Origin of the sequence: Polaromonas potterensis (genome assembly GCF_033446725.1) — a bacterium.
Lineage (GTDB): Bacteria > Pseudomonadota > Gammaproteobacteria > Burkholderiales > Burkholderiaceae_C > Polaromonas.
The window spans coordinates 219,651-273,412 of sequence record NZ_JAWQLX010000006.1 but is presented as its reverse complement, the minus strand read 5'-3'; the positions used below and the strand labels follow the sequence as shown (position 1 = coordinate 273,412).

Sequence of the window (53,762 nt, the reverse complement as noted above, 5' to 3'; positions counted from 1 at the left end):
TCCCGTTGCCTCGCACCATCAATTTCACGACAAAGCAAGAAAACCGTCACCAAGGAAAACTTATCACGAACAATGCTTGACTACGTGGGAAGTCCCTGTAAGGGGTTAGGGGTGGGAGTGGGGAGTCCGTCCTACTGCCGAAGGCAAGCCGCAAACGCAGCTTGACTCCTGCGATCCCATGGAGTCCTCAGCGCAGACCGCCGCCAGTCGCATTTTCCTTGCGTTCGATCAGTTCGATCTTGTAGCCGTCAGGATCGGTGACAAAGGCAATCACGGTGCTGCCGCCTTTAACCGGGCCGGCTTCACGTGTCACGTTGCCGCCGGCTGCCTTGATCTTGTCGCAAGCGGCGTAGGCGTCGGGCACACCGAGGGCGATGTGGCCATAGGCCGTGCCCATTTCGTAACTGTCGGTGTCCCAGTTCCAGGTCAGCTCGATCTCGGCCTGTGCCGGGTTGCCTTCGTAGCCGACAAAAGCCAGGCTGTATTTGTAGTCGGGGTTTTCCGAGGTGCGCAGCAGTTGCATGCCCAGAACCTGGGTGTAAAAGTCTATGGAGCGCTGGAGATTGCCAACGCGCAGCATGGTGTGGAGTAGTCGCATCCGCCAATTATCCCGCGCCGGTGAAAATTCTGCCAGGGAGGCGCAGCCCCTCACCAGGGCGCTGTTCAAGGGGCGCCGACGCGCGTACGATGGCCCTTTGCCCAAGGAGGTGTGTCATGACCAGCCCTGGCTCTGACGTCCTTTTCGCCGGCTCCATTCCCGAGCTGTATGACAGCTACCTGGTGCCCCTCATTTTTGACGTCTATGCCGCCGACCTGGCGCAACGTGTGGCCGTACTCGCGCCTTCGCGCGTGCTGGAGACGGCGGCCGGCACGGGGGCGCTCACCCGTGCGCTGGCGCGTGCCTTGCCCCATCAGGTGGCGCTGGTGGCGACCGACCTGAACCCGCCCATGCTTGATCGTGCCGCGACCATTGGCACGCCGCGGCCCGTGCGGTGGCAGCAGGCGGACGCGACGCAGCTGCCTTTCGATGACGCCAGTTTTGATGTTGTCGTCTGTCAATTCGGCGCCATGTTTTTTCCGGACAAGGTGAGCGGATTTTCCGAAGCGCGGCGTGTGTTGCGTGAGGGCGGCACGCTGATCTTCAATGTCTGGGACCGCATCGAGGAGAACGAATTTGCCGACACCGCCATGACGGCGCTGGCCGGCCTTTTTCCTGCCGATCCTCCTCGTTTCATGGCGCGCACGCCCCACGGTTATTTCGATCGGGACACGATCACGCATGACCTCGCGGCAGCGGGGTTCAGCGCCGAGCCGCGTTTCGAAACCCTCGCAAAGCACAGCCGGGCCGCGACGCCGCAGGTGGCGGCCATGGCTTATTGCCAGGGAACGCCCGTGCGCAATGAGATCGAAGCGCGTTCCGGCGCCAGTTTGGCGCAGGCGACGGAGGTTTGTGCAGCGGCGCTCGCGGCGCGATTCGGCCCGGGTCCGGTCGAGGGAAAAATTCAGGCGCACATCGTCAGCGTCCAGCGCTGACGGCGGTTCAGGCCGGTTTGGGCATCTCAAACACCAGGCAGGTCGTGGTTGCATGGGCGTAGAGCTTGCCGTCGGGCCCGACAATCCGCGCTTCGGCGGTGGCCAGTTGCCGGCCACAGTGGAGGACGGTGCCGATGGCGCGCAGCGGACCGGTTTTGGTTGACGCGGCGCGCACGATGTTGACGCTGAGTTCGGCCGTGGTGTAGGCCCGGCCCGCAGGCATCATGGTGTGCACGGCGCAGCCCAGCGCCGAGTCCAGCAGCGTCGCATACCAGCCGCCGTGTACGGTGCCCAGCGGGTTGTAATGTTTGAGCTGCGGCGTGCCCTGGAAGACGGCTTTTCCGGCGGCCACTTCGACCAGCGAAAAGTCCAGCGTGTCGGCAATGTGCGGGAAGGGCAGGGCCCCGGCCAGCATGGCCTGCATCACTTCCAGCCCGGTCTTGCCGGCCACCATGTCGGGCTGAGCCAGGCCAGGTTTGCCGCCGCCGGCGAGCATGCGCGCCACGACAGCCTGGCGCTCTTCGTTCCATTGTTCCTGGGTTTGTTCCGGGGTCATTCATTTCTCCATTGATTGCATATACAACAATTGTAGCTACAATCTGATCATGAAAACTGACACCCCCGCCTCCACCCCGGCCGGCCTCAAGCCGCAAGGGTGCACCAACCTCAAGCTGCGCCAGTTGATGCGCCGCGTGACCCAGCATTACGACGCCGAGGTCGGCAAGACCGGGCTGAAAGGCACGCAGTATTCGCTGCTGTCCTACGTGGTCAAGCTCGGCCCCATCCGTCCCGGCGACCTGGCCCGAGAGATGAAGGTCGATGCCTCCACCCTGACGCGCAACCTCCAGCCGCTGGTTGCCGCCGGCTGGGTGGAGATAGCGCCCGGCAGTGATGGCCGCAGCCGCCTGGTCAGCAGCACCGAGGCCGGACGCGACAAACGCACCGAGGCGCAGCGCCGCTGGCGCGTGGCGCAAGAAGGTATCAACCACATTCTGGGCACGGACCGGGTATTGGCCCTGCACGCCTTGATCGACGAATCTCTGGAACGCCTGTCCCCTTTGCCTGGAAGCGATGATGAATAAAACGATCCCTCCCGCGGCCCCCGCCGCACAAAACAAGACCCTGCTCTGGCTGGTGCTGCTGGCCGCGGCCGGCACCTTTGCGCTGACCATGGGCGTGCGCCAGACCATGGGCCTGTTTTTATCGGCGCTCAATACTTCAACCGCGCTGGGCATAGGCAGCATCAGCCTGGCCTTTGCGTTTGGCCAGCTCTGGTGGGGCCTGACACAACCTTTTGCCGGCGCCGTGGCCGATCGTATTGGCACCGGGCGTGTGATTCTGCTGGGGGTGTCGCTGGTCGCCATAGGCACCATCCTCACGCCGCTGATGACCAGCACGGCAGGTTTGATTTTTGCCATCGGTGTGCTGGCTGCAGGCGGCGCCGGCATGGCTGGCCCCTCGGTGCTGATGGCCGCTACCGCGCGTCTGGTGCCGCTGGAAAAACGCGGCCTGGCCAGCGGCATTGTGAATGCGGGCGGCTCCTTCGGCCAGTTCGCCATGGCACCCATCGCGATTGGCCTGACCGCTGCGGTGGGTTGGGCCAGCGCGATGCAGTGGCTGGGTGTCTGCGTGCTGCTGGCGCTGCCGGCCGTGTGGGTGCTCAAGGGCAATTCCAAGGCGCTGGCCGCACAGGCGGCGGCAGCCTCGGGCCAAAAAGCCTTGAGCGCGCGCGAGGCCATACGCCAGGCGCTGGCCACGCCGAGTTACCGCTACCTGAGCCTGGGTTTTCTGGTCTGCGGTTTCCACGTGGCCTTTTTGGCGACCCACCTGCCGGGCGTGATCGCGGCCTGCGGTTTGCCGCCCGAAATCGGCGGCTGGGCGCTGGCGATGATTGGCCTGTTCAACATTGTCGGCAGCCTGGCCATGGGCTGGGCTGTGGGCCGCTGGCGCATGAAGTCCTTGCTGTCGCTGCTGTATGCGACACGTGGCCTCGCCGTGCTGGTCTTTTTGCTGGCGCCTAAAACACCGGCCGTGATGCTGATTTTTGCGGCCGTCATGGGGGTGACGTTTCTCTCGACGGTGCCGCCCACGGCGGGGCTGGTCGCCAAGATGTTTGGCACCGCCAACATGGCCATGTTGTTCGGCATCGTGATGCTGGCGCACCAGGTCGGCGGCTTTTTTGGCGCCTTCCTGGGTGGCTATGTGTTCCAGGCCACCGGCAGCTACGACTGGGTCTGGTACATCGACATTGTGCTGGCGGTTGGTGCCGCGCTGGTGAACCTGCCGATTCGCGAGACGCTGTTGCCACGCGAAACCAAGGTGGCAGCATGAATAACATCAATGCGTCGAGTACAGGCTCTTCAAGTCAAGCAGGGGCCGCGGAACCGGCTTTGCCGGGCCGCAGGGGCAGCGAACCACACGCAGTGGGGAGCGTGGGGGCTGGTCTTGACCCTCGCACACGCTTGCTGCTGGAAGCGCCGATTGCCACCACCCTGCTGCGCCTGGCCGCGCCCAATGTGCTGGTGATGCTGGCGCAAGCCGGCGTCGGACTGATAGAAACCTATTTTGTCGGCCAGTTGGGCACCGACGCACTGGCCGGCATGGCGCTGGTGTTTCCGGTCGTGATGCTGATGCAGATGACCTCGGCCGGCGCCATGGGCGGCGGCATCGCCTCTGCGATTGCACGCGCCCTGGGCGCGCGGCGCCGGGAGGATGCCGACGCGCTGGTGTTGCATGCCGCCGTGATCGCTGCGGTGTTCGCGCTGCTGTTCATGCTGGCGGTGCTGGGCGGCGGGCGCTGGTTGTATGGCCGCATGGGCGGCACCGGCGGCGCCCTGGAAGCGGCCATGACTTATTCCAACTGGGTGTTTGCCGGTGCCTTGCTGGTGTGGCTGTTCAACACGCTGTCGGCCGTGATTCGCGGCACCGGCAACATGGCGGTGCCGGCGATTGTCACGGTGGTGGGCGCGCTGGTGCTGGTGCCTTTGTCGCCCTTGCTGATCTTTGGCTGGGGCCCGCTGCCGGGGCTGGGCATTGCGGGTGGGGCCATCGCCTTGCTGGCGTATTACCTGGTGGGCAGCCTCGCGCTGGCAGCCTATTTGTGGTCACCCAAAAGCCTGCTGCGCCCGTCACTCGCGCACATCCGGTTTCGCTGGGTCTTGTTCAAGGACATTCTGCGCGTCGGCCTGGTCGGCACGGTGTCCACGGTGGCCACCAACCTGGCCATAGGCATCACCACCGCGCTGGTCGGCGGTTTCGGCACGGCGGCCATTGCCGGTTATGGCACGGCCTCGCGCCTGGAGTATTTGCTGGTGCCGCTGGTGTTTGGTTTTGGCGCGCCGCTGGTCGCCATGGTCGGCACTTGCATGGGCGCCGGCCAGCATGAGCGCGCTTTGCGTGCCACCTGGATAGGCGCGGCCATGGCGTTTGTGATGACCGAGGCCATTGGTTTGTGGGCGGCGACCTTTCCGGGCACCTGGCTGTCGCTGTTCAACAGCGACCCGGCGATGCTGGAAGCCGGCAGCCAGTACTTGCGCGCTGTCGGGCCGGTGTATGGCTTCTTCGGCCTGGGCCTGGTCTTGTATTTTGCGTCGCAAGGCGCCGGACGCCTGCTCTGGCCGGTCATCGGCAATATCGCGCGGCTGCTGGTGGCGGTGACCGGCGGCTGGCTGGCCTTGCGCTGGGGCAGCGGCTTGACCGGTGTGTTTGTTGCGCAAGGGGTGGCGCTGGTGATTTACGGCCTGGTCAATGCCTGGGCCATTGCCGGCGGCGCCTGGTTTGGCGCCGTCGGCTGGCCGCGCACCTTGACCGGACTGTTGAAACGTATGCCGCAGGCCTGAGGTTTATAAGGAAGAAAGGCCTCTAGCCCAATCAGAACGGGCGCAAGCAGCTATCTATTTGGTAGCGAGGAAGAAGGTTAGACCGGCACCGTGTAATTAAGCGTCATGCGTCCGCCGTCCACGGTGACGATTTCTCCGGTGACATACGTGGCGGCATCGCTGACCAACCAGGCCACAACGTCGGCGATTTCCGAGGGTTCACCCAGACGTTTCATCGGTGTGCGGCTCATGATTTTTGCCTTGGCTTCTTCACTGGTCAGCACGGCTTTGGCCGCCAGTTCGGTGGCGATGGTGCCGGGCGCAACGGCGTTCACACGTATGCCCTTGTCGGCCAGCGCCAGCGCCATCACCCGTGTCAGCTGGTTGATGCCGCCCTTGCTGACGTTGTAGCTGGCAATCGTCGGGATCGCGAGCACACCGTTGACCGAACTCATGTTGACGATGTTGCCCCGCGAGGCGTACCCGCCGACGCCTTGTCGTGCTTCGGCCTGCGCCATCACACGTGCCACGGCCTGGCCCATCAGGAAAGAACCCTTGATGTTGACGCGCAACACGGCGTCGAAATCGGCTTCCGTGACGTCCAGAAAATCGGCGGCGCGGAAGATGCCGGCGTTGTTGACCAGCACGTCGATGCGGCCATGTTCTTGCACGGTGCGGGCCACCACGGCATCGACCTGTGCCTTGTCGCCCACATCGCAATGGATAAACAGCGCGCCCAGCTCGGTGGCCAGGGCCTGGCCCGGCGTATCGGCCATGTCGGCAATCACGACCTGCGCGCCTTCGCGTGCAAAGCGCCGCGCGCAGGCCTCACCTATGCCTTGCGCGCCGCCGGTGACGATGCAGACCTTGCCTTTCAATCCGAATGAAACGCCTGACATTTGAGTCGATGCTGGAGGGTTCATGTCCGGATCGTACCAGCGCTGGCGGCGATGAATTTCAGGGCGTTGTCCGCCACCTCGCTGGCCGCCATGCCGGGCTTGTACAGCGCCGAGCCGATGCCAAACCCGCTGGCGCCGGCACTGCGGTAAGCGCCCATGTTTTCGAAGGTGATGCCGCCCACCGGCAATAGCGGAACGGTAGCCGGCAAGACGGCACGCAAGGCTTTCACCACCGCAGGCGTGATCATCTCCGCTGGGAATAACTTGAGCCCGGTGGCGCCAGCCTGCAACGCGGAAAAGGCCTCGGTAGCCGTCATGACGCCGGGCAGGCAGACCATGTCCAGGCGCAGTGCTTCACGCACCACCTCGGCATTGAAGTTGGGTGACACCACCAGTTGGCCGCCCGCCGAATGCACATCGCGCACGTCCGCGGCACTCAGCACCGTGCCGGCGCCGACCAGGGCCAGCGGCAGGGCGGCGGCGATGACTTCTATGCTTTGCAGCGGCTGGGGTGAGTTGAGCGGCACCTCGATCAACGACCAGCCGGTCGCGGCCAGCGCGTGGCCGATCGGCAAGGCTTCATGCGACTGCAAACCGCGCAGGATGCCGACCAGGGGAATGTTCTGTAGCGCAGCGTTGAATTTGTCGTGGGGGCTCATGAGGTTTCCCGGTGAATGGTTTGGGCCAGCGCCCACAGGCCGCGCCAGGTCGCTTCGGCGCCGGCGCGCAAGACGGACACATGGCGTTGCGCCAGCGCCCGCGCATAACGTTGGGTCAACCCATCCGAGCCGACGAGGACGACGCGGCAACCGGTGTCCAGGGACTGGGTGCGTATCTCCTCACCAATCACCAGCCCGGACAAATAACTGGGCAGTGACGCCGCCGGCATGCGCCCGAACAGGGACAAAGTGCGCACGCTGAAGGCGGTGTGCAGCAGGCTGTTGTGGCTGCGCAGCGCCAGGGCCACGCCCTGGTCGAAGGCTTCCCAGTTGGTGTCGCCGTCCACCTCGGGCAAGGTGCGCGCCAGAATGGAATGCTGTCGCAGCAGGGCGTAAAACTCGCCGGTCATGAAGGTCGCAAAGTGGGTGATCTGGCCAGCACGCACGTCCACCCATTTGCTGTGGGTGCCGGGCAAGACCAGCAGCCCGTCCTGCAGGCCCAGCAGTTGCAGGGCGCCGAAGACCTGGGTTTCTTCGCCGCGCATCACGTCGAGTTGGCCCTCGTTTTCGCAGCGCAGGCCGGGCACGATGGCAATACGCTTGGGCGTGATCCAGGCCAGCCGGGCGGCCACTTCGTCAAAACCAGCCGGACAGGCGCAGTAGGGCGCTTCCTTCCAGCCCTGCTGGCTGCCGGCCATGCCGGCTATCAGGCAAAAAGTGCCTGTGGTCCGCATCCAGTCTCCGAAGTGCGCTTCAAAAACGGTAGCAAATTCACCCGGCGCCACGGTCAGGATGCCGCGTGCAAAGGATCGCTCCTGCAGCACCTGGCCTTGTGTATCCAGCAAGGCGCCGCGCAGGGACGAGGTGCCCCAGTCCAGGGCCAGCAATTGCTTCATGGGTGATTGTTAATGGTTGTCCCGTGGCACAAAAGAGCCGCGTTTGCCCACCAGGAAGTCCAGGTCCACGCCTTCGTCGGCCTGCAAGACGTGATCGACATAGAGCTTCCAGTAGCCCGAGGACAGCGGTGGCGGCGGCGCCGTCCAGAGGCTCAGGCGGCGCGCCAGTTCTTCGTCGCTGATCAGCAACTGCAGCTTGCGCTGTGGCACGTTGAGTTCAATCATGTCGCCGTTTTGCACGATGGCCAGCGGGCCGCCGGCCGCCGCTTCGGGTGCGGTGTGCAAGACCACGGTGCCGTAGGCCGTGCCGCTCATGCGGGCGTCGCTGATACGCACCATGTCGGTGATGCCTTTGCGCAGCACCTTGGGCGGCAGCGGCATGTTGCCCACCTCGGCCATGCCGGGGTAGCCTTTGGGGCCGCAATTTTTCAGCACCATGACACAGGTCTCGTCGATGTCCAGATTTTCGTCATCGATACGGGCGTGAAAGTCTTCGATGTTTTCAAACACCACGGCCCGGCCGGTGTGCACCATCAGCGCCGGTGTGGCGGCGCTGGGTTTGATCACCGCACCGCGCGGCGAGAGGTTGCCGCGCAACACGGCGATGCCCGCCTTGTCCTTGAAAGGTGTGGCCAGCGGTTGTATCACTTCGGTGTTGTAGTTTTGCGCGTCGGCGATGTTGTCGCCAATCGTTTTGCCATTGGCCGTGATGGCGTCCAGGTGCAGGTGTTGCGCAATTTCCTTCATCACCACCGGCAAGCCACCGGCGTAACAAAAGTCTTCCATCAAAAACTTGCCTGAAGGCTGCAGGTTGACCAGGCAGGGCAGTTCGCTGCCCAGCCGGTCGAAGTCGTCCACCGTCAGCTTCACGCCGATGCGGCCGGCCATGGCGATCAGGTGGATCACCGCATTGGTGGAGCCGCCAATCGCCGCCAGGGTTTTGATGGCGTTTTCAAAAGCCTCGCGCGTCAGGATTTTTGACAGTGTCAGGTCTTCGTGCACCATCTCGACCGCGCGGCGTCCGGCCATACGCGCCAGCACATTGCGCCGTCCATCCACGGCCGGGTAGGCCGCATTGCCCGGCAGGCCTATGCCCAGCGCTTCGACCATGCTGGCCATGGTGCTGGCTGTGCCCATGGTCATGCAGTGACCGTGGCTGCGGTGCATGCAGCTTTCGGCTTCAAAAAAGTCCGCGAGTTTGAGCGTGCCGGCGCGCACCTGCTCGCTCATGCTCCAGACGCCGGTGCCGGAGCCTAGTTCCTGGCCGCGCCATTTGCCACTCAGCATGGGGCCGCCGCTGACACCCACGGTCGGCAGGTCCACGCTGGACGCGCCCATCACCAGCGAGGGTGTGGTCTTGTCGCAGCCCATGAGCAGCACCACGCCGTCAATCGGATTGCCGCGAATGCTTTCTTCCACGTCCATGCTGGCCAGGTTGCGGTACAGCATGGCGGTCGGGCGCAGCAGGGTTTCGCCCAGCGACATCACAGGGAACTCCAGCGGGAAACCGCCGGCCTCGTACACGCCAATCTTCACCTGCTCGGCAATGGTGCGGAAATGCGAATTGCAGGGTGTCAGTTCACTGAAGGTGTTGCAGATGCCGATGACGGGCCGGCCGTCGAACTGGTCATGCGGCACGCCCTTGCCTTTGACCCAGCTGCGGTAGGCAAAACCGTCGCGGTCCTGGCGGCCGAACCATTGCTGGCTGCGGAGTTCTTCGGGCTTCTTTTTGGGCTTGGGGGGTGTGGTCATAGGGTAAATCCGGAATAGTTAAACATATTATGGTCATACCATTGGCTGGCGAGTCCTAGTAGTAACCATGAAAGCATTCCTGGAAATTCAGGTTTTCGGGATGAAGTGCTAGGCGCCCGGAGCGGAGCAACCGGAATGTACTTCGGTACATGAGGATTGCGAGCACCGCGCAACGACGCGATTCGCCCGAAAAATGAATTTACAGGTGTGCTTTTGATCAAGAACGTCCACGGCAATACAGTTGATCACCTCGGCGAAGCCATCGTCGCGGGGCGTTATGGCGTGGGGGCTTCGATTCCGCCCGAGCCGGTCTTGTGCCTGGAGCTGGGGGTCAGCCGCACCGTGGTGCGCGAAGCGGTGAAGTCGCTGATCGCCAAGGGCCTGATGACCACCGGCCCCAAAGTCGGTACACGGGTGTTGTCGGAAGATCACTGGAACTGGTTCGATCCCGACGTCATCATCTGGCAGTCCAAGGCGGGGCTGACGCCCGAATTTTTACGCGACCTGCAAGACCTGCGCCGCGTCGTTGAACCCGCCGCGATGCGGCTGGCGGCCGAACGTGCGACGGCGCAAGATATTGCCGAGGTCGAAGCCGCCTATGCCGGCATGAAACGTGCGGTCGACGAGGGCGGCGATTACGTCACCCACGATTTGCTGTTTCACCAAGGCCTGCTGCGCGCCAGCCGCAACCGCATGCTGGTGCAGATGAGCAAGGCGCTGGGCGCCTTGCTGCGCACAAGTTTTGAAATCTCCACACGCCGCAAGGACGGGCCGGCGCATTCCCTGCCGCTGCACCGCGCCGTGCTGGACGCGGTGATAGCCCATCAGCCCGATGAAGCCGAAATTGCCATCCGGGTGCTGATTGACGGCGCCAAAGAAGACATCGAGGAAGTGCTGGCCTCACGCCGCCGCCTGCCGCGCCTGAACAACCCGGCGCCGCGGCTCAAGGCAGGCTGAAAACGCGCCAGCCAACAACCGACATCAGAAGCAGACATGAACGTGCAAAAAACAATCGATAGAGCGATTCACTGGTTTTTCAAATTTCTGGAATTCCTGGTGGTGCTCTGCATGGTGGCCATGGTGGTCATGGTCTTCGGCAACGTGGTGCTGCGTTATGCCTTTAACTCGGGCATCTCGGTTTCCGACGAGATGTCGCGTTATTGTTTTATCTGGTTGACTTACATCGGTGCCATGGTGGCCATGCACGAAGGCGGGCATCTGGGCGTGGATACCCTGATCAAACACCTGCCGGTGCTGGGAAAAAAGGTTTGCCTCTTTCTGAGCGAAGGTTTGATGCTGTTTTGCAATGTGCTTTTTTTCATGGGCACCTACGAGATGCATGAACTGCAGGTCAGCAATGTTTCGCCGGTGGTCGGTATTTCCATGATCTGGGTTTACGGCATAGGTTACATCGTCAGCGTGGTGATGGGCATCATCAACCTCAACGTTTTGTACCGGCTTGTGACTGGAAAAATTTCCGAGGAAGAATTGGTACAGGTGATTGAAACCGAAGGCTTGGCCGACGTGGAGAAGCAGATGCAGGGAGCCAAGGTATGACCGTTAGCGTTTTCATTCTCAGCCTGCTGGCGGCCATGGCCATCGGCATGCCGATTGCGTACGCGTTGCTCGTTTGTGGCGTGACCTTGATGGGGTATTTGGCGGCCACCAGCGGGCTGGTGACTTTTGACAGCCAGATTCTGGCCCAGCGTTTTGTCGATGGCGCCGACAACTTCCCGCTGCTGGCCGTTCCTTTTTTCCTGCTGGCGGGCGAGTTCATGAATGCGGGCGGCTTGAGTCGGCGCATCGTGAACCTGGCCATGGCCTGGGTCGGGCATTTTCGCGGCGGCCTGGGTTATGTCACGGTGATTGCTGCGGTGATCATGGCGTCGCTGTCGGGTTCGGCGATTGCCGACACCGCCGCGCTGGCCGCCTTGCTGATTCCGATGATGCGGGCTGCCGGTTACAACGTGGGCCGCGCTTCGGGGCTGATCGCTTCGGGCGGCATCATTGCACCGGTGATTCCGCCGTCGATTGGCTTGATCATTTTTGGCGTGGCGGGCAATGTGTCCATCACCAAGCTGTTTTTGGCCGGCATCGTGCCCGGCCTGCTAATGGGCGTGGCCATTGGCCTGACCTGGTGGTGGGTGGCCAAGAGGGAAAACGTTCCGCCGGCCCCCAGCCTGCCCATGGCCGACCGGCTGCGTATCACGGCCGAAGGCGGTTTTGCGTTGACCCTGCCCATCGTCATCATTGGCGGCATGAAGTTCGGCATTTTCACGCCGACCGAGGCCGCCGTGGTAGCCGCGGTGTACAGCTTTGTCGTGGGCATGTTTATTTACCGCGAGCTCAAATGGACGGAGCTTTACGGCCTGATCCTGGCCGCCGGCAAGACCACGGCGGTGGTGATGTTCCTGGTGGCTGCGGCCATGGTCAGCGCCTGGCTGATCACGGTGGCCAACATACCGACGGAGGTCGCCAACATGATGGCGCCGTTCATGGGCAACAAGATGCTGCTGATGTTCATCATGATGGTGCTCATCGTGGTGGTCGGCACGGCGCTGGACTTCACGCCGACCGTGTTGATCCTGACCCCCGTGCTCATGCCCCTGGTACTCAAGGCCGGCATCGACCCGGTGTATTTCGGCATCATGTTCATCATGAACAACGCCATCGGCCTGATCACCCCGCCCGTGGGCACGGTGCTCAACGTGGTCTGCGGGGTTGCCAAGATCAGCATGGACGAGGCCTTCAAAGGGGTGTTGCCTTTCCTGATGGCCCAACTGGCCGTGCTTTTCTTGCTGGTGCTATTCCCCGCCATCGTCACCGAGCCGCTCAAGTGGTGGATGCGATGACCCCGTTTTCTCAACCCCTGTCGTTTATATAAAAGGAGACAACCATGTTCAAACGCAGAACCCTGGCCCTGGCCGCAGCCGCTTTGCTGGTGGCGACTTCCAGTTTCGCGCAATATGCCGAGCGCACCATCAAGTTCACCAATGGTGTGAACGAAGACCACCCGGTCGGCGTCGGCGTCAAGAAGATGCAGGAAGTGCTGGCCGCCAAAACCGGCGGCAAGATCAAGATCAACGCCTTCTGGGGCGGTGCGGCGGGCGGCGACTTGCCGGCCACCCAGGCGCTGCGTGCCGGCACGCAGGAGATGGTTTGCACCTCGAGCTCGCCGCTGGTGGGCATCGTCAAGGAACTAGGCGCCTTCGACCTGCCTTTCCTGTTCGCCAATGAAAAGGAAGCCGATGCCGTGCTTGACGGCCCGGCCGGTGCCTACTTCAACAAAAAGCTGGAAGAAGCCGGCCTGGTCAACCTGGCTTACTGGGAAAACGGTTTCCGCAACCTGACCAACAGCAAGCGACCGGTCGCCAAGGCGGAAGATTTCGAGGGCGTCAAGGTTCGCGTGATGCAGAACAATATTTTCCTCGACACCTTCAAAACCCTGGGCACCAATGCCGTGCCCATGGCTTTTGGCGAAGTGTTTACCGCGCTGGAAACCAAGACCATCGACGGCCAGGAAAACCCCTTTGTGACCATCGAGACTTCGAAATTCAGCGAAGTGCAGAAGTACCTGAGCGTGACGCGCCATGCCTACACCCCTTTCCTGGTGCTGTACAGCAAAAAGCTCTGGGACCAGCTGAACCCGCAGGAGCAGGCGGTGCTGCGTGAAGCGGCGCTGGAAGGTCAGAAAGTCCAGCGTGCGGCCAACCGCGCGCTGAACGAAAAGTCGCTGGCCAACCTCAGGAAAACCATGACGGTCAATGAGGTGACCGCGGCCGAACAGAAACGCATGTTCGACAAGGTCAAGCCGGTGTATGACAAAAACGTGCCCACCATTGGCGCGGAGCCGGTCAAGATGGTGATGGATGCGCTGAAGAAAGCGCGCGGCGGCTGATTGCCGTGATCGCCACAGGCCGCAAGGGGTGACTCTTGCGGCCTTTTTTACGGAGCATCGATTGAAAATCACCAAAGTCGACACCCTGCGCCTGGGCGAGTTTCCCAACATCATCTGGGTGCGTATTCATACCGATGAAGGCCTGGTGGGCCTGGGCGAAACCTTCATGGGTGCGCAGGCGGTGGAAGCCTACATCCACGAATGGGCTGGCCCCAAGCTGCTGGGCAAGGACCCGCTGGCCATCGAGGCGCGCAACAAGGACATCACCGGCTACCTGGGCTGGCGCGGCTCCGGCGTCGAGACACGCGGCAACTCCGCCATCGACATCGCGTTGTGGGACATTTTTGGCAAGGCGGCCAACATGCCACTGTACACGGCGCTGGGCGGTAAAAGCCGCGACAGCATCCGTATCTACAACACCTGCGCCGGTTACCAGTACGTGCGCAGCACGGTCAACCAGAACACCGCGAATTGGGGCATCGGTGACGCAAAGCAGGCTAACGCCGGGCCTTACGAAGACCTGGAGAGTTTTTTGCATCGCGCCGACGAGCTGGCCGAGTCGCTGCTGTCCGAAGGCGTGACGGCCATGAAAATCTGGCCTTTTGATCCGGCGGCCGAAAAAAGCGACGGCCAGTACATCAGCCATGCCGACCTGGACTTGGCGCTGGAGCCTTTCCGCAAGATCCGCAGCGCGGTCGGCGAGCAGATGGACATCATGGTTGAGTTCCACAGCCTGTGGCGCCTGCCCATGGCGCAAAAAATAGCGCGTGCGCTCAAACCTTTCAACACCTTCTGGCATGAAGATGCGATCCGCATGGATTCGCTGGACCTGCTCAAACAGTATTCCAAAGATTGCGACGCACTGATCTGCGCCAGCGAAACCTTGAGCTACAAGTGGGGCTTCAAGGATTACCTGCAGACCGGTGTGGCCGGCGTGGCCATGCTGGACCTGAGCTGGTGCGGCGGTTTGACCGAGGCGCGCAAGATTGCCGCCATGGCCGATGCCTGGCAATTGCCGGTGGCACCGCACGACTGCACCGGCCCGGTGGTCTGGGCCGCGTCCAGCCACCTGTCGCTGCACGCGCCCAATGCCTTGATCCAGGAAAGTGTGCGGGCTTTTTACACCGGTTGGTACAAAGAACTGGTGACCGAGTTGCCCACGGTGAGTCGCGGCATGCTCAGCCTGAATGACAAACCCGGCCTGGGCCTGGAGCTGCTGCCTGATCTGCACAAACGTGCGGACGCCACGCTGCGTAGCTCGGTGCCCGACTGAAACAGCCCCTATCCATTTCATTTCGGAGTTCTCTTATGAAAATCAAATCGGTCCGTCCATTTATCCTGCATGTGCCGGTCACGGGTTCGCAGATTGCCGACAGCACCCACAGCATCTCGCACTGGGGCGTGGTGGGTGCTCAGATAGATACTGAAGACGGCCTGACGGGTTACGGCTTCACCGGCACCCATGCGCATTTGCCCAGCGACCAGCTCATCACACGTTGTATCGAGACTTGCCACGCGCCGCTGTTGATCGGCGAAGACGCGAACGACATCAACCGCCTGTGGCAAAAACTGGCGCGCAACCCGGCGTTGCAATGGGTCGGGCGTGCCGGCATCACCACCCTGGCGCACGCGGCGATTGACCTGGCCTTGTGGGACCTGAAGGCCAAGGCGGCGCAGCAGCCCCTGTGGAAACTGCTGGGTGGCCAGGTGCGCGACAGGGTCAGGGCCTACAACACCGACATTGGCTGGCTCAGCATTGCCGATGACAAGCTGGTCGAAGGTGCCCAACGTGCCGTGGCCGAAGGGTTTACCGGCATCAAGATCAAGGTCGGCTCAACGGTGGAGCGCGATTTGCGGCGCCTGGCCGCTGTGCGCCAGGCCATTGGCCCGGACGTGACCCTGGCCATAGACGGCAACGGCAAATGGGACTTGGCAACTTGCCAGCGCTTTTGCCAGGCGGCGCAGGACATGGATGTGTTCTGGTTTGAAGAGCCCTTGTGGCACGATGATGTGAAAGGCCACGCGCAACTGGCGCGCGCCACGGCTATCCCGGTCGCGCTGGGTGAGCAGTTGTACACGGTTGATGCCTTTGCAGAATTTTTCGCGCAGCAGGCCATCCACTGGGTGCAGCCCGATGTGACCCGCATGGCCGGCCTGACCGAGGTGTTGCGTGTCTGCGAGACCGCACACGCTTTTCGCCTGCCGGTGGCGCCACATGCGGGCGACATGAGCCAGGTGCATGTGCACCTAGCCTACGCCCACCCGGCGTGCGAGGTGCTGGAATTTATTCCGTGGATCAAGGACTGCTTCACCGACCCGGCCGAGGTCATCGATGGTTATTTCCGCCGGCCCGAGTTGCCGGGCGCGGGCACCACACCCACGGCCGCCGCCTGGACACGTTATCGGCAGGTGACCGCCTGAGTCGTGGCGAGTCGCTTACGCGCTGAGGGAAAATAGGCGGTGATGTATTCGACAATTTTTGTGGTGATGGGGGTCAGCGGCTGCGGCAAAAGCACCGTGGGTGCGCAACTGGCCGCGGCCTTGGGCCTGGACTTTCTGGAAGGCGACAGCTTGCACCCGGTGCACAACGTGGCACGCATGGCAGCGGGTTTTGCCCTGAGCGATGCCGATCGCGAAGGCTGGCTGCAAACGCTAGCCGGGCGCATACGGCAGGCTCATACGGCCGGGCAGGGCCTGGTCTTGTCCTGTTCGGCGCTTAAATTCGCTTACCGCGATATCCTGCGCCAGGGCGCGCCCGACATTTTTTTTCTCTACCTGCATGGCGACGCGACCTTGCTGGCTGCCCGCATGTCGGCGCGGACTGGGCATTACATGCCGCTGTCCCTGCTGGCCAGCCAGCTAGCCACGCTGGAGGCGCCAGGTGTAGGGGAGAATGCACAGCGCTTTGATGTCGCCAGCCGGCCCGAGGACATCGTGACCGCAGTGCTTGCCCAACTGCGGGAATCCCCAAACCCGACACGCTGAATACATCGCGCCTTTTATTTTTCTTCGCTATTTTTCTCTGGACTCACCATGTTTCACTTCAGCAAAGTCACGCTTTATACCGACACCGATGGCCGTGCCAAATTCCGCGAGGAGCCGGTCGCGCTGAGCGAAGGCTCGCCCCAGGCCATGTTGTCGCCGGTGTTTCCTTCCACGGGTTACCAGTTGCGCCACAGCCCCGTGGGTTTTCGCAGCCAGTTTCATTGCACCTTGACGCCGCAATGGGTGGTCATTCTCAGCGGCCAGATGGAAATCGGCCTGCAGGATGGGAGCTCACGGGTGTTTCAGCCGGGCGAACATTTTTATTCGGCCGATGTGTTGCCGGCGGACGCCTCTGCGTTTGATGCGGCCGTTCATGGCCACTGGAGCCGCCAGGTCGGGGCTGAGCCGCTGGTGACCCTGTTCGTCCAGGGCTGATTTTCAAACACCCAACAAAAAACCCGCCAGGGCAAGCCGTGGCGGGTTTTTTTTGCTGGAAGCTACAGGGCTGCAGCAACGGGGGCTTAAGCGCGGCCGGGGGCAGCGTTGTAAGACACACCAGCGTGGACGGCTTCGGAGCGCACGTCAGCACGGCTGCGCTCGCTGGACACAGGCGCTACGGCCAGCGTCGTGCCACCGTCGACCAGGTTGCTGGCGACCACAGCGCCGGGCTGGGCAGCTTTGATCTGGGCACGCACTTCAGCACGGGTGGTGTTGCTGGTCAGGGTAGGCTGGATGTCGACGGAGCCGTCGGCGCCGGCGGCGAAAGCACTCACGGACACCAGGCTGGCAGCAGCGATCAGGGCGGAGGCAACAAATTTCGAGTTCATGATGAAAATCCTTTTTAGAAGTTGATAAGACATTTCCGGGCGGGCGGGGATCAAAAACCTCGTCTGTCCAGCCTCGGTGAGTCGCTTACTAAGTGGTTTCGGCTCATCGATGTATGAACTGTACTATTGCCGTTGAAGAAGAAAAACAGCATATGCTTCAATTGTTAATTGCCAAATACGGAACAATAAAAGCTTGATTTATTAGGTGGTAACCCTAGTGTCGCGGGATGTTATGCCAGAGTTGCTACTGAATTAGTAGCTGCTTGCACCCACTCCGTATGGGCTAGAGGCCGAAAAGGCTATGAAAGTCTCAGCGGGCCTGCATGTCGCCCGAGAGCAGTCGGTGGCAGCCGGGCTGGCCGGCCTGAACCGCCTGGATCAAGGCGGTGGCCACATCGGCTGCCGCGATGACGCGGTAATTGGCCGGAATCAGCGGTTTGAGCAGGCGCGTGAGCGTCAATGCGAGCTGTTCGCCGGAGCGGATGGCTTGTGCCAGGGCCGTGCGGTCGCCGGCCAGGACGGAGGGACGGGCGAAAACCACGCTGTCGTAGCCGAGCTGGCTGACAGCGTCTTCCATCTCGCCTTTGACGCGGTTGTAAAAAATAGGGGATTGGGCGCTGGCACCCATGGCGCTGACGATGCCCAGGCGGCTGGCGCCTGCAACACGTGCTGACCTGGCGAGCGCCACGACAGCTTCAAAATCGACGGCCCGAAAGGCCTGCTGGCTGCCCGCCTCCTTGATGGTGGTGCCCAGCGCGATGAAAACATCATCGACGGGCGGGGCCTTGAAAGCCGGCAGGGAATCGGTGAGGTGCACCACCAGTTGGGGATGCACCAGGTCCGGTTTCCGGCGGCCCACGCAGTGGACCACCGAGTAGGTTTTATCGGCCAGTAAACGAGCCAGAATTTCCCGACCGACCAAACCCGTTGCCCCGGCTACCAGAGCCACCCGAGCGGCCGCCACCACCACCGCCGCCGCCTGCTGGCCGGCCACCGCGGAAGTTGCCGCGATTGCCGCCCGTGGGCTGACCGGAAGAGGGGAAGCCTGAGGAGACATGGCTGGTCGGTTGGGCGTCATCATCACGCTCCTGCGAGTGGTGCTGGCGGGGTGCCTGGGCATTCTGGGCATTGGGGTTGCGCGCATGGTGGGCCGGCTGGCCGCCTTGCGAATAACCCGAGTTCTGACGCGGCTGGCCGCCCTGAGGCTGGCTGCGGCCACCATTGCCGCCACCACCGCTGCGGCCACGACCGCCGCCATTGCCACCACCGTTACCTCCGCCATTGCCGCCACCCGCACCACCACCGGCGTTGCCGCCACGGCCGGTCTGGGGTTTGTTTTCGCGGATGCGTGTCATCATTTCGCTGCGGGCAGCCTTGGCGGCGGCCTGCATCACGTCGCGGCTCGGTGGCTTGCCGATGCCGCCCCAGATGGTCTGGCGACCCATGGCCAGCGGCTCGGCTTTTTCGCCGGGATCGGCTTCAAAACCGGGAACAATGACTTTTTCAATGTTCTGCTTGGTGAAGCGTTCGATGTCCTGCATGAAACCTTCTTCGTCCAGGCAGACCAGGCTGACGGCTTCGCCGCTGTTGCCGGCACGGCCGGTACGGCCGATGCGGTGCACATAGTCTTCGCTGACGTTGGGGATTTCATAGTTCACGACATGTGGCAACTCGTCGATGTCGATGCCGCGAGCAGCGATGTCGGTGGCCACCAAGGCGCGGATTTCGCCGTTCTTGAAGCCTTGCAGCGCCTGTGTACGCGCGGTCTGGCTCTTGTTGCCATGCAGCGCCATCGCGGGAATGCCGTTTTTGGTCAGATGTTCGGCCACATTGTTAGCGCCAAACTTGGTGCGGGTGAACACCAGCACCTGGCTCCAGTTGTGCTCGTTGATGATGTGGGTGAGCAGGGCTTTTTTCTTGCCACGGCCGACCGGGTGAATGGTCTGCGTGATGCGCTGCACCGTGGTGTTGCGCGGCGTCACCTGAATGCTTTGCGGGTTTTTCAGCAGGCCGTTGGCCAGCTCGCGGATTTCATCGCTGAAGGTTGCGCTGAACAGCAGCGACTGCTTCTGCTTGGGCACCAGGGCCAGCACTTTCTTGATGTCGTGGATGAACCCCATGTCCAGCATGCGGTCGGCTTCGTCCAGCACCAGGATTTGCACCTGGCTCAGGTCCAGCGTGCCTTGGCTGGCATGGTCCAGCAGGCGGCCGGGGGTGGCCACCAGGATATCCACGCCGCGGCGCAGTTTTTCAATTTGTGCGCCCATGCCCACACCGCCGAACATCACCATGGAGCTGAGGTCCAGGTATTTGCCGTAGAGGCGAACACTTTCTTCGACCTGCGCAGCGAGTTCGCGCGTCGGGGTCATGATCAGGGCGCGCACGGCGTTGACGCCGCGTTTGTTTTTAGGGGCCGGCTCAGAGGCCAGGCGGTGCAGCAGCGGCAGCGTGAAGGCTGCGGTTTTGCCGGTACCGGTTTGGGCGCCGCCCAAAAGATCGCCACCTGCCAGCACGGCGGGAATTGCCTGGGCCTGGATGGGCGTGGGGGTGTCATAACCCTGCTCGAGCACGGCTTTAAGAATGGCCGGGGCCAAATTCAGATTTTCAAAAGTCATTAGGTAGTGCGCTGTAGAAGCGCTAAAGATCGGCCAGTCGGGGGCTGTTGAAAGCCTCCGCCAGTGAAGGCAGACGGATAAAAATGTCAGGCTGAGCACCCAAACTGTCACCGAAGGTGTGCCTAAATGTTGCAGGCAACTGGAGCCAGCAACACAGGTATTGTCGCATGGAACGATAATCGAGGGATTCGCGCCGGAAACGCGCCTTGATCCAAGGTGCCTGCCCCCCCAGCTAAGGTGTGTGTGTTCGCTAGTCAGAAAACCCGCCAAATGCCCGCACCACCCCCTGTGCGGGCGCTTGGCGACCGGTTTTCTTAGCCTTGTTTTCCCATTTTTAGAAGTTGAGACCTGATGGCCCAGTACGTATTCACCATGAACAAGGTCGGCAAGATAGTGCCGCCCAAGCGTCAAATTCTCAAAGACGTTTCCCTCAGTTTTTTCCCGGGCGCCAAGATTGGCGTGTTGGGTACCAATGGCTCGGGCAAGTCGACCTTGCTCAAGATCATGGCCGGCCTGGACACCGAAATCGAGGGCGAAGCCACGCCCATGCCCAACCTGAACATCGGCTACCTGCCGCAGGAACCCAAGCTGGACCCGACACACACCGTGCGCGAGAGTGTGGAGGCCGGCATGGGTGCGGTGTTTGCCGCCAAGGCCCAACTGGAAGCTGTCTACACCGCCTACGGCGAGCCCGATGCCGACTTTGACGCGCTGGCCGCCGAACAGGCGCGTCTGGAAGCCATCATCGCCACCTCCGGCACCGATTCCGAGCACCAGCTTGAGATCGCCGCCGACGCGTTGCGTCTGCCGCCTTGGGATGCCGTGATCGGCGTGTTGTCGGGTGGTGAGAAACGCCGCGTGGCCTTGTGCAGCTTGTTGTTGTCCAAGCCCGACATGTTGCTGCTCGACGAGCCAACCAATCACTTGGACGCCGAATCGGTGGACTGGCTAGAGCAGTTTTTGCAGCGTTACCCGGGCACCGTGGTGGCCATCACCCACGATCGTTACTTCCTGGACAACGCGGCCGAGTGGATTCTGGAGCTGGACCGCGGTCGTGGCATCCCATGGAAAGGCAACTACAGCACCTGGTTGGAGCAAAAGGGCGAACGTCTGGCGCAGGAGCAAAAGGGTGAAGAAGCCCGCGCCAAGGCCTTGAAGAAAGAACTGGAATGGTCGCGTCAGAACCCGAAAGCGCGTCAGGCCAAGAGCAAATCGCGTCTGGCCCGTTTTGAAGAACTGTCGGATTTCGAATACCAGCAGCGCAACGAGACCCAGGAGATTTTTATTCCCGTGGCCGAGCGCCTGGGCAATGAAGTCATCGAGTTCAAGGGTGTCAGCAAGTCCTTCGGCGATCGTATGCTGATCGACAACCTGAGCTTCAAGATACCGGCCGGCGCCATCGTCGGCATCATCGGCCCCAACGGCGCGGGTAAATCCACGCTGTTCAAGCTGATTGCCGGCAAAGAGCAGCCGGACAGCGGTGAAGTGGCGATCGGCAAGACCGTGCGTATGGCCTTTGTCGACCAGCACCGCGATGACCTGGCCAACGAAAAAACCGTCTGGGAAGACATCTCGGGTGGCCTCGATTTGCTGACCGTCGGCAAGTTCACCATGCCCAGCCGCGCTTATGCGGGGCGTTTCAACTTCAACGGTGCCGACCAGCAAAAGCGCGTGGGCACGCTGTCGGGCGGCGAACGCGGACGTTTGCACCTGGCCAAGACCCTGATTGCCGGCGGCAACGTGTTGATGCTCGATGAACCCTCGAACGACCTGGACGTGGAGACTCTGCGCTCTCTGGAAGACGCCTTGCTGGAGTTCGCTGGCTCCATCATGGTGATCAGCCATGACCGCTGGTTCCTGGATCGCATCGCTACCCACATTCTGGCGGCCGAAGGCGACAGCCAGTGGACCTTCTTCGACGGCAACTACCAAGAGTACGAGGCTGACAAGAAGAAACGCTTGGGTGAAGAAGGCGCCAAGCCCAAACGTATGCGTTTCAAGGCATTGAAATAATGCCCCCACGGTTGATCGCGCCCCCACGGTCGCTCACTGCGTGTAGCTCCCTGCCCCCCGGGAGGGCCGCTGCGCCTGCGGGCCGGCGGAGCCGGACCCGCGGCCCCTGCTTGCACGGGGCTCATCTTCAAGGATTGCTGTTCTCATGACCGATGACGCCGTCCTTGCCGCTACGCGGCTTTGGCTGGAGAAGGCTGTCATCGGCCTGAACCTGTGCCCGTTTGCGAAAGCGGTGTACGTGAAAAACCAGGTCCGTTTGGTGGTTAGCCATGCCCGCCATGCCGACGACTTGCTGGAAGAACTCGACAAGGAGTTGGACCTGCTGGTGGCGACGCCGGCCGAAGAGATCGATACCACTTTGCTGATTCATCCCAGCTTGTTTGACGATTTTCTGGATTTCAACGATTTCCTGGAAATTGCCGACGGGGTGGTTGACGAACATGGTCTGGACGGCGTGGTGCAACTCGCGAGTTTTCATCCGCAGTTCCAGTTCGACAGCACCGAGCCGGACGACATCAGCAACTACACCAACCGCGCGCCGTTTGCGATCCTGCATTTGTTGCGCGAGGACAGTGTGGAGCGCGCGGTGGCGGCTTTTCCCGAGGCCGAAGCCATCTTCGAGCAGAACATCCAGACCCTGGAAAGACTGGGCCACTCGGGCTGGAAGGCGCTGGGGCTGTAAAGAGCCCGTAGATCGGGCGCAGGCTCTTAGGTTCGCGGCGCCGTCTTACACGGCACCGCAGTCGCGAGGTTTACGGTAGCGGGTGGGCGAGGCCATGTCGGTCCTGCGCCGTGAAAGGCCGAGACATGCGCGATCTGCCGCTTCCCGCCACCCCCCAGTTCTCACCACGGCCTCAAGCCAGCCCTTTCCCGCAGGCCGCGGTACGCGCCGGTATTGTGGTTGCCTGGGCCCGCCATACCGATGAAGTCCGCCAGGCCCAGCGCCTGCGTTTTGAGGTGTTTGCGGGCGAACTGGGCGCACGGCTTGACACCCCGCTGGCCAATCATGACATCGACCGCTTCGACGACTACTGCGAGCACTTGCTGGTGCGTGACGCGGTCACTTGGGAGGTCATAGGTACTTATCGGGTGCTCACGCCCGCCCAGGCGCGGCGCGCCGGCGGTACCTATACCGACAAGGAATTTGATCTGGTGCGGCTGGCACCCTTGCGTGCCCACATGGTCGAGCTGGGCCGCAGTTGTGTACATGCCAGGCACCGCCACGGCGGCGTGATCCTCGCCTTGTGGCGCGCCCTGGCCGAGTTCATGAGCCGTAATGAACTGGACACCATGATTGGCTGCGCCAGCATTCCGCTGCGGCATCTTGCGTCGCCAGGTGGGGTGGGGGACGGGTTGGCGGCGGCCAGCATCTGGCAGCAGCTGCGCAAAACCCATCTCGCGTCGCCGCCGTACCATGTGTTCCCGCATCTGCCCTTGCCGCTGGACCGGGGGCCGGCGCTGATGAACGTCGAGCCACCGGCGCTGGTCAAGGCCTACCTGCGCCTGGGCGCCCAGGTGTTAGGCCCGCCAGCCTGGGACCCGGACTTCAACACCGCTGACCTGCCGCTGATGATGCGCATGGCCGATCTGCCGCGGCGTTACCGCCAGCATGCAAGCGGTGGCTGATGCGCTTGCTGTAAGCGCACGCCGCAACACGCTGGAGCGTCTGCCCAAGTGGCTGATTTGTGTGCCGCTGGTGCTTCAATGGTTGTGGCTGTCGCTGCGTTACGGTAGCGTAACCTTGCCGTCGGCCGCCAACCCGGCCATTACTGCGGGTGGCCTGGTCGGCGAAACCAAGCTCGAGTATTTTCAAAGCATGGGGAGTCTGGCTCTGGCCGCCACGGCGCGGCACTGCGCGCTGCCGCCTGCGCTGCGCGCCGATCTGGCTGACGTACGTACGGCGATGGCCCAGGCTGGTCTGGTTTTTCCGCTGATCGCCAAGCCCGACCTAGGCATGTGTGGTTTTGGTGTGCGCCTGCTTGATGACGAGGCTGCGCTGTTGGCTTACTTTGCGGTATTTCCGCCTGAACAGCTTATCGTCCTGCAGGAATACCTGCCGCAAGAAGGCGAAGCCGGTGTTTTTTACGCGCGGCAACCCGGCGCAGCCCAGGGGCGCATCATTGGCCTGGCCTTGCGGTATTTTCCGCAGGTGGTAGGTGATGGGTACGCAAGCCTGGGTCAGCTGATAGACGCCGACCCGCGCGCCCGGCGGGTGCAAGGCCGTGCGGACCATGACTGTGCGCTGGACCGCAGCCAGGTGCCGGCCAGGGGTCAGGTGGTGCGGCTGGCGACCATAGGTTCCACCCGTGTAGGTGGTTTGTACCGCGATGGCGGGTGTTACGTCACACCGGCGCTGACGCTGGCCATCGACGCTATTGCACGCGATATGGATGAGTTTTATTTTGGCCGTTTTGACCTGCGCTTTGCAGACCTGGCGCAATTGAGTGAAGGCCGGGGTTTCAGCATCATGGAGGTTAACGGTGCCGGTTCCGAAGCGATCCAGGCCTGGGACCCGGACATCGGTTTGCTGCAGGCCTTCCGCATTATTTTTGCCAAACAACGTTTGTTATTTGGCATAGGCGCAGCCAACCGCCGCAAGGGCTACGGGACCATCAGCCTGCGCCGGCTGGCCCATTTGCATTTCATGCAACAGCGTTTGCTGGATGCCTATCCGCCGTCGAACTAGGCGCATTTCATCCGGAAAAAAACCTTGGCAGGCAGGCAGCACGCCGGTAGCGCATTGGCGACTTTGGCGTGGCATCCGGCCGCTATCATCGACGTTGTTTTGCCACACCGCCGCATGTTTTCAGCCGGTCTGGCTTTTGTGCCTGAAAGAGCCCGCTCCATCCATGACCCTTCCTTCTGCCGCACTTGCCCAGGCCTACCAGTCGTGCCTCCAAGAAGCGTTCAGCCAATCGCCTCTGTTGATCCAGCGTTGGTGTGCCGGGCTGCTGGAATCGCTGGATCAACGTGCCCAGGAGGCGTTCAGCGACGCGGAAACGACGTTGTACGTGGGTGCCATCGCCGCGCTCAGGACAAACCAGCCCGCCATTGAGCAGGGTTTCACGCTGGCATTGAAAAAAACCATGGCCGAGGACAAACGTCCGCCCAGCGAAAAAACAGACGAAGCGGCGGCCCACCCATTTTCAGCGCTGAAGTTTCAAGACCTCGAGCTGATGGGTGACCAACAAATCCAGACCACGGTGGACAGCGCACGCCTGCTGCAGGTGGTTCGTATGGGCTGCGAAGCGGCGCTGGCCGATTTTTCTGCACGCCTGAGCACGGCGCAAGGCCTGGGCGACATCGGCATGGACCGCAATCCGCTGCGCCCGGAGGTGGTCTGCCAGGCTTTGCTCACACTGTTGCAAGACTTGCCGGCCAGCCTGGCGGCGCGTAGCTGCTGGCTGGGGCAGGGCGCCGCTTTCCTGGGGCAGGAATTGCAGGCCCTGTATGTGCTGCTGAACGCGCGCCTGGCCAAGTTAGGCGTCGCTTCTGCGACCTGCGGCGTGATCGCCCCGCGACAGAGCCTGAACGAGTCCAGTGCCGGGCTTGGGAATCACACGGGCGATACGCCTGAGCCGCCGGGTCGCGACGAGGTCTTGACGCTGGACCATTTGCACCATTTGTTGGCCGGCGACTATGACGCGTCTTTTGAGCGTCAGCCTGCTGATGCGCCGGCAGCTGCTGGCGCGTATCTGGTGCCGCAAGCCAGGGACTTGTTGGTCCAGCTCAAGGACAAGGTGTTGGCGGCTTCGTCTGCGGCCAGCACCCTGGGCCCCTCACTGGCCCACGAAGTCATGGGTTTGATGATGGCGCAGATGGCCAGGGACAACCGGCTGTTGCCGCCGCTCAGGCAGGTGATGGCCCAGGCTGTGCCGGCCTACCTGCGGCTGGCGGCGACAGACCCGCGTTTTTTCAGCGATAAAACACATCCCGCCAGGCGCTTGCTGGAAGTCATCACGGGTGAAAGCCTGGCTTTTGCCAGTGAAAACGCCTCAGGTTTTGCCTCTTTCATGCAGGACCTGCAGCCGGTGGTGCTTGGACTGCAGGAAAAAGAAGCCGGCGATACCCGGCATTTCGCGCAGCTCTTGCAGGCGTTTGAAAACCGGCGCTCGCGTCCGGCGCCGGCGCTCAGCGCGGCCCAGGACCGCGCGGTGTTGGCTTTGCTGCAGGCCGAACAGCGCAACCTGCTGGCGGAAAAAATTGCTGGCGAAATCCGGATGCGCCGCGACTTTTTCAGTGCTAGCCGCGTGATCACGGCTTTTCTGACCGGCCCCTGGGCCCAAGTCATGGCCAAGGAACGCTTGCTTGGCGAACACGGCGGGCTGGGCACGCAGAAGGCCAGGTTCAGCCTGGCGCTGGGCGAGTTGCTCTGGAGCCTGAACATTGCCCAGGCTTCACACCACCGTCCCCGTTTGCTCAAGATGATTCCCGACATGCTCAAGGCGGTGCGTGAAGGTTTGTTGTCCATCGACTACCCGTTGGCGCAGTCCAAGGCGTTTTTTGACGAAGTCATGGTGATCCACCAGGCGGCCCTGCAGCCACAGTCCGCAACCGCCCAGACTTCTCTCCGCGCGCGCGGCCTGGTGCCGACAAGCGTTGATGCTGCTCAGCCCTGGTTGGCACCGGCCGAAGCGCAGGACTCCGGTTTCGTGGAGGACTGGGCGGCCGAGACCCTGCCGCCATCCCAGCCCGAGGCCAGCCAGGCCGAGCTGTCCGCTGATGTTGAGGCGGCAGCCGGGGCTCAGCGCGTGGAACTGCAGCTGGGGGATTGGGTGGAGTTGCAGTCGGACACGCAATGGCTGCGTGCGCAACTGACCTGGGTCAGTCCGCACAATACCTTGCTGATGTTCACCGGCCAGGGCGGTCGCATGCATTCCATGACGGCGCGTGTGTTGCAGAAGTTGCTGCGCCTGGAACTGGTCAAGGTCATCAGCCAGCAAGGTGTGGTGGACGGCGCGCTGGACACCGTGGCCCGTACCGCCATGCGCAACAGCATCGCGGGTGGCAGCCCCCACTAAGCTGCGATGGGGGCGCAGGAAGCGCTACTTTTCCAGTCGCTCAACTGCCGCTGCCATAAGGGTGGGTGATGATTTCCAGGTAGTGGCCATCCGGGTCGTTCCAGTACAGGCCGCGGCCGCCGTCATGGTGGTTGATCTGGTCGGCTTGTTGGTGGCGCGGGTCGGCCCAATAGGGGAGTTTGCGTGCGCGAATGCGGCCGAAAATGGCATCAAACACCTCTTCGCTGACAAGAAAAGCATAGTGCTGAATACTGAGTTCGCCGTCATCCTGCAGGAAGTCAAGGGTGACGCCGTTGTCCAGGGTCACGCCGTAAAAGCGGCCAAACTGGACTGGCGCCGCGAGCCCAAGCATGTCTGCCAGGAACGCCGCCGACGCCTGTGGATCACGGGCCGAAACAATGGTGTGGTTTAGCTGGATGGACATGGTGTTTCCTGAGGTGAGGCGACTGCTGCGCGTACTTGAGGGCCGATAAATACTAAAACTGTTGTCTTCCCTGCGTCAAGCGTGACGGGGCCGACAAACACCATATACCCGGCATCATTTCCCGCTGCCTACAATCCACGGACTCTAACTTCAGCACAAGCATGCAGACTCTTGACCGTCACGCGATACAGGCCGACCTGGACAAACATCGCAAAGCCTTTGATCACTGCGACTTCAGCGACGCCGACCTGAGCAAGCTGGACCTGTCGGCCATCGTATTTTCTGATTGCATCCTGGACCGGGCGGATTGTCGCGGGGCTGTTTTGTGCGGCAGTCTCTGGACGAATTGCAAAGCCAGCGGCGCCAGTTTTCTCGCGGCAGATTGCAGCGAGGCGCGATTTGCGCACTCCAACCTGGCGAACACCAACTGGCGGGGGGCGCGCTTGTCTTCGGCCCGTTTCGAAGACTCCAAGCTGACGGGGGCTGATTTTTCGGAGGCCCGCCTGCTTGCCATTCATTTCGAACGCTGCCTGCTGGTCAGCGCCAACTTGCGCGGGATCTCTTTCCGAAAAAATGAGCTTCACGGCCTTGATCTCAGCGATGCAGATCTTGGCGGCGCGGATTTTAGGGATGCCGTGCTGGTTGATTGCCGTCTGCGCGGCGCCTCACTGAAGGCGGCGATGTTCAGCGGCGCAGATCTTCGCGGTTGTGATCTGGGGCGCTACAGCCTGAGCGAAGCGCAGACCCTAAGCGGCGCGACGATTTCAGCATCTCAGGCGACCGAACTTCTTGCGGGCTTTGACATTCATGTGGCCTAGGAGCGTGCGCGGCAGAACGTTTCGCGGCTGATTTGACGCGCGAGGTGGTGCCGGCGCGGGGGATTTGATCGTTGTGCAGCCAACGCTGGTCATGAGGCCCCCGTTGGAGCCTCTGATGAGGGGTTTGCGCGGCCCCTACGGTCTTCGATCCCCCTCAAGTGCCTCGCAAGCTGCACATCCTCCTCAGGTTGAGCGCCAGACACACGAGCTTGAACTCGGCCTGGACCTTCTGCAGTCCCCGCAGGCTGAACTGCCTGAACCCCAGCACGCTCTTGATCCACCCGTTGGGCGCCTCCACGACCCACTTCCTCTTGCGGTAGGCCGCCTGACCCTGTGGCGTCTTTAGCTTGGCATCCATCGCTGCGGTGTGTGGATACTGTTTGGCGTCGATGGCCACGGCTTGCTTGCCTTCACGACCCAGCGCCACGATCAGCTCGCTCGGGTTGTCCTTGAGCTGCTCGAACACTGCCTCCGAGCGGAACCCCGCATCGGCCAGCACTTGAGCGGCATCCTCGCCCAGGTTGGCTTTCACTGCCGCCAGCAGCACGGGCAGACGATCGCTGTCGGCGGCGTTGTTGGTGAGTTCGGCCGCCACCACGATCTGCGCGGTCTCGTCCACCGCCGTGTGCGCGTTGTAGCTGTAGTCATAGCCGCCGCCTGCGCGCTTCATGATCCGGCTGTCCGTGTCGGTGAAGCTCTCCTGCGCGTTGTCTTGGGGAACGCCGAAGTCGCGCTTGTAGCGCCCGCCCTTGGGTTTGCCGTCCTTGTCGCGGGGCTTGCGTTGGTCGTCGTTGCTGCGCCCGCGCGCGGCATCGGCCTCTTGCTGGCGCTGCTCCAGCCGCAGCTTGGCCGCCGTGATCGCGGCCAGCCGGTCGGATCTGCGCTTGATCTCCCCGGGAATGTCCAGCTCGGGCTCGTTCTTCTCCAGGTCATCGGCCGCCTTTGCCCGGTTGAGCAGACCGTCGATCTGCGCCTTGAGTTCGGCCTCGGCCTTGAGCATGCGCTCGTAGCTCATGGCCTTGTGGCGGCTGGCGTTGGCTTTGAGCTTGGTGCCATCCACTGCCACGGTGCCCAGCTTGACCAGGCCGCACTCGCGCGCCAGGCGCACGACCTGCACGAACAGGGCCGCCAACTCCTGCAGGTGCAGCGCGCGAAAGTCCGAGAGCGTGCGGTGCGCCGGGTAGTTCTCTGCGGCCAGCACCCGCAGGGCCACGTCTTCGTGCAGCTTGGCCGCCAGCTTGCGCGAGCTGAAGGTGCCCGTGGCGTAGCCGTAGATGAGGACCTTGACCATCATGGCCGGGTGAAACGGCTGGTTGCGCGGCCCACCCTTGGCATACCGGGCGTGAAAGGCGCTCAGATCCAGACTGTCGACGCTGTCGCAGATGAAGTACGCCAGATGCCCTTCGGGCAACCAGTCTTGCAGCGCATCGGGCAGCAGCCTTTGCTGCTGCGGTTCGTAGGGGAGGTAACTTGCGGCCATGACCGCAAATCTACCAAGCCTTCTCGAACTCGTCACGCTTCTGCCGCGCAGACTCCTAGGTCTTGCCCTCCGGACAGTAGTGGGCCACGCCCGTCTCCATGTGGTGCTCTCCCTGCCATGCGGCTGAAAGACACAACTTCACTGAAAAGCGGGTGAAGCGGCAGCCAGCGCCTCATCCCAAGCCTGGATGCCAGCCGGCTTGGCGCCTTTGAACACGCCCAGCAACTTTTCCGGCGGAACCGTGATGCCGCCGTGTTTGAACTTCATCTTCACCAGAACTTCGGCGTGTTTGATGTTTTCCACCGTGAAGGTGTGGCAAAACCAGGCGTTTTTGTCGTCGGCATACATCACCCGTGATTCCACCCGCACGCGTTGGAAGAGCCGGACCGGCTTCACAAACTTGATCATCTGGGAGGCGTTGACGAAGCTGTAACCTTTCGCCAGCATGGGGTGGATCAGCGCTGTCTTGATCACGTAGTCGAACTGGGCGGACTCGGCCATCTGGAGGTACTTGTCGCTTTTCAAGGTGGCCAGGCCGGTATCCAGCGGGGTGACGAAAAAATGCGCCACGGTGGGCGACAAGGCGCTGGTGCTGCGGTAGTGGAACAGCGCCCAAACAATGCTCAACAAATTTCTCAGTAGTCCGGACAAGGCAAAACTCCCTGGGGATGGGCCAAGACAGCGGCGACGCTGCAGACCCCGAAACTATTCCGTGGTGGTGTCGGCGCGCTGCAGTTTTTTGCGCACCAGGTGGATGTTGCTGCGCAGCGCATACAACTCATCGGTGTAGGACAGCGGGACGCTGATTTTTTCGGCGCGGATTTCCAGGTTTCTGAGTTCTTGAAACAGCGCCTGGTGGTCGGTGTCGCCGCTGTCAATCCGCTGCTCGATGTCGCGCAGCTGGCCATACCATCTGAAGATACGCGAGCGCACGCGAAACGCGTAAAGCGGCGGCACGATGCGCGACAGCGGCAGCATGATGGCGATGATGATGCCCATCACCAGCCACATGCGTTCGACCAGGTTGGCGACCCAGAAGGGCAGGTAGCGCTGCAAAAAAGGCTTGTTGTTCGTGATGCCGCGTTCGGCTTCGGCGGAAATCGGCAACTCGTTGTTGGCCAGGTTGGGGTATTCACGGGCGCGCTTGAACCACCCGGCGCTGCCGTGGATCTGGTTGCCCGCCTGCACAAACAGCTGCAGCAGCGCCGGGTGCGTGCCCTTGTGGCTGATGAGTGCGGTGGTGGGCGCCACCAGCCGCACGTCGTGCGGCGGAATGTTGGCTGCCAGGTCCACCACGCCGCGCGGCAAGACCACCGGGGTCAGGAAGGAAAAGCGGCGCGAGTAGGCTTCGCTTTGCGGAAAATCCATCAACGCAATACCGGGGGTTTGCAGCAACATCTGCACCATCAATGACTCGGGCGCGGACGCAAACACAATGGCGTCCAGCTCGCCGGCCAGCAGCGCCATGGTGGCGGGTGTTTGCTCAAGGGCGGAGATCTTGAGCGCGGAAGGATCGACTTTGTTGCTGGCCAGCAGCTTGTTCATGAGGTTGGGAATGCCGCTGCCCGGCGTGCCGGTATTGACGCGCCAGCCCTCTAGCTGCGTCAATGCATTCAAGGTGGTCTGACCGTCGCTTGCCTTGTCTGCCTTAGGCTTTGAACCGGGGGGGCTGGCGTCCAGAAGTTTGCGCGCAGCGTCTTCGCGGTAAAACAGCCAGACAGGTTCGACAAACAGGCTGCCCAGCGATTCCAGCTTGTCTTCGTCCTCGGGCCGTTCCTCGCTGGTGCCGCCCTGCACAAAACCGAGGTCGGCCTCGCCCTTGCGCAGCAAGTGCAGGTTGTGGGCCGAACCTTGTGAGGGCAGCAGCACGACCTCGATGCCGTCTTCGGCCAGGATTCTGGCGTAACGTTTGCCAAACTCGTCATAAGCACTTTGCGCCGGGCCGGTGGCCAGGGTCACGCGTTTGGGCGGGTTCGGGTCCAGCCACCAGTAAGCCAGCGCCAGCAGGGCCACGGCCAGCAGCAAAAACGGACCGACGGACACAAGCAGGTCGCGCAGTGACAGCAGGGTGTAGCGTATGTTTTTCGACATGCGCCACCATAGCACGGCCCTAGCGACTGATATCCGCCGTATATTCCAAAATTCATAAGAAAAAGGCCTACAGCCCTTTAGCATGGGGCGCAAGCAGCTATTGAAACTATAGCGAAAGAGGCGTGCTTATAAGTCCTGCAGCCAGGGCTGGACAAAGGCAAACCAGCCGCCCACGACATACAGCAGCAGGCTGGCGCTATACACCCGTGCCGAAGTTTTGCGGGTACGCAGGCAGGCCTGCCGCAGTGCCGGGTCGACGGGGCAGGGCGCAAAGCGGTTTTGCCATTGCAACACGCCGCTGAGGGCCAGCATCACGCCCGCCGCGCCAAACACCAGGCCCTTGTATTCGCTGAGCCAGACCAGGCCGGGAACGACTGACACCAGCGTGGACAGCGCCGCACCGGCGCCCAGCGCCACCAGCAGGGCCGGCAGCGCGCAGCAGACCAGCGTGCCGGAACTGGCGAACAGCGCCACCCAGGACGACCAGGCCGATGCCTTGCCGCCGCTGGCATCCAGGGACTGCTGCGTCATTTGGCGGCCTTGGTCTGGGCCTTGATCTCGGCCACAGACTGCTGCACGGTTTCCAGTTTCACCACGTCGTAACCGGCTTCGGTGATTTCGTGGCTGATGGCGGGGCCGTCCAGGGTCTGGCCGTCTTTGGCTTCCACGGCCACGATTTTTTTCTTCAGGTCCACAAAAACGGCTTGGGTCGCCGGCATTTTTGCCAGACGTTTTTCAATGCCTTGTGCGCAAAAAGCGCAGACCATGCCGTTGACCGTCACCTTGATGCTTTCCGCCGCCATGGCAGAGGAAAAAAGGCCTGTAGCCAAGGTGGCGCTTGCGCAGGCAGCTATAAATTTGAGAGTAAAAGAGGAGGTCATGATAAGTCCTTGAATGCGGGTATTGATGGGGCTGGTGGGTCTGGTGGGGCTCAGAAGATGTACATGAAGTTGAAGCGGCCCTGCTTCATGTTGTTGACCCCGATCTCGACAAAATAGCGGTTGTGGATAAAACGCAGCATGGGCGTGATCTCGGTTTTTTCCGACAGGCCGCGCATGCGCCGCGCTTCCAGAATGAACCAGGGCTGGATCTCGTCGTAATCGACTTCGTAAAACGAAAAGCCGGTACGCACCGAGGCAAAGTCATGGTTGATGCCGGGCGCACGGTACAGCCGCCAGGTGGCCGAGGCGTAAAAACGCGTGGTTTCGTAGTCGGCCGACACACCCGGTGCCAGCATGGTTTTGCTGCCTGCAAAATCATTGCCGCGCAGTTCCCCGGCGCCGCCCACAAACCAGAAGTTGGCCTGCGAGTGTTCGCCGTTGATACGTTTGAGCAGCCGGGTGTAAGTCAGCTCGGCAAACTCGCGACGCAGGCGGTGGTCGTCCGAACGCATGAACAGGCCACCGGCCCCCAGAGCGTCGCGCGGGGTCAAGGCATGGTTAACCCAGGCCTCGCGCCAGTTCGGGCTGAAGTCGCCCATGGCCATGGTGCTGTCCTTGAAACCCATGGGCCCGGCCTGCGCCGACGCGGCGGCGGCCAAGGCCAGGGCCATCAAGCAGCGCTTCATTTCAGCACCTCGATGTGTGTGATAAGCAAGTCGTCGTCCTGCACCTGCACGGAAAAACGCACCTTGTCGCCGGCCTGGATGCCCGCCAACATGGCGGCCTCCTTGACCTTGAAGGGCATGGTCATGGCGTCCATGTCTATGCTCGGGATGGCGTCGTGTTTGAGCAGGACGGTGCCGCGGCGCGCGTCAACTTTCACGACCTGGGCTTTCACCGACTCGGGTTCTGTACCCGGAGGCGGGGCCGCGTGTGCAGGCGCCAGGTGAAGCGCCGCAAGCAGCAGCGCGGGTAAATATTTCCACATGTCAATCTCCAAAAGGCGGGCAGCACAAACGCTGCCCCTGATAAAGCGCCAGCCGGTCTACAGCGGACGCACCTTGGGCATGGAGATCAGGAAATGGGCGGTTTGATGCCCGGGACGCTGTCCGCGCTGCTGAAGCGGCTGCCGTGGGCCAGCGGCCCGGCCTGCGGTGCGAAAGTGTGGGCTGGCCCATCGGCCCAACTGAAAGAAGCCAGCGCCAGGCACAACTCGCAGGTGTCGCAACTGTTGCAGTGTGTGCCTGCGGTCTCGGCTGGCTTGTCCATCCTGTCCGCAGCCTGGGCATGCATGGGACAGTCTTCAGGCATGGTGTCTAGCTCGGCTGACACCGCTGTCTGGGCCATGATCACTTGTTGCGCCGCCATGTCCATCGCCATTGCATGGCCGACCCAGCCGCGCGCAGGCAGCAAGACGATCATGAGGGCGATGAGCAAATAACGCATCCCCTGATGATACGGGCCCGCCCGGAAAGTTCATTTTTTGGCGGCAGGTGTGGGTGATTTTCCCAACTCATCCAGAATCGGGCAGTCCGGTCGCTGGTTGCCCTGGCAGCCGTGGATCAGGTGTTCCAGCGTGTGTTTCATGGCCTCCATCTCCGCCATGCGCTGGTTGAGATCGTCCACGTGTTTGATGGCAATGCGCCGCACGTCCGCGCTGGGGCGGCGCCGGTTTTGCCAGAGCTTGAGCAGATCGGCAATCTCCGCCATGCTGAAACCCAGGTCGCGCGAACGTTTGATAAAACGCAGGGTGTGCACTTCCTTGTCGGTGTATTGGCGGTAGCCCGAATCCGTGCGGTGCACGCTGGGCAGCAGGCCCAAGGACTCGTAGTGGCGCACCATCTTGGCGGAGACCTCCGATTGGCGCGCGGCTTCACCAATATTGAAGGGGCCTGCAGCGAGTGGGTTCATGGTCATGTGTTGCTTCCTTTCCAGCGGCGCAGCATCAAGGCGTTGGTCACCACACTGACACTGCTAAAAGCCATGGCGGCGCCGGCGATCACCGGGTTGAGCAGGCCGAAAGCCGCCAGCGGAATCCCCACCACGTTGTAGACAAAGGCCCAGAACAGGTTCTGGCGAATCTTGGCATAGGTGCGGCGCGAGATATCGATGGCATCGGCCACCAGGGCCGGGTTGCCGCGCATCAGGGTCACGCCGGCCGCATGCATGGCCACGTCGGTGCCGGTGGACATGGCGATACCCACGTCGGCCGCCGCCAGCGCCGGTGCATCGTTGATGCCGTCACCGACCATCGCCACGGCCAGGCCGCCAGCCTTGAGTTCGGCGACGATCCTGGCCTTGTCTTCGGGCAGGACTTCGGCACGGATGTCATCCAGGCCCAGTTGCCGGCCCACCATCTCGGCGCTGCCGCGGTTGTCACCGGTCACGAGCACGGCGCGTACACCTTGTTCGTGCAACTTGGCGACAGCCAGTGCGGCCGTGGCTTTGAGCGTGTCGCCAAAGGCCAGCAGGCCCAGCAACACGGGCTGACCGGTCACGTCGGCGACCCAGGACACGGTGCGTCCCTGCGCCTGCAACTCGCTCGCACGGGCCGTCAGCACGCCCAGGTCCACCTTCAGCTCCTCCATGAAACGTGTGCTGCCCAGGCGCAACTCACGCTGGCCGACCACGGCCGCCATGCCGCGGCCCGCAATGGCACGGACTTCGGTGGCCGGCATGGCTTGCAAGCCTTCGCGGCTGGCGGCCTCCAGCACGGCGCGGGCCAGCGGGTGTTCACTGCCGGCCTGAATCGAAGCGCTGGCGATCAAAAATGCGGCGTGGTCACCGTTCACGGTGTCGGCAGCGACCAGCTCGGGTTTGCCTTCGGTCAAGGTGCCTGTTTTGTCGAAAGCCACAATCTTGATCTTGTGGGCGACTTCCAAGGCTTCCGCGTCCTTGATCAGAATGCCATGCCGCGCGGCCACACCGGTGCCGGCCATCACGGCCGTCGGTGTGGCCAGGCCCAGGGCACAGGGGCAGGCGATGACCAGCACCGCCACGGCATTGAGAATGGCGACCTCCCAGTTGCCGGTGCCCAGACCCCAGCCCAGCAAGGTGAGCAGCGCGATGCCGATCACCACCGGCACAAACACTTCGCTGACCCGGTCCACCAGGCGCTGGATAGGCGCCTTCTTGGCCTGGGCCGATTCCACCAGCCTGACGATGCGGGCCAGGGTGGATTCCGCGCCTATGGCCGTGGTTTCCACCACCAGCAGGCCTTCGGCATTGACCGAGCCGCCGGTGACCTTGTCACCCGCGTGTTTGGCGACGGGCAGGCTTTCGCCGGTGATCAGGGACTCGTCGATCTGGCTGGCGCCTTCAAGCACCACGCCGTCCACCGCCACCCGTTCGCCGGGCCGGATCACGACTTGATCGCCCTTGCGCACCTGGCTGATAGGCAGCTCGATGTCCTGGCCGTCGCGCCGCACCCGTGCGGTCTCAGGCCGCAAGGCGTTCAGCGCGCGTATGGCTTCGGTGGTCTGGCGTTTGGCCCGGGTTTCCAGCCATTTGCCCAACAGAACCAAAGTGATTACCACCGCCGAGGCTTCAAAATAAAGGTGCGGCATGCCGTGATCGCGATGGGCCCACAACAGGTAAACGCTCAAGCCATAACCGGCGGAGGTGCCCAAGGCGACCAGCAAGTCCATGTTGCCGGCCCGCGCCTTGAGCGCTTTCCAGCCTGAGCGGTAAAAACGGGCGCCCAGCCAGAACTGCACCGGGGTGGCCAGGGCCAGTTGCAGCCAGCCGGGCAACATCCACTCGGAACCCCACAACAGGCCGAACATGGGGATGACCAGCGGCAGGGACAGCGCCGCCGCCACCGCCACCGGCCACCAGTCGTTGGCGGTTTTGGCGGCTGGGGTGGAGGCATCCTGCGTCACGGGACGGGCGCTGTAACCGGCTTTGTCGACTGCGGCGATGAGTGCCGCGAGGTTGTTCTCGCGGCCGACGAACTTGACCTCGGCGGTTTCGGTCGCCAGATTCACTTCGGCCGAGGCCACGCCGGGCACTTGTTTGAGGGCTTTTTCAACGCGGGACACGCAGGAGGCGCAGGTCATGCCGTCGACCTTCAGTTGCAGCGACTGCTCGCGCACCGAATAACCGGCTTTTTCGACGGCAGCGCGCAACACGTCGAGTGCCACGTGTTTGTCGGTCTTGATACTGGCCACCTCGGTGGCCAGGTTGACGCTGGCCTCGCCCACGCCGGGGATGGCGGCCAGCGCTTTTTCTACCCGTGCCACGCAGGAAGCACAGGTCATGCCTTCTACAGGCAAAGTCCAGTCGATTTGTTGCAAGGGGCCGGCTGTCTGCAGGGCTGCGGTGTTCATGGGTTTCCTCTGGTGTGGTGCCCTTTGACGGGCGATGAGGCAAGTGTCAAGCTTCCCACAATGGTAAGGTCAAGCGGCTTGACATCAATCCCCGGGATGTCATGTGGGTATGGTGCGACAGGCTTTGACCTTGCCACGGGGGCAAGGTTTAGAGTCAGGTTTTCCATTATTTCAGGAGTACCCCATGATTGAATTTGAATTGCAAGACATGACCTGCGGTCACTGCGCCGGCATGGTCAACCGCACCGTCAAGCTGGTTGATCCCGAGGCCAAAATCGAGGTGGACGTGGCCAGCAAAAAGGTCAAGATTGAGTCCAGCGAGGACCGCGCGGCCTTTGTTGAGGCGCTGACGGAGGCGGGTTACCCGCCTGCCGCGTAAACAGCATTTGTCCAGAACACCCACCCGGCCTGCTTCAGGCCCGGTGGATTTTTTTTCGCCTGAGCGCCTGTTGACGCTCGCTAAGAGGCTCGATGGAGATCGTCGATAGCTCAGCCCCCACGACGCAAGCGCAAGGCGTTGCTGATCACTGAGGCCGAACTCAGACTCATCGCCAGGGCCGCGATCATGGGTGACAGCAACCAGCCGGTGAAGGGGAAAAGCAGGCCGGCGGCCAAGGGCACGCCCAGCGCGTTGTAGACAAAAGCGAAGCCCAGGTTTTGCTTCATGTTGGCAATCGTCGCCTGGGACAATTCGCGCGCTGTCGCAATACCGCGCAGATCGCCCTTGACCAAGGTGACCTGCGCACTGTTCATCGCCACGTCCGTGCCGGTGCCCATGGCGATTCCGACATCGGCCTTGGCCAGAGCCGGCGCATCGTTGATACCGTCGCCGGCCATGGCCACCACCCGCCCTTCGGCCTGCAGCCGCTCAACCAGCGCCAGCTTGTCAGCGGGCTTGACCTCGCCATGGACTTCGTCGATGCCCAGTCGCTGGCCGACTGCTTTGGCCGTGGTCAGGCCATCACCCGTGGCCATGACAATGCGAATCCCGGCCTCGCGCAAAGCTTGCAGCGCGACCAGCGTGCTTTCTTTGATGGGGTCGGACACGGCCAAGAGCCCCGCCAGTTGGCCATTGACGGCCAGTGACATGACGCTGGCGCCCTCCATCCGCAGGGCTTCGGCATCGGCTTGCATGGCGTCGATGGCCACACCTTCCTGCGCCATCAGCGTGACGTTGCCCAGCGCCAGTGATTGACCCTCGACCACGCCGCGCACGCCAATACCCGTGCCGGACTCGAAGGAATCCACCTTGGCCAGTGCCAGGCCGCGCTCGCGTGCGGCACGCACGATGGCTTCCGCCAAGGGGTGTTCACTGCCCTGGTCCAGGCTGGCCGCCAGCCGCAGCACCTCATCGTCGCTATAGCCGGCCGCGGGCACCACCTTGTTGAACGCCGGGCGGCCTTCGGTCAAGGTGCCGGTTTTGTCCACGATCAGGGTATCGATCTTGCGGAAATTCTCGATCGCCGCCGCGTCGCGAAACAAAATGCCTTGCGTGGCACCCCGGCCCGTGGCGACCATGATGGACATGGGCGTGGCCAGGCCGAGCGCGCAGGGACAGGCAATGATCAACACGGCCACCGCATTGATCAGGCCGTAGACCCAGCTCGGTTGCGGGCCGAAAAATCCCCACACCAACAGCGTCAACACGGCGATCCCGACAACCGCCATCACAAAGTAGCCGGCCACATGGTCGGCCATGCGCTGCATCGGTGCCCTGGAGCGCTGGGCCTGGGCCACCAGCTGGACAATTTGCGCCAAGACGGTCGCAGAACCGACGCGTTCCGCACGCATGACGAGGGCGCCCGAGGTGTTCATCGTGGCACCTATCAGCTTGTCTCCGGCGCGTTTGCTCACGGGCATGGGTTCGCCGGTGAGCATGGATTCATCGACAGCGCTGCTACCGTCGGTCACGATGCCGTCCACGGGCACTTTTTCACCGGGGCGCACTCGCAACTGATCCCCTTCGTGGACATGGGTCAGAGGCACGTCCTCTTCGCTGCCGTCGGGCCGGATGCGCCGCGCCGTCTTGGGTGCCAGACGCAGCAATGATTTGATGGCGGCCGATGTCTGGGAGCGGGCCTTGAGCTCCAGAATCTGTCCCAGCAAGGTCAGCGAGATGATGACGGCGGCCGCCTCGAAATAGACGGCCACGCGACCCATGGCCACGAACGATGGTGGGAAGACATCGGGCGCCACCGTGGCGATCACGCTGTAAATGAAAGCCGCCGAGGTGCCCAAGCCGATCAAGGTCCACATGTTCGGGCTGCGGTTGATGACGGACTGCCAGCCGCGCACAAAAAATGGCCAACCCGCCCACAACACGATGGGCAGCGACAACACCAGCTCCACCCAACTCTGCGTGGCCATCTCGAACCAGCCCAACTGGTGCCCGAACATGGCCAGCACGGTGACCACAAGGGTGAGCGGGAGCGTCCACCAGAAGCGCCGCTGGAAATCCTTCAGTTCCGGGTTTTCATCGTCCTCCAGGCCAGGCATGAGCGGCTCGAGCGCCATGCCGCACTTGGGGCAGTGGCCTGGATGATCCTGCCGGATCTCCGGGTGCATGGGGCAGGTATAGACAGCGCCGACTGGCGCCGCTTCGGTTGTGCGAGGTGGGGGACTTGCGGAGCCGAGCGATGCGCTTGTGTATTTGGCGGGATCGGCAGCGAACTTGCTTTGGCAGCCGGCACTGCAGAAGTGAAGTGGTTTTCCTTCGTGCTGCAACACATGCGGCGATTTGTCGGTCACCGTCATCCCGCACACGGGGTCCTTCAGTTCCGTCGAGGTCGGCGATGCCGCTTGAGGATCGTGCGTGTGGTGTGGGTGGCCGTCTTGTGCGTTCATGTTGCGCTCCTTGCTTGTGAAAATACAGGTGCGAAGCCACCGCCAGGCGTGCGGAAGTTGGTGGTTTGCCCCTGGTACAGGCGCGCCGTGACCAGCTTCACCGCCCCCGCGTAGGCGTAGGCACGAACGTCGGCTTTCAAGGCTGTGGCTGCCGGCGCGCCGGCGATGGTGCGCTCACTGGGCGTTACCAGCGCCTGCGCCACATAAGTACTGCCTGCCATTTCTTCCCACACGCGCCTGGTGAGTTTGTCGCCGCGGTAAGCGGCCTTGCTGCCATAGCCTGCGGCGGGTTTGAAGAACAGCTGGCGCCGGTTGGCCCACAAGGCCTCGCGATTTTCCTTCGTCATGACCTCGGTGCGCGGAATGGCGCCCAGCAGCGTCGCCATCACATCTTCGGCCACACCTGTTTCGCGCAGGAAGGATTCCTTGCACAGCAAGATCAGATTTCGTTTGTCGGCATAAACGGCATGGGCCCGTGGGTGCGGGCTAACAACCGCCCCATCGGCCTGGTAGGCGCGACCAAGCGCTGCATGGGCCGGCTGCGTCAGCGCGAAATCAGTCAGGCGGTTGTAGACAAAATCGATGACTTTGTTCTCGTTCCACAGCTGGCCATCCTTCCAGAGCAAATCGCCGGGATCGCAGATCAGGGCCTCTATGCCATGACGGCTGAAGAGTTGTTGGTAAAGAAGAAACTCCGGATAGAGATACTGCTGCTGAGGCGCTTCGTCGACGATCGCCACAGTCCGCAGCGGAGCTTCTTTGTGCCGTAAACGCCATTCCGTCATGAACACCTCGAACAGTGCTTCCTCAACGGCATCCGGGTCCAGAGGCGCCATCGCAAGGCCCGCTGCATCCGCGCAACAAGAGCGGTGCGCCCGTCCAAGGACCGTGTTGAGCAGGGCGCCGCCTGGATTGGTGTTGATCTCGATGACCTGCGGCCCTGTGGCGCCGAGATGAAAGTCGAAGCCCAAAAGTCCTCCGGGCGACCCGGGATCGTGGCGTGCTGTTTTGGGTGCCCATGCCAGCGCTGCCTGGCGAAACAGCGGCGTCGCAGCGACTGCTTCCACAGCCTTCACGACGCGCGCCATGATTTCAAGATGATCCCGTGAGACAAACATCGGCACCGAGGCGAAAAGGTGCGGATGGGTTTCCACCATGGCAAGGGACAGGCCGCGTTTGCCCAGATCAGCCTCCAGCGCCCTGCGCAAGGCATCTTCGTCCAGGCTCAGGCAATAACAACTGCGGTTCAGGGTTTCGATGGATGCCGCCACGGCGCAATCTTTGTCGCAGGCAGGCAGAGAAGACGACGTGGGAACGGCCGTCATCTTGGAATGCGCTTGAACTTGCAGACGTGTAGTCGCATAGGGCGGCTGCTCGCAGGGCTTCGATGTTTCATGGGCTCACACGGACGCCGTTAGGCTTGTTGCCGGCGTCGATGCAATACTGGTAGTTCGGGCGAGGCATGGCGATGCTCCGGCTTGATGGATGACGTCGAGCTTGACTTGAATGACCCTCACCCTTGATGACCAAGATCAACTTCATGATGTTCTCCTCACGCAATCTTGCTGGCAAGATATGACACCCACGCTCCGTAGGCCCCAACCTACGGAGCGTTTTTTGCGTACCGTCCAGCCAGGCCTTAGTTGGCCAGCTGGATATCGGTGACCACAAAAGCCGGACCGGCCTTTTCGGCTCGGAAACGGATTTTGTCGCCGGCCTTGACTTTGTCCAGCAAAGCCGGGTCCTTGACCTGAAACACCATGCTCATGGGCGGCATGTCGAGGTTTTTGAGCTCACCGTGTTTGATGCTGATTTTTTTGGCGTCCTTGTCCACTTTGCGGACTTCACCTTCGCTGAGCTCGGCCGCAGGCTGTGCGGCTTCTTGGCCAGGCTCGCTGGCCGGTGTGTGGTCGTGTGAGTGGGTTTGCGCGTGGGCCGCGCCGGCCAGCAGGGCGGCCAAAAGTACCAGGGTGTGGCGTGATGTCATGAGAATGTTCTTTCAGGATTTGGCAGGTGTTTTGGTGGGGTAGTCTTGAAAGACGCGGGTGTTGCCGTTTTTTTGCATCAGCAAGACCTTGTAGGGGTCCTGGCGTCCGCCGTACACCGCGCCATCCATGCCGGGGGAACCGACCGGCATGCCGGGCACGGTCAGGCCCAGGGCCTGCGGCCGCTCTTTCAGCAGTCGCCGAACCTCACGCGCCGGCACATGGCCTTCGATGGCATAAGCACCCACCAGCGCGGTATGGCAGGAGCCGAGTTTGGTAGGGATGCCCAGGCGCACCCTGACGGCGCTGTTGCCGGTGTCATGGACCTTGACCTGGAAGCCGTTGGCCTCCATGTGGATCACCCAGTCGCCGCAGCAGCCGCACTCGGGGTCTTTCCAGACTTCCAGCGGCGTTTTGGTCTGCGCCTTCAGGGCCGGTGTGGCGAGGCCGGTGGCGGCCAGGGTGGCCAGGGAATGTACAAAAAATCGTCGTTGCATAGGTTGTTCTTCGAAAAGAGGGGGTTAGCGGGGGGCTGCGGCGACGCTGATCTTGCCCACCATGCCCGCCTGGTAGTGGCCGGCGATCAGGCAGGCAAAGTCGAAGTCGCCGGAGCGGTTGAAGGTCCAGACAATCTCCGCGCTTTGGCCGGCCTTCACGTGCGCCATGTAGGGCTCTTCGTGTTCCATGGTCGGGAATTTCATCATCATCGCGGCATGCGCATCCAAGTTTATTTTTGTGCCCATGACAAATTCGTGAAGGATGGCGCCTTTGTTGACGACCACAATTTTCACGGTTTCGCCCTGTTTGACGTCAATGCGCTCCGGTGAAAAACGCATGTTGTCGGTCATGGTGACGGTGATGGTGCGTTTGGCCGATTTGGCGTCTCCGGCCACGCCCCAGGGTTTTTGTTCCTTTTTGACGGGACCGGCCGGCTTGGCGTGCGCCTCGTCGCCGTGCGCCCAGGCGCTGGAGGCCGCGCCCAGCGAGACGCCCAGGAAGGCTGCGGTCAAGGTCAGGACGGGAAGGACTTTCAAGGTTTTCATGGTCAAATTTCCTTTAAACGTTGTGAATATGCATGTGAGCGGGACGGCCTCAGTGACCGGCATGGCCTGAGGGTTTGCGGACCTGGACTTCGATGTCTTTGGCCGGCTTGTTGCGCACCGGCATGGATTTACCGCCTTCGGCCGCAAAACGCGCGGGGTTGGGCAAGGCGCCCGTCCATTCATAAGCCACTTCACCGGCCGGATGTTGGTACCAGCCCGGATCCTTGTAGTCGCCGGGTTTCTGGTTCTTGCGCACCTTGAGCACAGAGAACATGCCGCCCATTTCGACCGAGCCGAAAGGGCCGGTGCCTGTCATCATGGGCACGGTGTTGTCTGGCAGCGGCATTTCCATCTCGGCCATGTCGGCCATGCCGCGTTCACCCATCACCATGTAGTCGGGCAGCAACTTGCTGATCTCGCCGGCGACCTTGCGGTGGTCCACACCAATCATGGTGGGCACCTCGTGGCCCATGGCGTTCATGGTGTGGTGGCTCTTGTGGCAATGAAAAGCCCAGTCGCCTTCTTCGTCGGCCAGGAACTCGATCTGCCGCATCTGACCCACCGCCACATCGGTGGTGACCTCCGGCCAGCGACTTGTTTTGGAGGTCGGACCGCCGTCCGTGCCGGTGACGGTGAATTCGTGCCCGTGGATGTGAATCGGGTGGTTGGTCATGGTCAGGTTGCCGACGCGGATACGCACCTTGTCGTTCTTGCGCACCACCAGCGGATCGATGCCGGGAAAAAGCCGGCTGTTCCAGGTCCACAGGTTGAAGTCCAGCATGGTCATGATCTTGGGCGTGTAGGCGCCGGGATCGATGTCGTAGGCGTTGAGCAGGAACACAAAGTCGCGGTCCACCTCGTCGATCAATGGGTGTCTGGTTTTGGGGTGTGTGATCCAGAAACCCATCATGCCCATGGCCATTTGTGTCATCTCGTCCGCATGCGGGTGGTACATGAAGGTGCCGGGCCGGCGCGCCACAAATTCGTAGACAAAGGTTTTGCCCGCCGGAATCGCTGGCTGGGTCAGGCCCGACACGCCGTCCATGCCATTGGGCAGGCGTTGGCCATGCCAGTGCACGCTGGTGTGTTCGGGCAGCTTGTTGGTGACAAAAATGCGCACACGGTCGCCTTCCACGACTTCGATGGTCGGGCCGGGCGACTGGCCGTTGTAACCCCACAGGTGGGCCTTGAAGCCGGGCGCCATTTCGCGCACCACCGGTTCGGCCACCAGGTGGAATTCCTTCACGCCCTGGTTCATGCGCCAAGGCAGGGTCCAGCCGTTGAGGGTGACCACCGGGTTGTAGGGCCGGCCGGTGTTGGGCACCAGCGGCGCCATGGTGTCGGGGCTGGTCTGCAACACGGGTTCGGGCAGGGCGGCCATGGCCACCTTGCTGACCGAGGCGGCGGCCACGGCGCTGGTCAAGGCGCCGGCACCCGCCAAAAAGTTTCTTCTGTTCGTCATAAATCGTCCGTTGAATGAGGGGATGCCGCGGCTCAGTGCGCGGCGTCGGCGGCAGCACCGCCGGCGGCTGAAGACAGGGTGGTCGTGGTGGCCGGTCGGCCGGTCAGCGAGGCGGCGAGTGCGGCATCGGCCAGCCAGAACTGCTGACTGGCGTTGATCGCCGCCATCACGCTGCCGATCTGGTCGCGGGTGTCGGCCAGGAGCTCGAAGACGCCTATCAGCATGCCGTTGTAACGCAGCTGGTTTTCTTCAGCCATGGTTTTGCGCAGCGGCACAATTTCATCGCGGTAATGCGCGGCCACGTCGTACGCCGTGCGGTAAGCCGAATAACTTTCCCGCAGCTGCGACGAGGCCTTGCGCACCGTGTTTTCATAACGGTTGGCCGCCGCCAGAGATTGCGCATTCATTGCGTCGCGCTGGACATTGCCCCAGTCGAAGAGGGGCAGGCGAATGTCCAGCTCAAACCCTTTGCGCGCTGTGCTGGTGCCTTTGCTGTTGTCGAACACCGTGTCCCGGCGTATGCCCAGTTCCACATCGACCAGGCTGGTCAGCAGGTTCAAGCCCTGAGACTTGCCGGCGATGTCGAGCTGGTTACGCGCCATCTGCACATCCAGACGTTGTTGCGTGGCGCTGGTATTCACCACCGCCACGGGCAGCGCCTGTTGGGGCAGGTCGGGCAGGCGTTCTGGCAGTTTCAACGCTGCGGTTTGCTTATCGTTTAAGCCCAGTTGCCGCACCAGTTCTTCCCGGCTGGCCGTGGCCGCGTGTTGCGCCAGGGCCAGTTGGGCCGCGCTATCGGCATAAAAACTTTGCTGGCGCGCGCGCTGCAACTTGGTGAAGTTGCCCACCTGTTGCATGCGCCGCGCCAGTTCCGCGCTGGCTTGCGCCGTGCGCTTGACCTGGCTTGCATAGTGCAGGTTTTGCTGCGCGGCTACGGCGCGTACCCAGGCCTGGCGTACCTGGGTGACTTGTTCCACCACATTGGTGCTGAGCTGGACCTTGGCCTGTGCCACCTGACCACGCGAAATGGCCTGGCGGTGCGGCAGCGTCAACAGATCGAGCAGTCCGAACGACAGCAGTCGGCCCAGTTCCAGTTCGTCACCGGCGCGTACCCGTTCAAAACTGAAGATGGGGTTGGCGATGCGGCCGGTCTGCCTGGCCTGCGCCATGTCGGCCCAGCTTTGGGCCAGCAGGGCTTGCACGGCCGGGCTGTTGGCCAGGGCGAGCTGAACGGCGTCGTCCATGCGCAAAGGCTGGTCCAGCAACTCGCTGCTGAGTTTGCGGCGCGCTTCCTGTTGCTCGGCCGTGCGGCTGAGTTCCAGCTTGCCCTGGGTGAAGTCCTGGCGGTCGGTGTTGGTGTCCTTGATGGCTTGGTCCATGCCGACCGAGGCGCAGCCGGCCAGCACCAAACAGGCCGTGGCCAGGGCGCTGTAGCGAAATATCTTGTTCATCAGTGCGCCCCTCACGGTTTGGCGTGTCCGGCGTGCGGATCGGCTTGGGGGGTGGTGGCGGGTGACGCGGCGGCTCGGCCTTCTTTGGCGTAGGCGCGCCAGCCGCCGTTGCGGTCTACCTGTTCGTTGGCGGCTTTCCAGGGCGCGATTTTTTCGTCGGTGTAGGGCTGGTAGTTCTCCAGCGCCGAACGGAAGGGTGCTGGTGCAGCTTGGGTCGGTGTGTTGGCCGGTGGCGGTGCTGCCGGCGTCTGGGCCTGGGCGATGCTGGCTGACCAAGGCAGCAGCACAGCCAGTCCGGCAAGCGGTTTGAAAATGATACGGATGTCCACAAAAGTCTCCTGAAATACAAGCGGGCGATTGAAAAAATCGCGGTGATCCGGGCAGGGCGGCGTGGGCCGCGCGTGCCGGAGGCTGGTACAGACCCAGTACGGGCCTGGGCTTCAGGAAATCGGTGGTTTTTGGCCCAGCGCAGTATCGGCGCTGGCGAAGGACGCCACCGGCGAATGCGGTGGCATGAAAGGACTCAACACGGGCAGGGCCTGGGCCGCCGGGGGCGACAAGGCCACGATGTGGCAGGCCTGGCACAAGGCGCAGGATGCACAATGCGCGTCGCTGCTGGGGGCCGAGTCGCCTGCGTCATGGCCGGCGCAATCGGGCGTGGCCTGGGCCGCTGCCAAGGGCGCGGATGCATGGTAAAAATGGGTGCTAGCCCCCGCTGTATCAGCGTGATCAGCTACGGTTTCCATAGCGGCTTGTACTTGCACCAGACGCGGCGCAGCCATCTCGGTCGCCATCACGTCACCGACCCAGCCGCGCAGGGGCAGCAGGACGATCATGAGGACGAGCAACAGATGGCGCATGGGTGAATGATACAGGCAGGGATCAATAGTTCAAATTTTATGACTGAAAACCCGCGTCAACTCGCCTGGTTCCAGCGCAATTCCTGCCTCGCCTGTTTCAAGACCGAGACACCGCCGCTGATAGCCAGACCGGCCATCACGCTGGCCACGGCCAGGTCGGGCCAGGCGCTGCCGGTGCCGAACACCCCCAGCGCGGCCAGCATCACGGCAAGGTTGCCGACGGCGTCGTTGCGCGAACACAGCCAGACGCTGCGCATATTGGCATCGCCTTCGCGGTAGGCATACAGCAGGGCCGCCACGCCGACATTGGCCAGCAGCGCGAGCAGGCCGATGGCGCCCATGGTAATGGCTTCCGGTGCGCCGCCCTGCGTGGCCACCCACGCGGCCCGGCCCAGCACAAACACGCCGAAGAGCATCATGCTGCCGGCCTTGAGCAGCGCGGCGCGGGCGCGCCAGGCCAGGCCCAGGGACAAGACCGCCAGGGTCACGCCGTAGTTGGCGGCATCGCCAAAAAAGTCGATGGCATCGGCCAGCAGCGAGACCGAACCGGACTGGAAGCCAGCGCCTATTTCCACGCCAAACATGGCGAGGTTGACGGCCAGTGCGATCCAGAGAATTTTCCGGTAGCGTGGGCTGCTGCCGGCGTCGGCGGGGCCAGCGTGGTGGTGGTTGCAATGCGCAGACATAGGATTTCCTTGGTTGATGGCATGATTGGAAAGCCTCAAGTCACTTCAAGGTCAAGCCATGTCGCGTTCAAGTCCATTGCCCGCCCAGGGTTATCAGATCGGCGAAGCCGCGCGCCGCAGCGGCGTCAGCACCGCCAACATCCGGTTTTATGAGAAAGAACAGCTGCTCAGCCCGCAGGGCCGGGGCGAGAACAGCTATCGTTTTTATAGTGAGAATGACCTGCATCAGCTGCGCTTTATCCGCCTGTGCCGGGCCATGGACATGTCGCTGGACGAAGTGCGCACTTTGCTGGCGCTGGACTTGAACAACAAAAGCGATTGCGACACGGCCCGTGAGGCGCTGGATGGCCACCTGGGCCATGTGCGTGCGCGGTTGGCCGAATTAAAAGCGCTGGAGAAAGACCTGCAGTCCCTGCGCAAACGTTGCGACGGCAGCGACAGCCACTGTCACATCATCGAAGCCTTACACCAGTTGGCCGACGAACAAACCGCACCGCCGGCGGTGCTATCCGCGGCGAAGAAGCGCCACGTGTAAACGGGATCAGGGCGTAGGCGGCGCGGTGATGAAAGGTGCCAGGCGGTCGGCTAACACCTCGGCTTCGGTGTAACCGTTGCTGAGCAGATGGGCCTGGCCCTGGGCCAACACCAGCAGGGTCGGAAAGCCGCTGATGCCCCAGCGCTGGACCTGCGAAAAATCATCACGTGTGGCTTGCCTGGCCGCGTCGCTGTCGAAGGTGCGCAGGAAATCCAGGGCCTGCCCGGCTGGGCCGGACACCTGCTGCCAGAGTTTCGCCAGCACGGCCGCCTGGGTCACATCCCGGCCCTGGGCGTAAAAGGCCTGCTGGATCGCTTCGTACATGGGCAGCGCGAGTTCGGGCGCCTGCTGGCGTACCGTGACCACCGCGCGGCAGGCCGGTTCGGTGTCGTAGATGAAATCCTCGCGTTCGAACAGGTGATCGGAAAATGGCTGGCCTGAACGTTGGGCCACATGGCCCCAGTGCTGGCGCAGCTTGTTTTTCAGGGCTGCATCCATGACCTGCGTGTTGTAGGCGCGCAGGCCACCCAGCATGAGTTTCACCGGCAGCGCGGGGAACTGCGCCCGCAGCTGCGTCAGCGGCACGGCAAAGCCGTAACACCAGGAGCACATCGGGTCACCGACATACAAAAGGGTAACCGGGACGGCGGTATTCATGTGGGTTTGGGCTTGTCGAGTTGCAACTGCGCCTTGTCCAGCCATAGCTGCAGGTTGTCGAGCAGCGCTATCTGGCTGAAAGAGCAGCTTTCTTCGCTGAACAAGGCGCTGGATTCCAGCCGGTCCAGCAGGGTTTGCAAGACTTCGGCGAAGGGGGCCGGCAGGGCCGCCAGCAACTCGGGCTGGCTTTGCGTCAGATGCGAAAACGCCGGTACGGCCAGGGCATCGCCGCGCAACTGTTGCAGCGCCTGGGACAGGGTGGTGAGCTGGTCTTGAGGGGTGGTCATCAGTGTCGGGGATGAGGTGGCGGCGCAGTTAAAACGCCGAAGTTGAGGATGAAATTGGCCTTGCGTCCAATACCGACGGGCGCAAGCAGCTATCAAAAAAAGAGCGTCTGGGGCTGGAGCAGCCTCCAGTTTAAGTGTTGACCGCGCTTATGCCGGATGGGTCGGAAGCTGCGCGGACACCAGGGCGGCCAGTTGACGCAACGCCTGCTCGGTCTGGCTGGAAAACGAAAAGCCGCAACTGATGCGCAAAAAATGGTCAAAGCGGTTGGAGTTGGAAAACAAGGAGCCGGGCGCCACGCGTATGCCCTGCCGGATGGCCGCCTCGAACACCGCTTGCGCCGAGGTACCGGGCGGCAACTCCACCCACAGCAACATGCTGCCGCCGGGCACGGACAGCCGGGTGCCCGCCGGAAAGTGCGCTGCGATCGCCTCGGCCATCTGCGCACGCTGCCCATTGAGCTGGCGGCGCAGCCTGGCCATGTGGCGGTCATAGGCGCTGGAGGCCATGAATTCGGCGACGGTGAACTGGGCCAGCGCCTCGTTGGCGCGGCTTTGTGTGTACTTGAGCATCTGGATGCGCGCCTGCCAGCGCCCGCCGGCCATCCAGCCCAGGCGCAGGCCGGGCGCCAGCGTTTTGCGCAGCGACGCGCAATAAATCACGTTGCCCAGCTTGCCGGGCTTGTCCCAGGCCTTGGCCGCTTTCAGGGGAATGTCGTCATGGCCCAAGGCACCGTAAGTGTCGTCCTCGATCAGCGCCACCTGCTGGCGCTCGCACAGCGCTACCAGCTTTTCTTTTTCCGTGTCCGGCATCACGCTGCCCAGCGGGTTGTGAAAATTGGGCATGACCACCACGGCCTTGATCCTGTCATGGGTTCGCAAAGCCAGCTCCAGCGCTTCCACGGACAGCCCCGTTTGGGGGCTGGTGGGAATCTCCAGCGCACGCAGCCCTAAGCTTTCCAGAATTTGCAGCAGCCCGTGGTAGGTCGGTGACTCGACGGCGACGGTGTCGCCCGCTTGCGCCACCGCGCGCAGCGCGACATTGAGCGCCTCGATACAGCCGTGTGTCACCAGGATGTCTTCTGCCGACAACCGCATGCCGGCTTCCAGCGCCCGCCTGGCCAGCACGGCATTCAGGGGCGAATCATTGAGCATGTCGGGCGCATTGACCAGCATCTGGGGGTGTTTGCGCAAGGCCCGGGTCGCGGCATTTTTCAGGGCTTCGGCCGGGTACATGTCCGGCGAGCCGTAGGTGCCCGCCAGGTTGGTGACCAGCGGATAGACCTCACATTTGGCGACGAAGTCCGACACCCGGTCATGGATGCCGACGTACTGTGCCGGATCGAGTTTGCGACCGGCCTCCGGCTCGCTGGGCGGCTGAATCTCCAGGCGGCGCCGCTTGAGCACAAAATAACCCGAACGGGGTCTAGCCTCCAGCAGGCCCTCGTCTTCCAGCGTATGGCAGGCCTCCACGGCCGTGGACAAGCTGACCTGGTGCAGCCGGGTCAAGGCCCGGATCGAGGGCATGCGTTGGCCGGGCAGCAACACGCCCGACTGGATGGCCTGGCGGTAATGGCCTGAAAGCCGAAGGTAAAGCGGTTGCGCGTCCATGGCTCAATGATCAGTGAAAGAAGAGTCGTGACACAGCCACAGATGGGCTGAAATCGAACCATAACAGATGCATCAAACACCATCTGTACCGATACAGAAAGGCATGGATTGCCCCTGTCGGGCCGCCGGCCCCCTCGGTAATCTCAAGGCATCTTTTACGAATCGAGACTGCCATGTACCACCCCCCTGATCTTCAAACTTTCGTCCAACTAGGCGCTGGCGAATCCCGACTTTTGCAGGCCAAAGCGGGGACTTGCCTGGCCAGCAGCGCGGGCGCCTTGAGCGTGACCGGCGCACCGCTTTGGCTGGGCGAACAGGTCTTTCGCAGCCGCACCCGGCTGGCGCCGCCGGGGCAGCCCTACCTGATCGAACAGGACGGCTGGATCACGCTGACAGCCGGGCCGCAAGGGGATACCGTTGGCTTGATGTGTCCGCAGCAAACGCTGTCGCTGGTGTGTGTGCTGCGTGAGGCGGGCCGCAGACTTTTCACGCCGCCTTATATCCGAATCCTCCGAATTGCGGGCATTCGGCGCCGCCCTGCAAACCCTGGCTCGCTGGGGTAAATTCGATCTCTGTCCAACCGATCCCACTTTTTGCATCCATGACCGCTTCCGCCTGGCTCCTGTTTATCACCATTTCCCTGGTCACCGCCTTCAGCCCCGGGCCGGGCATTTTGCTGGCGGTGTCCAACGCCGTGGCCTGGGGGCCGCGCAAAACCTTGTGCAGCTCGGCCGGCAATGTGCTGGGGGTGTTTGCCGTGTCCGGCGCGGCGATGGCCGGCCTGGGCACCTTGCTGCACAGTTCGGCCTGGTTGTTTGCGGTGCTCAAGACCCTGGGCGCGCTGTATCTGATTTACCTGGGCTACCGCCAGTGGACCAGCCAGACCTCGATGTTTGACAAACCTTTGCCGACCGAGGCGCAGACCGAAAAAACCAATGCCTTCTTGTTTCGCCAAGGCCTGCTGGTGGCGCTGACCAACCCGAAAAGTATTCTGTTTTTCACCGCGCTGTTTCCGCAGTTCATCCATGCCCAGGCACCCATGGTGCCGCAATTCCTGGCTTTGACCAGCGCTTTTGCCGCCTGCGTCTTGAGCTCCCACATGGCTTATGTACTGCTGGCGCGCCATACCCATCGCTGGTTGGGCACGCCCCAGCGCGCCCGCTTGTTCAACCGTGTGTGTGGTGGTGCGTTTGGCCTGCTGGGCCTGAGCTTGCTGCGTTTGAAGAGCCCGCATTGACATGACGCCGCAGGCGTCGCTGCAGCAGGCCATCCACGAAGACGTGGCGCTGGTTCCTTATGACGCGGTGTGGCCAGCGCTGTTCGAGGCCGAGCGCCAACGCTTGGCAAGCTTGTTTCCGCTGCAGTTGCTGGACATCCAGCATATCGGCAGCACGGCCATGCCGGGCATGCCGGCCAAACCCATCATCGACATCTTGGCCGGGGTGGCGTCCATGGCGGTGGCGGATGTACTGGTCGGTCCGTTGCTGGCGTCCAGCTACACCACCTCCGCCGAGTTCAACGCCACGCTGAGTGAGCGCCGCTGGTTCATGCGTTGGGACCAGGGCCGGCGCACCCATCACCTGCATCTGGTGGTGCTGGGCGACACCGAGTGGCGCCGCCGCCTGTATTTTCGGGATAGCTTGCGTACCGACCCGGTGTTGGCGCAGTCTTATGCCTTGTTGAAACAGGCACTGGCAGCGCAACATGGCGCGGATCGCGAGGCCTACACCGAGGCCAAGACGGCGTTTGTGCTGGCAGTGGTCGCCGAGGCTTAGGCCGGCCTCAAAGGCGGCAGCCCCGCCAGATTTTGTCTCTGGCTTCGTGGAACCAGCGGCAAACCCCCCGAGAGGGGTTCTGCACTCAATCCAGCTTCGCGCCCGAGGCCTTGACGGCCTGGGCCCAGCGCGGTGTCTCCGTGGCCAGGAACTGGCCAAACTCCTCGCTGCCCATGAAGGCCGGGTCCGCGCCCTGCGTCACCATGCGGTTGCGGATTTCGGGGTTGGCCATGACTTGTTTGAAAGCATCGCTCAATTTGGCCGTCACGTCTTTGGGCAGGCCGGCGGGCGCGAGAAAGCCGTAAAAACCAACCACCTCAAAACCCTTGAAGCCCGACTCGATCACGGTGGGGATATCCGGCAGCGCGGGGTTGCGCTCCTTGCTGGTCACGGCCAGCGCACGCACCTTGCCCTGCTTGTGGTAGCTGGCCGCCTGCGGAATCGACTCGCCCATGAACTGCACCTGGCCGCCCATCAGGTCGGTGAAGGCCGGGGCGCTGCCGCGGTAGGGGATGTGCACCATGAACAGACCGGTGGCGTTTTTGAACATCTCGGGCACCAGGTGGCTGATGCCGCCGTTGCCGGCCGAGCCGTAGTTGATTTGCCCGGGTCGTGCGCGGGTGTAGTCGACAAATTCTTTCAGCGTCTTGACCGGCAGCTTGGGATTGACCAGCAAGGCCAGCGGCTGCATGGCGGTGCGGGCAATCGGCGTGAAGTCGCGCAAGGTGTTGTAGGGCAGCTTGCTGTAGAGCGCCGGGTTGATCACCATCACCCCGGTGTTGGCCAGCATCAGGGTGTAGCCGTCGGGCTGGGCTTTCATCACCTCTTGTGCACCCACGGTGCCGCCCGCGCCGCTTTTGTAGTCGATCAGCACGGGCTGGCCCAACACCGCCTGCAGGCGCTCGCTCAGCAGGCGGGCATGCTGGTCCAGCGGGCCGCCGGCCGGGAAACCAATCACCACCCGTATGGGTTTTTCCGGAAAGGCGGCAAGGGCTGCGGAACTGGCCGCGATCAGCAAGGCGGCGAGGGCGCGCTGGGGAGTGAACATGGGGGGTCTCCTTGTTATGCAATAGTGAGCCATGATAAACAGCGTCGCGGACGTGACCCAGCTAGCGTCTTCCCCGATGCCGCGATCTGGCGGGCGCGTTAGGCTGGGGTTCAAGGAGATTCCATGGACCGCCCTCACTACAAGTTCTGGCCTAAACGCCTGCCGCATCGCATCAGCCCGCCCGCCACCTCGCTGTGGCACAACCTGACGGTCAGCGCCCTGCGTTTTCCGGACAAGCCCGCGCTGGTCTTTTTTGGCCAGGTTGTCACCTATGCCGAGCTGCTGCAACAAGCCGAACGCCTGGCAGCCACCCTGCATGGGCTGGGTGTGCAGGCTGGTGACCGGGTGCTGCTGGACATGCAGAACTGCCCGCAATGGGTGATTGCCCACTTTGCCATCCTGCGCGCCAACGCCGTGGTGGTGCCGGTCAATCCCATGAACCGCGCCGAGGAACTCAAACACTACATCACCGACCCGGATGCCACGGTGGCCATCATCGCAGCCGACTTGGCGCCTGAGCTGGCCAAAGCCAATGCCCAGCTGGCACCGGCGGATCAACTGCGGCACATGATCGTCAGCCATT

58 protein-coding genes (1 of these 58 only partly in view) are annotated in these 53,762 nt (G+C 62.5%); 24 read left to right on the top strand and 34 right to left on the bottom strand.

Going from position 1 to position 53,762, the window contains the following annotated elements:
- Positions 1–187: 187 nt before the first annotated feature.
- A complete protein-coding gene (gene gloA / locus R6254_RS13550) occupies positions 188–598 on the bottom strand; it encodes a lactoylglutathione lyase (protein WP_318407514.1) in 411 nt (136 codons plus the stop codon).
- A 116-nt stretch (positions 599–714) separates the two neighbouring features.
- Here gloA and R6254_RS13545 point away from each other — a divergent pair, with 116 nt between their 5' ends.
- Complete coding sequence (locus R6254_RS13545) at positions 715–1,533, top strand: class I SAM-dependent methyltransferase (protein ID WP_318407512.1); 819 nt, start codon at positions 715–717, stop codon at positions 1,531–1,533.
- A 7-nt stretch (positions 1,534–1,540) separates the two neighbouring features.
- On the opposite strand, the gene R6254_RS13540 is transcribed toward R6254_RS13545, so the two are convergent.
- On the bottom strand, positions 1,541–2,089 hold the full coding sequence (locus tag R6254_RS13540) for a PaaI family thioesterase (protein ID WP_318407511.1): 549 nt from the start codon (positions 2,087–2,089) through the stop codon (positions 1,541–1,543).
- 49 nt (positions 2,090–2,138) lie between these two features.
- Here R6254_RS13540 and R6254_RS13535 point away from each other — a divergent pair, with 49 nt between their 5' ends.
- The 3 genes from R6254_RS13535 to R6254_RS13525 all read left to right on the top strand — a co-directional run bounded on the left by R6254_RS13535 (position 2,139) and on the right by R6254_RS13525 (position 5,372).
- Positions 2,139–2,615 (top strand): MarR family winged helix-turn-helix transcriptional regulator, encoded by a 477-nt coding sequence (locus R6254_RS13535; protein WP_318407509.1) that lies wholly within the window; start codon positions 2,139–2,141, stop codon positions 2,613–2,615.
- A complete protein-coding gene (locus R6254_RS13530; protein WP_412103169.1) occupies positions 2,605–3,864 on the top strand; it encodes an MFS transporter in 1,260 nt (419 codons plus the stop codon). The genes R6254_RS13535 and R6254_RS13530 overlap by 11 nt, the downstream gene beginning before the upstream one ends.
- A gap of 101 nt (positions 3,865–3,965) precedes the next feature.
- Positions 3,966–5,372 carry an MATE family efflux transporter gene (locus R6254_RS13525; RefSeq protein WP_318407507.1) on the top strand — a complete coding sequence of 469 codons (1,407 nt, stop codon included), beginning with the start codon at positions 3,966–3,968 and terminating at the stop codon, positions 5,370–5,372.
- Between the two features lie 77 nt (positions 5,373–5,449).
- On the opposite strand, the gene R6254_RS13520 is transcribed toward R6254_RS13525, so the two are convergent.
- From R6254_RS13520 to R6254_RS13505, 4 genes are read right to left on the bottom strand one after another with little or no spacing between them, the layout of a single operon-like run.
- The gene (locus R6254_RS13520; protein WP_412103168.1) at positions 5,450–6,250 is read right to left on the bottom strand and encodes an SDR family NAD(P)-dependent oxidoreductase; all 801 of its coding nucleotides are present in this window, start codon (positions 6,248–6,250) and stop codon (positions 5,450–5,452) included.
- A gap of 20 nt (positions 6,251–6,270) precedes the next feature.
- Entirely contained in the window at positions 6,271–6,909 is a 639-nt protein-coding gene (locus tag R6254_RS13515; protein WP_318407503.1) for a 2-dehydro-3-deoxy-6-phosphogalactonate aldolase, read from the bottom strand.
- Complete coding sequence (locus R6254_RS13510) at positions 6,906–7,805, bottom strand: 2-dehydro-3-deoxygalactonokinase (protein ID WP_318407502.1); 900 nt, start codon at positions 7,803–7,805, stop codon at positions 6,906–6,908. The genes R6254_RS13515 and R6254_RS13510 overlap by 4 nt, the downstream gene beginning before the upstream one ends.
- A gap of 9 nt (positions 7,806–7,814) precedes the next feature.
- The gene (locus tag R6254_RS13505; RefSeq protein ID WP_318407500.1) at positions 7,815–9,557 is read right to left on the bottom strand and encodes an IlvD/Edd family dehydratase; all 1,743 of its coding nucleotides are present in this window, start codon (positions 9,555–9,557) and stop codon (positions 7,815–7,817) included.
- Between the two features lie 213 nt (positions 9,558–9,770).
- Between R6254_RS13505 and R6254_RS13500 the strand changes: the two genes are divergently transcribed.
- The 8 genes from R6254_RS13500 (at position 9,771) to R6254_RS13465 (ending at position 16,875) form a co-directional block, all read left to right on the top strand.
- Positions 9,771–10,514 (top strand): FadR/GntR family transcriptional regulator, encoded by a 744-nt coding sequence (locus R6254_RS13500; RefSeq protein ID WP_318407498.1) that lies wholly within the window; start codon positions 9,771–9,773, stop codon positions 10,512–10,514.
- 42 nt (positions 10,515–10,556) lie between these two features.
- A complete protein-coding gene (locus R6254_RS13495) occupies positions 10,557–11,114 on the top strand; it encodes a TRAP transporter small permease (RefSeq protein WP_318407496.1) in 558 nt (185 codons plus the stop codon).
- On the top strand, positions 11,111–12,409 hold the full coding sequence (locus R6254_RS13490) for a TRAP transporter large permease subunit (protein WP_318407495.1): 1,299 nt from the start codon (positions 11,111–11,113) through the stop codon (positions 12,407–12,409). The genes R6254_RS13495 and R6254_RS13490 overlap by 4 nt, the downstream gene beginning before the upstream one ends.
- Before the next feature lie 44 nt (positions 12,410–12,453).
- Positions 12,454–13,455 carry a TRAP transporter substrate-binding protein gene (locus R6254_RS13485; protein ID WP_318407493.1) on the top strand — a complete coding sequence of 334 codons (1,002 nt, stop codon included), beginning with the start codon at positions 12,454–12,456 and terminating at the stop codon, positions 13,453–13,455.
- Positions 13,456–13,516: 61 nt separating this feature from the next.
- Positions 13,517–14,728, top strand: a complete 1,212-nt coding sequence (locus tag R6254_RS13480) for a mandelate racemase/muconate lactonizing enzyme family protein (RefSeq protein ID WP_318407492.1) — start codon at positions 13,517–13,519, stop codon at positions 14,726–14,728.
- A 35-nt stretch (positions 14,729–14,763) separates the two neighbouring features.
- Positions 14,764–15,876, top strand: coding sequence for a mandelate racemase/muconate lactonizing enzyme family protein (locus R6254_RS13475; RefSeq protein WP_318407490.1), 1,113 nt, complete (start codon positions 14,764–14,766; stop codon positions 15,874–15,876).
- Between the two features lie 42 nt (positions 15,877–15,918).
- Positions 15,919–16,440: a gluconokinase gene (locus R6254_RS13470; RefSeq protein ID WP_318407488.1), complete on the top strand. Its 522-nt coding sequence runs from the start codon at positions 15,919–15,921 to the stop codon at positions 16,438–16,440.
- A 48-nt stretch (positions 16,441–16,488) separates the two neighbouring features.
- Entirely contained in the window at positions 16,489–16,875 is a 387-nt protein-coding gene (locus tag R6254_RS13465) for a cupin domain-containing protein (RefSeq protein WP_318407486.1), read from the top strand.
- 86 nt (positions 16,876–16,961) lie between these two features.
- On the opposite strand, the gene R6254_RS13460 is transcribed toward R6254_RS13465, so the two are convergent.
- The 3 genes from R6254_RS13460 to R6254_RS13450 all read right to left on the bottom strand — a co-directional run bounded on the left by R6254_RS13460 (position 16,962) and on the right by R6254_RS13450 (position 19,882).
- Positions 16,962–17,267 carry a hypothetical protein gene (locus tag R6254_RS13460; RefSeq protein WP_318407484.1) on the bottom strand — a complete coding sequence of 102 codons (306 nt, stop codon included), beginning with the start codon at positions 17,265–17,267 and terminating at the stop codon, positions 16,962–16,964.
- A gap of 310 nt (positions 17,268–17,577) precedes the next feature.
- Entirely contained in the window at positions 17,578–18,102 is a 525-nt protein-coding gene (locus R6254_RS13455) for a Rossmann-fold NAD(P)-binding domain-containing protein (protein ID WP_318407482.1), read from the bottom strand.
- A gap of 46 nt (positions 18,103–18,148) precedes the next feature.
- On the bottom strand, positions 18,149–19,882 hold the full coding sequence (locus tag R6254_RS13450) for a DEAD/DEAH box helicase (RefSeq protein WP_318407481.1): 1,734 nt from the start codon (positions 19,880–19,882) through the stop codon (positions 18,149–18,151).
- A gap of 351 nt (positions 19,883–20,233) precedes the next feature.
- Between R6254_RS13450 and ettA the strand changes: the two genes are divergently transcribed.
- The 5 genes from ettA to R6254_RS13425 all read left to right on the top strand — a co-directional run bounded on the left by ettA (position 20,234) and on the right by R6254_RS13425 (position 26,916).
- Positions 20,234–21,895: an energy-dependent translational throttle protein EttA gene (ettA, locus tag R6254_RS13445; protein WP_318407479.1), complete on the top strand. Its 1,662-nt coding sequence runs from the start codon at positions 20,234–20,236 to the stop codon at positions 21,893–21,895.
- A 145-nt stretch (positions 21,896–22,040) separates the two neighbouring features.
- Entirely contained in the window at positions 22,041–22,577 is a 537-nt protein-coding gene (locus R6254_RS13440; protein WP_318407477.1) for a DUF1415 domain-containing protein, read from the top strand.
- Positions 22,578–22,702: 125 nt separating this feature from the next.
- Positions 22,703–23,521 carry a GNAT family N-acetyltransferase gene (locus tag R6254_RS13435; protein ID WP_318407476.1) on the top strand — a complete coding sequence of 273 codons (819 nt, stop codon included), beginning with the start codon at positions 22,703–22,705 and terminating at the stop codon, positions 23,519–23,521.
- Positions 23,505–24,581, top strand: coding sequence for an ATP-grasp domain-containing protein (locus tag R6254_RS13430; protein WP_318407475.1), 1,077 nt, complete (start codon positions 23,505–23,507; stop codon positions 24,579–24,581). Before R6254_RS13435 ends, R6254_RS13430 begins: the two co-directional genes overlap by 17 nt.
- Before the next feature lie 163 nt (positions 24,582–24,744).
- The gene (locus tag R6254_RS13425; RefSeq protein WP_318407473.1) at positions 24,745–26,916 is read left to right on the top strand and encodes a DUF1631 family protein; all 2,172 of its coding nucleotides are present in this window, start codon (positions 24,745–24,747) and stop codon (positions 26,914–26,916) included.
- Positions 26,917–26,956: 40 nt separating this feature from the next.
- On the opposite strand, the gene R6254_RS13420 is transcribed toward R6254_RS13425, so the two are convergent.
- Positions 26,957–27,340 (bottom strand): VOC family protein, encoded by a 384-nt coding sequence (locus tag R6254_RS13420; RefSeq protein WP_318407471.1) that lies wholly within the window; start codon positions 27,338–27,340, stop codon positions 26,957–26,959.
- 161 nt (positions 27,341–27,501) lie between these two features.
- On the opposite strand from R6254_RS13420, the gene R6254_RS13415 reads away from it, so the two are divergent.
- A complete protein-coding gene (locus R6254_RS13415; RefSeq protein ID WP_318407469.1) occupies positions 27,502–28,158 on the top strand; it encodes a pentapeptide repeat-containing protein in 657 nt (218 codons plus the stop codon).
- 154 nt (positions 28,159–28,312) lie between these two features.
- On the opposite strand, the gene R6254_RS13410 is transcribed toward R6254_RS13415, so the two are convergent.
- The 10 genes from R6254_RS13410 to R6254_RS13365 all read right to left on the bottom strand — a co-directional run bounded on the left by R6254_RS13410 (position 28,313) and on the right by R6254_RS13365 (position 36,938).
- Positions 28,313–29,638, bottom strand: a complete 1,326-nt coding sequence (locus R6254_RS13410) for an IS1182 family transposase (protein WP_318407468.1) — start codon at positions 29,636–29,638, stop codon at positions 28,313–28,315.
- A 138-nt stretch (positions 29,639–29,776) separates the two neighbouring features.
- A complete protein-coding gene (locus R6254_RS13405) occupies positions 29,777–30,265 on the bottom strand; it encodes a thioesterase family protein (RefSeq protein WP_318407467.1) in 489 nt (162 codons plus the stop codon).
- A 78-nt stretch (positions 30,266–30,343) separates the two neighbouring features.
- A complete protein-coding gene (locus R6254_RS13400) occupies positions 30,344–31,729 on the bottom strand; it encodes a TAXI family TRAP transporter solute-binding subunit (protein WP_318407465.1) in 1,386 nt (461 codons plus the stop codon).
- 126 nt (positions 31,730–31,855) lie between these two features.
- A complete protein-coding gene (locus tag R6254_RS13395) occupies positions 31,856–32,260 on the bottom strand; it encodes a hypothetical protein (protein WP_318407464.1) in 405 nt (134 codons plus the stop codon).
- A complete protein-coding gene (locus R6254_RS13390; RefSeq protein WP_318407463.1) occupies positions 32,257–32,610 on the bottom strand; it encodes a heavy-metal-associated domain-containing protein in 354 nt (117 codons plus the stop codon). The genes R6254_RS13395 and R6254_RS13390 overlap by 4 nt, the downstream gene beginning before the upstream one ends.
- 50 nt (positions 32,611–32,660) lie before the next feature.
- Positions 32,661–33,296, bottom strand: coding sequence for a hypothetical protein (locus tag R6254_RS13385; RefSeq protein WP_318407462.1), 636 nt, complete (start codon positions 33,294–33,296; stop codon positions 32,661–32,663).
- Positions 33,293–33,598, bottom strand: coding sequence for a copper-binding protein (locus R6254_RS13380; RefSeq protein ID WP_318407461.1), 306 nt, complete (start codon positions 33,596–33,598; stop codon positions 33,293–33,295). The genes R6254_RS13385 and R6254_RS13380 overlap by 4 nt, the downstream gene beginning before the upstream one ends.
- Positions 33,599–33,684: 86 nt before the next feature.
- Entirely contained in the window at positions 33,685–34,056 is a 372-nt protein-coding gene (locus R6254_RS13375; RefSeq protein ID WP_318407460.1) for a hypothetical protein, read from the bottom strand.
- A gap of 30 nt (positions 34,057–34,086) precedes the next feature.
- Positions 34,087–34,521, bottom strand: a complete 435-nt coding sequence (gene cueR, locus R6254_RS13370) for a Cu(I)-responsive transcriptional regulator (RefSeq protein WP_318407459.1) — start codon at positions 34,519–34,521, stop codon at positions 34,087–34,089.
- A gap of 2 nt (positions 34,522–34,523) precedes the next feature.
- Positions 34,524–36,938 carry a heavy metal translocating P-type ATPase gene (locus tag R6254_RS13365; protein WP_318407458.1) on the bottom strand — a complete coding sequence of 805 codons (2,415 nt, stop codon included), beginning with the start codon at positions 36,936–36,938 and terminating at the stop codon, positions 34,524–34,526.
- A gap of 184 nt (positions 36,939–37,122) precedes the next feature.
- Here R6254_RS13365 and R6254_RS13360 point away from each other — a divergent pair, with 184 nt between their 5' ends.
- Entirely contained in the window at positions 37,123–37,317 is a 195-nt protein-coding gene (locus R6254_RS13360; protein WP_318407457.1) for a heavy-metal-associated domain-containing protein, read from the top strand.
- A gap of 110 nt (positions 37,318–37,427) precedes the next feature.
- Here R6254_RS13360 and R6254_RS13355 read toward each other — a convergent pair whose 3' ends face one another.
- The 10 genes from R6254_RS13355 to R6254_RS13310 form a co-directional block, all read right to left on the bottom strand.
- Positions 37,428–39,782 (bottom strand): heavy metal translocating P-type ATPase, encoded by a 2,355-nt coding sequence (locus tag R6254_RS13355; RefSeq protein ID WP_318407455.1) that lies wholly within the window; start codon positions 39,780–39,782, stop codon positions 37,428–37,430.
- Positions 39,779–40,990, bottom strand: a complete 1,212-nt coding sequence (locus R6254_RS13350) for a hypothetical protein (protein WP_318407454.1) — start codon at positions 40,988–40,990, stop codon at positions 39,779–39,781. Before R6254_RS13350 ends, R6254_RS13355 begins: the two co-directional genes overlap by 4 nt.
- 431 nt (positions 40,991–41,421) lie before the next feature.
- A complete protein-coding gene (locus R6254_RS13345) occupies positions 41,422–41,769 on the bottom strand; it encodes a copper-binding protein (RefSeq protein ID WP_318407452.1) in 348 nt (115 codons plus the stop codon).
- Between the two features lie 12 nt (positions 41,770–41,781).
- Entirely contained in the window at positions 41,782–42,264 is a 483-nt protein-coding gene (locus tag R6254_RS13340; RefSeq protein ID WP_318407451.1) for a DUF411 domain-containing protein, read from the bottom strand.
- A 24-nt stretch (positions 42,265–42,288) separates the two neighbouring features.
- Positions 42,289–42,810 carry a cupredoxin domain-containing protein gene (locus R6254_RS13335; protein WP_318407450.1) on the bottom strand — a complete coding sequence of 174 codons (522 nt, stop codon included), beginning with the start codon at positions 42,808–42,810 and terminating at the stop codon, positions 42,289–42,291.
- Between the two features lie 49 nt (positions 42,811–42,859).
- Positions 42,860–44,272, bottom strand: a complete 1,413-nt coding sequence (locus R6254_RS13330) for a multicopper oxidase family protein (protein ID WP_318407449.1) — start codon at positions 44,270–44,272, stop codon at positions 42,860–42,862.
- Positions 44,273–44,304: 32 nt separating this feature from the next.
- Positions 44,305–45,723, bottom strand: coding sequence for a TolC family protein (locus R6254_RS13325; RefSeq protein ID WP_318407448.1), 1,419 nt, complete (start codon positions 45,721–45,723; stop codon positions 44,305–44,307).
- Positions 45,724–45,734: 11 nt separating this feature from the next.
- Positions 45,735–46,052 carry a hypothetical protein gene (locus R6254_RS13320; protein WP_318407446.1) on the bottom strand — a complete coding sequence of 106 codons (318 nt, stop codon included), beginning with the start codon at positions 46,050–46,052 and terminating at the stop codon, positions 45,735–45,737.
- Positions 46,053–46,163: 111 nt separating this feature from the next.
- On the bottom strand, positions 46,164–46,583 hold the full coding sequence (locus R6254_RS13315) for a hypothetical protein (protein ID WP_318407445.1): 420 nt from the start codon (positions 46,581–46,583) through the stop codon (positions 46,164–46,166).
- A gap of 56 nt (positions 46,584–46,639) precedes the next feature.
- Entirely contained in the window at positions 46,640–47,269 is a 630-nt protein-coding gene (locus R6254_RS13310) for a cation efflux transmembrane domain-containing protein (RefSeq protein ID WP_318407443.1), read from the bottom strand.
- Positions 47,270–47,327: 58 nt separating this feature from the next.
- On the opposite strand from R6254_RS13310, the gene R6254_RS13305 reads away from it, so the two are divergent.
- Positions 47,328–47,804 carry a Cd(II)/Pb(II)-responsive transcriptional regulator gene (locus R6254_RS13305; protein WP_318407442.1) on the top strand — a complete coding sequence of 159 codons (477 nt, stop codon included), beginning with the start codon at positions 47,328–47,330 and terminating at the stop codon, positions 47,802–47,804.
- A gap of 6 nt (positions 47,805–47,810) precedes the next feature.
- Here the strand turns inward: R6254_RS13305 and R6254_RS13300 are convergent, their stop codons facing one another.
- The 3 genes from R6254_RS13300 to R6254_RS13290 form a co-directional block, all read right to left on the bottom strand.
- Positions 47,811–48,461, bottom strand: a complete 651-nt coding sequence (locus tag R6254_RS13300) for a DsbA family protein (RefSeq protein WP_318407440.1) — start codon at positions 48,459–48,461, stop codon at positions 47,811–47,813.
- Complete coding sequence (locus R6254_RS13295) at positions 48,458–48,748, bottom strand: hypothetical protein (protein WP_318407439.1); 291 nt, start codon at positions 48,746–48,748, stop codon at positions 48,458–48,460. The genes R6254_RS13300 and R6254_RS13295 overlap by 4 nt, the downstream gene beginning before the upstream one ends.
- A 147-nt stretch (positions 48,749–48,895) precedes the next feature.
- A complete protein-coding gene (locus tag R6254_RS13290) occupies positions 48,896–50,356 on the bottom strand; it encodes an aminotransferase-like domain-containing protein (protein ID WP_318407438.1) in 1,461 nt (486 codons plus the stop codon).
- A gap of 173 nt (positions 50,357–50,529) precedes the next feature.
- On the opposite strand from R6254_RS13290, the gene R6254_RS13285 reads away from it, so the two are divergent.
- The 3 genes from R6254_RS13285 to R6254_RS13275 are packed head-to-tail and all read left to right on the top strand — an operon-like array spanning position 50,530 to position 52,131.
- Complete coding sequence (locus R6254_RS13285) at positions 50,530–50,919, top strand: hypothetical protein (RefSeq protein WP_318407437.1); 390 nt, start codon at positions 50,530–50,532, stop codon at positions 50,917–50,919.
- Between the two features lie 38 nt (positions 50,920–50,957).
- A complete protein-coding gene (locus R6254_RS13280) occupies positions 50,958–51,593 on the top strand; it encodes a LysE family translocator (protein ID WP_318407435.1) in 636 nt (211 codons plus the stop codon).
- Between the two features lies 1 nt (position 51,594).
- A complete protein-coding gene (locus R6254_RS13275) occupies positions 51,595–52,131 on the top strand; it encodes a GrpB family protein (RefSeq protein ID WP_318407434.1) in 537 nt (178 codons plus the stop codon).
- An 85-nt stretch (positions 52,132–52,216) separates the two neighbouring features.
- On the opposite strand, the gene R6254_RS13270 is transcribed toward R6254_RS13275, so the two are convergent.
- A complete protein-coding gene (locus tag R6254_RS13270) occupies positions 52,217–53,179 on the bottom strand; it encodes a Bug family tripartite tricarboxylate transporter substrate binding protein (protein ID WP_318407433.1) in 963 nt (320 codons plus the stop codon).
- 123 nt (positions 53,180–53,302) lie between these two features.
- On the opposite strand from R6254_RS13270, the gene R6254_RS13265 reads away from it, so the two are divergent.
- Positions 53,303–53,762: the beginning of a long-chain fatty acid--CoA ligase gene (locus R6254_RS13265; RefSeq protein ID WP_318407432.1), read on the top strand. It continues 1,244 nt past the right edge of the window; 460 of the gene's 1,704 nt are visible here — the first part of the coding sequence; the start codon lies at positions 53,303–53,305; its stop codon lies off the right edge, out of view.

Bases quoted from the DNA above. Each gene is read 5' to 3' on its own strand.
- R6254_RS13360 (WP_318407457.1), top strand. From the start codon at position 37,123: ATGATTGAATTTGAATTGCAAGACATGACCTGCGGTCACTGCGCCGGC.
- R6254_RS13410 (WP_318407468.1), bottom strand. From the start codon at position 29,638: ATGGCCGCAAGTTACCTCCCCTACGAACCGCAGCAGCAAAGGCTGCTG.
- R6254_RS13310 (WP_318407443.1), bottom strand. From the start codon at position 47,269: ATGTCTGCGCATTGCAACCACCACCACGCTGGCCCCGCCGACGCCGGC.
- R6254_RS13335 (WP_318407450.1), bottom strand. From the start codon at position 42,810: ATGAAAACCTTGAAAGTCCTTCCCGTCCTGACCTTGACCGCAGCCTTC.
- R6254_RS13375 (WP_318407460.1), bottom strand. From the start codon at position 34,056: ATGCGTTATTTGCTCATCGCCCTCATGATCGTCTTGCTGCCTGCGCGC.
- R6254_RS13380 (WP_318407461.1), bottom strand. From the start codon at position 33,598: ATGTGGAAATATTTACCCGCGCTGCTGCTTGCGGCGCTTCACCTGGCG.
- R6254_RS13325 (WP_318407448.1), bottom strand. From the start codon at position 45,723: ATGAACAAGATATTTCGCTACAGCGCCCTGGCCACGGCCTGTTTGGTG.
- R6254_RS13415 (WP_318407469.1), top strand. From the start codon at position 27,502: ATGCAGACTCTTGACCGTCACGCGATACAGGCCGACCTGGACAAACAT.
- R6254_RS13425 (WP_318407473.1), top strand. From the start codon at position 24,745: ATGACCCTTCCTTCTGCCGCACTTGCCCAGGCCTACCAGTCGTGCCTC.
- R6254_RS13395 (WP_318407464.1), bottom strand. From the start codon at position 32,260: ATGACGCAGCAGTCCCTGGATGCCAGCGGCGGCAAGGCATCGGCCTGG.
- R6254_RS13465 (WP_318407486.1), top strand. From the start codon at position 16,489: ATGTTTCACTTCAGCAAAGTCACGCTTTATACCGACACCGATGGCCGT.
- R6254_RS13515 (WP_318407503.1), bottom strand. From the start codon at position 6,909: ATGAGCCCCCACGACAAATTCAACGCTGCGCTACAGAACATTCCCCTG.
- R6254_RS13365 (WP_318407458.1), bottom strand. From the start codon at position 36,938: ATGAACACCGCAGCCCTGCAGACAGCCGGCCCCTTGCAACAAATCGAC.
- R6254_RS13505 (WP_318407500.1), bottom strand. From the start codon at position 9,557: ATGACCACACCCCCCAAGCCCAAAAAGAAGCCCGAAGAACTCCGCAGC.
- R6254_RS13280 (WP_318407435.1), top strand. From the start codon at position 50,958: ATGACCGCTTCCGCCTGGCTCCTGTTTATCACCATTTCCCTGGTCACC.
- ettA (WP_318407479.1), top strand. From the start codon at position 20,234: ATGGCCCAGTACGTATTCACCATGAACAAGGTCGGCAAGATAGTGCCG.
- R6254_RS13385 (WP_318407462.1), bottom strand. From the start codon at position 33,296: ATGAAGCGCTGCTTGATGGCCCTGGCCTTGGCCGCCGCCGCGTCGGCG.
- R6254_RS13430 (WP_318407475.1), top strand. From the start codon at position 23,505: ATGCAAGCGGTGGCTGATGCGCTTGCTGTAAGCGCACGCCGCAACACG.
- R6254_RS13295 (WP_318407439.1), bottom strand. From the start codon at position 48,748: ATGACCACCCCTCAAGACCAGCTCACCACCCTGTCCCAGGCGCTGCAA.
- R6254_RS13420 (WP_318407471.1), bottom strand. From the start codon at position 27,340: ATGTCCATCCAGCTAAACCACACCATTGTTTCGGCCCGTGATCCACAG.
- gloA (WP_318407514.1), bottom strand. From the start codon at position 598: ATGCGACTACTCCACACCATGCTGCGCGTTGGCAATCTCCAGCGCTCC.
- R6254_RS13270 (WP_318407433.1), bottom strand. From the start codon at position 53,179: ATGTTCACTCCCCAGCGCGCCCTCGCCGCCTTGCTGATCGCGGCCAGT.
- R6254_RS13435 (WP_318407476.1), top strand. From the start codon at position 22,703: ATGCGCGATCTGCCGCTTCCCGCCACCCCCCAGTTCTCACCACGGCCT.
- R6254_RS13460 (WP_318407484.1), bottom strand. From the start codon at position 17,267: ATGAACTCGAAATTTGTTGCCTCCGCCCTGATCGCTGCTGCCAGCCTG.
- R6254_RS13330 (WP_318407449.1), bottom strand. From the start codon at position 44,272: ATGACGAACAGAAGAAACTTTTTGGCGGGTGCCGGCGCCTTGACCAGC.
- R6254_RS13540 (WP_318407511.1), bottom strand. From the start codon at position 2,089: ATGACCCCGGAACAAACCCAGGAACAATGGAACGAAGAGCGCCAGGCT.
- R6254_RS13545 (WP_318407512.1), top strand. From the start codon at position 715: ATGACCAGCCCTGGCTCTGACGTCCTTTTCGCCGGCTCCATTCCCGAG.
- R6254_RS13485 (WP_318407493.1), top strand. From the start codon at position 12,454: ATGTTCAAACGCAGAACCCTGGCCCTGGCCGCAGCCGCTTTGCTGGTG.
- R6254_RS13510 (WP_318407502.1), bottom strand. From the start codon at position 7,805: ATGAAGCAATTGCTGGCCCTGGACTGGGGCACCTCGTCCCTGCGCGGC.
- cueR (WP_318407459.1), bottom strand. From the start codon at position 34,521: ATGAACCCACTCGCTGCAGGCCCCTTCAATATTGGTGAAGCCGCGCGC.
- R6254_RS13355 (WP_318407455.1), bottom strand. From the start codon at position 39,782: ATGAACGCACAAGACGGCCACCCACACCACACGCACGATCCTCAAGCG.
- R6254_RS13345 (WP_318407452.1), bottom strand. From the start codon at position 41,769: ATGACATCACGCCACACCCTGGTACTTTTGGCCGCCCTGCTGGCCGGC.
- R6254_RS13470 (WP_318407488.1), top strand. From the start codon at position 15,919: ATGTATTCGACAATTTTTGTGGTGATGGGGGTCAGCGGCTGCGGCAAA.
- R6254_RS13490 (WP_318407495.1), top strand. From the start codon at position 11,111: ATGACCGTTAGCGTTTTCATTCTCAGCCTGCTGGCGGCCATGGCCATC.
- R6254_RS13290 (WP_318407438.1), bottom strand. From the start codon at position 50,356: ATGGACGCGCAACCGCTTTACCTTCGGCTTTCAGGCCATTACCGCCAG.
- R6254_RS13305 (WP_318407442.1), top strand. From the start codon at position 47,328: ATGTCGCGTTCAAGTCCATTGCCCGCCCAGGGTTATCAGATCGGCGAA.
- R6254_RS13285 (WP_318407437.1), top strand. From the start codon at position 50,530: ATGTACCACCCCCCTGATCTTCAAACTTTCGTCCAACTAGGCGCTGGC.
- R6254_RS13300 (WP_318407440.1), bottom strand. From the start codon at position 48,461: ATGAATACCGCCGTCCCGGTTACCCTTTTGTATGTCGGTGACCCGATG.
- R6254_RS13475 (WP_318407490.1), top strand. From the start codon at position 14,764: ATGAAAATCAAATCGGTCCGTCCATTTATCCTGCATGTGCCGGTCACG.
- R6254_RS13340 (WP_318407451.1), bottom strand. From the start codon at position 42,264: ATGCAACGACGATTTTTTGTACATTCCCTGGCCACCCTGGCCGCCACC.
- R6254_RS13530 (WP_412103169.1), top strand. From the start codon at position 2,605: ATGATGAATAAAACGATCCCTCCCGCGGCCCCCGCCGCACAAAACAAG.
- R6254_RS13390 (WP_318407463.1), bottom strand. From the start codon at position 32,610: ATGACCTCCTCTTTTACTCTCAAATTTATAGCTGCCTGCGCAAGCGCC.
- R6254_RS13440 (WP_318407477.1), top strand. From the start codon at position 22,041: ATGACCGATGACGCCGTCCTTGCCGCTACGCGGCTTTGGCTGGAGAAG.
- R6254_RS13400 (WP_318407465.1), bottom strand. From the start codon at position 31,729: ATGTCGAAAAACATACGCTACACCCTGCTGTCACTGCGCGACCTGCTT.
- R6254_RS13275 (WP_318407434.1), top strand. From the start codon at position 51,595: ATGACGCCGCAGGCGTCGCTGCAGCAGGCCATCCACGAAGACGTGGCG.
- R6254_RS13520 (WP_412103168.1), bottom strand. From the start codon at position 6,250: ATGTCAGGCGTTTCATTCGGATTGAAAGGCAAGGTCTGCATCGTCACC.
- R6254_RS13315 (WP_318407445.1), bottom strand. From the start codon at position 46,583: ATGCGCCATCTGTTGCTCGTCCTCATGATCGTCCTGCTGCCCCTGCGC.
- R6254_RS13450 (WP_318407481.1), bottom strand. From the start codon at position 19,882: ATGACTTTTGAAAATCTGAATTTGGCCCCGGCCATTCTTAAAGCCGTG.
- R6254_RS13535 (WP_318407509.1), top strand. From the start codon at position 2,139: ATGAAAACTGACACCCCCGCCTCCACCCCGGCCGGCCTCAAGCCGCAA.